Source organism: Brachybacterium sp. J144 (genome assembly GCF_036321705.1).
Classification (GTDB): Bacteria; Actinomycetota; Actinomycetes; order Actinomycetales; family Dermabacteraceae; genus Brachybacterium.
Genome location: NZ_JAZDCG010000031.1, coordinates 56,609 through 113,209 on the forward strand (window position 1 = coordinate 56,609; position 56,601 = coordinate 113,209).

The window sequence follows — 56,601 nt, forward strand, 5'->3', positions numbered from 1 at the left end:
AGAATGGGCGCATGAGCACCCTGCGCACCGCCTCCCGCGAGATCGCCGCCCCCGCCGCCGCCCTCTTCGAGCTGATCGCCGATCCCTCCCAGCAGCCGCGCTGGGACGGCAACGGCAACCTGGCCGAGGCCCCCGAGGGGCAGCGGGTCACCGCCGTCGGCGACGTCTTCACGATGCGCAACACCTCCGGGAAGCAGAAGGACAACCACGTCACCCGCTTCGTCGAGGGGCGCGAGATCGCGTGGCTGACCGCGCCGGCGGGCGAGGAGCCGCCCGGTCACGAGTGGATCTGGCAGCTCGAGCCGCTCGCGGAGGACCGCACCCTCGTCACCCACTCCTACGACTTCTCCCGGCTGGTCGACGAGGCGCGGATCGCCCGCTCCTCCCGCACCACCTCCGAGATGCTCGCCGCCTCGATCGAGAACCTCGCGGCGCTCGCCGAGGGCCGGTGATCCGCCGCCTGCTGCTCGTCGGGCTCGGCGCCACCGGGCTCGTGCTCGCGGCCGGACAGGTCGCCGTGGGCCTCGGGGCGCGGCGCGTGCGCGCGGCGCTGCGGCCGACGGATCCGACGGGGCGCGAGGTGATCGTGGTCCTCGGCTACGGGAACGACGGCACGGAGCTGAACGCGGTCAATCGGCAGCGGGTCCGCATCGGCCTGCGCTCGCGGGATACCCGCGCGGCGTCGTCGCTGATGGTGCTCAGCGGCGGGGCCGTGCGCGGGGCGCACTCCGAGGCCGGGCTCATGGCGCGCCATCTCCGCGAGGAGCTCGGCTTCGAGGGGAAGCTCGCGCTCGAGACACAGAGCCGCTCCACCTGGGACAACATGGCGTTCACGGCGCCCTTCCTCGAGGACGCGGACCGGATCGTGATCGCGACCGATCCGCTGCACGAGCTGCGCGCCCACGGCATGCTGCGCACGCAGCGCCCGGACCTCGCCGCACGTCTCGCGGCGGCCGACGGCTTCCGTCCCGGCGAGCAGCTGCTGCGCGGTCCGTGGACGACGGTGATCGGCCTCGAGGGGCTGCGCCGGGCCCGACGGGACGGGCAGATCTAGCCCCGAGGGCGCGTGAGCACCGCCGCACCGAGGCCGACGAGGGCCACCAGAGCGGCGAGGCACAGGGCGAGCAGGAGCAGGTGCACCTCGGCGACGAGGAAGGCGCCGAGCATCCCGGTGGCGACCAGCGCGCCGGAGACGAGACCGCCGACCAGCAGGCCCGGCGGGATCCCGGCCAGCACCAGGGCCACCGCCTGCATCACGCCGTAGCGTCGGCGCTGGGACGGGGTCGCGCCCACGCTCTGCAGGATCGCCAGGTCCGTCGCGGACTCGTGACGGCCGAGCGCCATGGACAGCAGCGCGGCGAGGACGGCGAGCGCGGTCCCGGCGGCGCAGAGGAACAGGACCGAGCTGCGATCGTCGGTGAGCCCCAGACGGTCCTCGGCCGGGTTCCCCGAGACGGTGACCACGGGGGTGATCTCCTGGGCCGCGGAGCGGAGCGCCTCGAGATCGCCCGCGTCGAGGGCGTGCGCGGGGAGGATGATCTCGCCGACGTAGCGGGTCTCGACCCCCCACTCGCGGGCGGTCTCGGGGCTGATCGCGACCGAGGCGTCGAAGCCGGTGAGGAAGGCGCCGGGCACGGTCCGGCTCTCGCCCGTGTCGGAACGGGTCAGCTCGATGGTCCCGTCGGCGGAGAGCCGGGTCGCGTCGTTGACGACGGCGCCGCCCGCCGCGAGCGTGTCGGCGGCGTGCTCGGCGCCGTCGAAGCCCGTCTCCCGCAGGTCCTCGGGGGCGATGATGAAGAGCTCGTTCCCGAGCCAGGTGGGGAAGGCGCGGCTCGGGGCGTAGGCGGCCTCCTCCGGGACGCAGTGCAGAGGCGCGTCCGGGTCGACGGCCGAGAGGATGTCCGGGCCCTCCCCGTCGGGACAGCTGCGATTCGGGGCGGGGGTCGCCTCGATCCAGGTGCCGTCGGCCGAGGAGCTGACCGGGCGATGATCGGCGACGAGGCCCTGGCTCTCGAGCTCTTCGAGCACCGAGCCGATGAGCGCGCGGTCGACCTCCTCGCTGATCGGGGTCTCCATCCCGATCGCGGCACGCCCGGGGGCGACCATGGAGTTCGACTCGAGGTCCCGGCTGGCCCGGAACGATGCGGTGGTCGTCGCGAGGAGGACGAGGAGCGCCGTGCAGACCAGGAGCGCCGCGGCCGCGGGAGCGGTGCGGCCCAGGTGCCGTGCGGCGTCACGGGCCGCGAGGCGGAGCATGGAGGCGCCGGGCAGGGCGGACCCGAGCGCCTCCGCCGCCCCGAACAGGCCGGGGATGAGCAGCAGGCCGCCGAGCAGGAGGAGGAGCGCTCCCGGCAGCAGCAAGATCAGCGACAGCGGGTCGGGGGCCGTCGGGGCGAGGAGGAGGATCGCGGCTCCCGCGACCGCGAGCAGCCCGGCGGCGAGGGCGGCGGCGGGGGAGCGTCGGCGGGAGCCGGCCGACGGGCGCCGCACCGCGAGCGCCTCGACCGGGTCGAGCCGCGCCGCGGCGCGTGCGGGGGGAAGGCTCGCGCCCACGCCCAGCAGGGGCCCGGCCAGCAGGAGCAGGAGAGAGACCCGCCAGGGCAGCGGTCCGAAAGTCGGGCCTCCGGCCAGGAGCACCCGCAGGACGGGGATCCCGCCGAGAGCGAGGAGGACGCCCAGCGCGGAGCCGATGAGTCCGAGCAGCGCCCCCTGGCCGAGCTGGACCAGCGCCACGTGGCGCGGCCGGGCGCCGGCGACGACCAGGAGCGCGAGGGAGTGGCGCATGCGCTCGGCACCGATGGTCATCGCGGGGGTGACCAGCAGGATCAGCAGCACGGAGACGCCGCCGAGGGCGAGGGCCGCGAGCACGATCCGGGAGGCGAGGAGCGAGGCGTCGGTGGTCTCGCGGGGCAGCTCGCTCCGCGGCGGGTAGTCCTCGAGCACGGCCCGGGAGATCACCGCGACCCCGTCGGCGTTCAGGTCCCGCACCTGCTGCCAGGTCACCTCCGCGCCGTCCATGAGCAGGAAGTGCCGGCTGACGCCGAGCGGATCGGCGGCGACGGCCGGGGCGACCCACTCGGGCAGGGCCCAGGCCTGCGAGCCGGTGTCCTCCGCGATGCCCACCACGACATAGCCGCGGGCGGAGTCCTCCATGACCGCGCCGATGCGGCCGTCGGTCGAGCGCCATCCGGTGTCGGGCGGGGCGAGGAGCTGCATCGTGTCGCCGACCTGGAGGCCCCGGGTCTCGGCGGCGTCGCGGGAGAGCACGATCTCCTCCGGGCCGGAAGGGATGGTGCCCGAGGCGAGCTCGGGGAGGAGCTGCGCGAGCGCCTCGGGGGCGGCCTCGTGCAGGGTGAGGGTCGAGAGCGAGGCGGCCTCGAGATCCTCGACCGCGGTCGCTGTCGAGGCGCGCGCCTGCTCCCCGGGATCGAGGTCGAGCTCCGTGGTGAGGAGCAGGGAGGGGGAGTTCCACCACTCGAGCAGGCGGGCGTCCTCCGGCAGGCCGGCGGCGATCTCCTCGGGGCCCGCTGGGCGGCGGTCCTCCGCGTCGATCCAGGGGCCGACCCGTTCGGGCAGCTGCTGCACCGCGCTCGCGGAGGCGGTCGCGGTGACGGTGCCGTCCGCCTGCGCGGGCAGCTCCGCGAGTGCGGACTCCCGGTCCGTCGTGACCGGGGTCATCGAGCTCAGCAGCACCAGGACCAGCGCGATCGGCACGGCGATCACGGCGAGGGCGAGCAGGGAGCGCCCCCGGTGGCGCGAGGCGTCGCGCAGGGCGAGGCGGAGCATGGGCCTCATGCCGACCACGGGGCGACCTCCGGGGCGGCGACGCCGACGATGCCGCCGTCGCGCAGCTGGACGGTGCGGTCCGCCCAGGCGGCGAAGCGAGGCTCATGGGTCACGAGGACGACGGCGGAGCCAGCATCGGCGCGGGCGCGCAGGAGCGCGATGATGTCGCGTCCCGTCGTGGAGTCGAGCGCGCCGGTCGGCTCGTCGGCGAGCAGGAGGCGGCGCTTGCCGATGAGCGCGCGGGCGATCGCGACCCGCTGGGACTGCCCGCCGGAGAGCTCCGCGGGCAGGCGCGGGGCGAGGTCGTCGATCCCGACCTCGACCAGGGCCGCATGGGCGGCGGTCCGGGCGGAGCGGGGCCGGTGGCCCGCGAGCTCCAGGGGGAGGGCGACGTTCTCGAGCGCGGTGAGCCCGGGCAGGAGGTTGAGCTCCTGGAAGACATAGCCGAGCTGGTCGCGACGCAGCAGGGCCCGCTCGGCCGCGGAGAGATCTGCCAGGGAACGGCCGTTGATCCGCACCTCGCCGGCGTCGGGCAGCGCGAGCCCGCCCGCCAGGTGCAGCAGGGTGGACTTCCCGGAGCCGGAGGGACCCATCACCGCGACGAACTCCCCGGCCTCGACGACGAGGTCGACCTCGCGGAGCGCGACGACCTCGCGGGCACCGCGGCCGTGCACCCGCGTCACACCCCGCAGCTCGAGCAGCGGGGTCATCGGCGGGCCTCCGCGCGGGAGTCGGCGGGCCGGTCGGCGGGAGAGACCGCGGGCCGGGTGGCCGCGGCCCGCTCGAGCACGCCTTCGACGTCGTCCAGCCAGCGCAGCTCCGCCTCGACGGCGAAGAGATGGTGATCGAGCACGAGCCGGGCGGCGAGATCGGAGTCGGCGATGCCTCGCCGGGCACGGGTCGCCTCGTGCAGGGAGGAGAGGGTCGCGGTGCGCTGGCGCTGGACGAGCGCGGTGACGTCCACGCCCGGGGCCGTGACGGCGAGGGAGAGCTTCAGGACCAACTCGTGGCGGTCCGGCCGGGCCCGGTCCACCGGGCGCATCCACCAGTCCTCGAGCTCGTCCCGGCCCTCCGGGGTGAGGGTCCAGGTGCCGGCGGTGGCATCCTCCGGCTCCGCGGAGCGGCGGACCACGCGGCCGTCGCGTTCCAGCCGGGCGAGGGTCGAGGAGACCTGTCCGATGTTGACCGGATGCACCTGCCCCGTGGCCTCGTCGAAGGCCTTCCGCAGCTGATAGGTGCTGGCCTCGCCTGCGCTGAGCAGCGCGAGCATCGCGGCGCGGACCGACATGTGACCTCCGTGGTTTCCAGGTAATGGTTGCTCGGTAACTATGGAGGTGGAGGAGAGGCCGCGTCAAATGCGGCGCCACTCGTCGGAGTCGGTCGCGGAGTCGGGAGCGCCGTGCGCCCGCAGCCAGGTGCACAGCGTGCGGCAGTCCCGCTCCAGGAACTCCCGGCCGTGCGGATTCGCGATCAGGTCGATCACCTGCGGGACGTCGATGATCACCGGATCCGGCTCCGCCAGCCGGGTGTCGATCAGCACGTTGTACGGCGAGAGGTCGCCGTGGACGAGGCCCATCCGGACCATCTCCTGCACGGCATCGCGCAGGCGGCGGGCCCAGCGCTCCGCCTCCTCGGCCGACGGGCGGGTCTCCTGCAGCCGGGGAGCGGCGACCGGGCCGCGCTCGTCGTCGGTGCCGATGAACTCCATCAGCAGCTCGGTGCCCTGGATCTGCACCGGATAGGGGACGGGGATGCCCGCCTCCCACAGCCGGCCGAGGGCGTCGAACTCGGTGCGGGCCCATTGGCCGGCGGCGGCCTTGCGGCCGAAGGCGGTGCCCTTCGCGATCGCGCGGGCCTCGCGCGAGTCCTTGGTGCGGCGGCCCTCGGTGTAGGCGCTCGAGCGGTGGAAGGTGACCTGGTCCGGGTCGCGATAGCGCTTCGCGACCAGCAGGGTCACCTCGCCGGGGGCGCCGGTGCACAGCTCGTGCGAGAGGCCGCGCTCGAGCAGGAAGGCGTCGGCCTCCTTGCCGGTTTTGAGGATGCCGAGCTCGGTGTCGATCGCGCCGTCGTGCTGCACCACCCAGGCGGGGAAGGGCTGCGGGCCGCGGTCGAGGGTGTGCGCGGTCTCGGGCCAGGTGGACCAGCGCTGGTCGTCGTCGAGCTCGGGAAGGAAGAAGTCGATCGGGGTCATGGATTCTCCTGAGGGAAGGGGCGGACGGCAGGGGTCAGCACGGTGACGCTCATCAGCTCCCCCTTCCCTCAGGGGCGGCCCGATCGGGACGCGCTGGGAGCACCGTAGGCGGGGTGCCGGCGTCGACGCCACTGATTAACCGGTCCAGTTCCTCCCCTTCCCACGTTGCAGTCGCTGTGGTTAGGGTGCAGGTCCCATCCCCGATCCAGGAGTCGACGATGACGTCCGACCTGCATCACCCCCTCTCCCGACGCACCCTCCTCGCAGGGACCGCCGGCACCGCCGGCGCCGCGCCCCTCGGTGCCCTGACCACGGCCCCGGCCAGCGCGGAGGGACCACCGCCCGGCCGCGGCGTGCGCTGGAAGGACGGGCGGGTGTTCCCCTCCTTCAGCGGTGCCGGGAAGATCACCGTCGCCGACCTGCGGGAGCTCGACGGCTTCGACCGGCTGCTGCTCATCACCCTGCAGGGCCTCGTCAACCGCGACCGCCCCGAGGTGTACGTGATCCTCGACGACGTCGACGAGACCTGGCTGCCTGACCTGCCGGTGCGAGCCCGCCGCCTCGAGGACCCCTTCGCGCTGGTCGAGGAGCATCGCGACCGGATCACGGGCGCCGTCGTCTACGACCTCGCGTCCCCGCACACCGTCAACCTCGCGACCACCCTCGCGGGCCTGCGGGGCGGCGTCGTGGCGAGCGCCGAGCAGGCCGAGCGCTTCTCGCTGCCGATCCTCGAGGACCTCAGCGGGCGCTTCGCCGACGTCCCCGCCGCCGTCCACGACTGGGCGATGGCGAATCTCTGGCCCGAGTGCACGCACGAGATCCTCGTCGGCCTGCCGCCCACGCAGACCGTCGCCGTCGACGGCATCGAATGGACCGAGCTGCTGCGCGAGCCGGAGCACGTCACCGACTCCTCGAACCTCGACACCTACACGGTGGACCTCTCCGGCGCGCTCGGCACCGGCGAGGTGTTCGTACGCCTCACCGACGGCTTCACCAGCGACGGCTGGGGTCCGGCGCTCACGGGCGTCGAGGTCACGGCCGACGGGGAGGTGATCGCCTCCTTCGTGCCGAACACCCCGGGCGAGGAGGAGTTCCTCTTCGACGGCAGCGGCTCGTCCACCAAGGAGGGCCTGCGCTTCGCCGACGGCGGCGGGCGGATGATCTACCGCTTCGCGGTGCCCGAGGGCACGGCGGCGCTGAGCGCGGCGCTGACCCTGGAGAACCAGTTCGTCGTCTCCGCGACCGATCAGGCGCCGACGCGCGTCGAGCCCTTCGCCTCCTTCCGCGACTTCTCGGTCGCCACCGGGGCCCTGGTCAGCTGGCTCCCGCCCTCGGGGGAGAGCGGCAGCCAGTTCGAGGAGCTGCTCGCCCAGGTCGAGCCGGGCACGGTCTACGCGGGCTGGTTCAGCAACGACGTCGCCGGCGAGTGGTCCGGGGTCGAGCTGTGCAGCCGCGCCTCCGTGATCGTGGTGGCCGCCGACTTCTACGTGAATGCGACCGTGCTCTCCGCGATGCGCGCGAGCACCCGGGCGAAGCCCGCCGCGCCCTCGCAGCGCCCGGTCGAGGACCGCACCTATCTGACGCTCACCATCGGCGAGGGCGACAACATCCAGTACTGCCAGCGGCACATGCGCGAGCTGTGGGACGACCCGGGCCGCGGTGCGGTGCCGATGAACTGGACCGTCTCCCCGCTGCTGGAGGACATCGGCCCGGCGATCCTGAAGCACTTCCAGGACACCGCGACCGAGAACGACCTGCTGGTGTGCGGACCCTCGGGGGCCGGGTACACCTACGGCGACTCGTGGCCGCAGGAGGACTGGGGCGTGTTCACCCGGCTCTCGGGCGACTACCAGCGACGCACGGGCCTCGACGTCGTCTACGCGTACTCGACCCCGCGACCCGGGGAGCCCGCCGAGCCGCTGCCGGACTGGGTGCTCGAGCAGTACGCGGCCGACGTCGACCTGCGGGGCATCCTGCAGACCGACGAGTCCGGGGCGATCAGCGAACCGGGGGCGGCGGTGCCGCTGATCGGCATCCTCTACCCGGCCGGATCGGTCGATGTGTACGTGAACGCGATCCTCGAGCGGATCGAGGCGCACGACGGGAACGGGCCTCTTTTCCTCGCCGGGCTGATCAACGCCTGGAGCTGGACGCCGAGTGATGTGGTGGCCCTCGTCGAGGCGCTGCCGAGCGACGTCGAGGTGCTGCTCGCGGACGAGTTCTTCGACCTCTTCGCGCGGACGGCCTGAGGCCCCTCAGCCCCTGGCGCCCACCATCGTCGCCAGGGGCCGCACCTCCCTGAGCCGGGCCGCCGCCTCGCGGGCCGCGGCGGCACTGGGGACCTCCTCGAAGGGGTCTTCCGCGAGCAGCACCACGTCCGCGGGGCCGCCGACGCGCAGCGCGTCGATGCCGTCGGTCGAGGCGAGGAGGGCCTCGTGCGGCTGGAGGGCCTGCTCGGGGTGCCAGGCCCCGCGCTCGTCGGCGCTGCGGTGCACCGCGGCGGCCATCGCGAGCCACGGATCGACGGGCGCGACCGGGGCGTCGGAGCCGAAGAGCAGCGGGACGCCCGCGGCGAGCAGGTCCCGGAACCGGTAGGCGAGGTGGGCCGCGTCGGGCATCAGCTCCTCCGTCGGGTCGCGGTCATCCAGCAGGTGCGCCGGCTGCACCGACGCCCGCACCCCGAGCGCCGCCATCCGGGCCACGTCCTCGTCGGCCAGCAGCTGGGCGTGCTCGATCCGACCCCTCGCCCCCGTCGCCGCGAAGGCGTCGAGCACCACGCCGACGGCCGCGTCCCCGATCGCATGGATCGCCGGCTCGAGGCCGAGCTGCGCCGCGCGGGTCAGCAGCTGCGGCAGCTCGAGGGCGTAGTCGCTGAGCACGCCGACGGGCCCGCCCGCATGCCGGCAGTACGCGGAGCGGGAGCCGAGGGAGCCGTCGGCGATGACCTTCAACGGTCCCATCGTCACCAGGCTCGAGAGACCGAGCACCGTGCCCGTCGGCCCCGGGACGGCAGGAAGCCCCGAGGCGTAGGTCGCGGTGCGCACCCGCATCCGCACCCGGCCCTCCTCGTCGCGGCGCCGCCACAGGCTCCAGGTCTCGCCCCACTCCATGTCGGTCAGACCCACCAGCCCCCGGGAGAGGGCGTCCTCCTGCAGCCGGTCGATCCCCGCCTCGAGGCCCGCGGCGACCCCCGGCAGCTCCTCGAGCCGGGCGACCGCGTCGAACCACTCGTCCTCGGCGACGACGCCCGTGCGCTGCGGCAGGCCCAGGGCGGCGAGCGCCGCGGAGCTCATCCACGCATGGTGCGCATCGCCGCCGATCAGCACCACCGGCATCCGGTCGCCGCCGACCGCGTCCAGGGCCGCGACCGTCGGCTCGCCCGCGAGATCCACCAGTCGGTGCCCGAAGCCCACCAGCACCGGGTCCGCCCCGAGCACCGCCGCGACGCGCGCGACGATCTCCGCCGTCGAGGCGGCACCGGCGGTGTCCAGCCGGGCATAGCCCTGCGCGGTCTGCCCTGCGTGCACGTGCTGATCCCACAGCCCGGGGATCGCGAGCGCGCCGCCCGCCTCGTGGACCTCCTCGCCCGCGCGCCGAGGGAGGGACGGGCCGATCTCCACGATCCGGCCCGCGGTCGCGCGGAGATCCGTCGGCGCGTCCGCACCGCGCAGCATCACCTGTCTGATCAGCATCGACACAGCATGACAGCTGTCATGGGACCGGGGCGGGATCCGCCCGCACAGTAGGGGCATGACCTCGAGCACCCCCGCCCTCGACCTCCGCGGCGTCCGCCGCACCTACGGCCCGGTGACCGCCGTGGACCACCTCGACCTCACCGTGCCGCGCGGCCAGATCCTCGCCCTGCTGGGCCCCAACGGAGCCGGCAAGTCCACCACCGCCGAGATGATGCTGGGCCTCGCCACCCCGAGCGCGGGCACCGTCCGGGTGCTCGGCGTCCCGCCCGCCGAGGCCGCCCGGCGCGGGCTGATCGGGGCGATGCTGCAGAACGGGACGCTGCTCGAGGACGTGCCGGTGCGCCTCCTGCTCCGGCTCGTCGCCGCGGTGTGCGCGCACCCTCTGCCGATCGACGACGTCGTGGAGCGGGCAGACATCGCGCCCCTCCTGCGCCGGAACACCTCGAAGCTCTCCGGCGGCGAGGCGCAGCGGGTGCGCTTCGCCCTCGCCCTGCTCCCCGACCCCGAGGTGATCCTGCTGGACGAGCCGACGGTCGCGATGGACGTCGGGACCCGGCACCGCTTCTGGGAGTCGATGCGGGCCGTCGCCGTCGAGGGCCGCACCATCGTCTTCGCCACCCACTACCTCGAGGAGGCCGACCAGCAGGCGGACCGCGTGGTGGTGATGAGAGCCGGGAGGCTCGTCGCCGACGGCACCGGGGCGGAGATCAAGGAACGCATCGGCGGACGGGTCGTGACCCTCGCCCTCGGCTCGGGGGCCACGGGCGATGACCTCGAGCGCCTGCCCGGGGTGGGCGGCACCGAGCTGCTCGAGGACGGCCGGATCCGCCTCGCCACGAGCGACTCCGACGCGACCCTCGCCGCCCTGTTCGCCCCCGGCGGGCCCGACGTCCGCGACGTGCTCGTCGGGACGCCCTCCCTCGAGGACGCCTTCCTCCAGCTGACCACCAGGAGCACTTCATGACCGCCACCGCCACCACTGCCGATGTCCCGCAGCTCACCCGCACCGTCCGCTACACCCTCGCCGACATCCGCCTCACGCTCCGCAACGTGCTCTTCGTGTTCTTCACGGTCGGTCTGCCGGTGATCATGTTCCTGCTCTTCGACCAGATCTACGGCGGCCAGCAGCTGCCCGGCGGGGCCACCGTCGGCACCTTCATCATGGTGAACATGGCGTCCTACGGCGGGCTCACCGCCGCCCTCAACACCGGCTCGCTGATCCAGGTCGAGCGGACCAACGGCTGGCTGCGCCAGCTCATGGTCGCGGGGCTCGAGCCGCGCAGCTTCGTGACCGGCAAGCTGATCGCCGCCCAGGTCGTCGTGCTGCCCGCACTGATCGGCGTGATCCTCGCGGGAGTGCTCCTCGCCGGGGTGGAGATCACCGCCGGTGAGGCGCTGCGGGTGCTCCTCGTGCTCTGGATCAGCATGGTCCCGATGGTGCTGCTCGGCCTCGCCGTGGGGCTCGCGCTGAAGCCCAGCGCCGTCGGCCCCGTAGTGACCATCGGCACGATGCTGCTCGCCGTCGCGGGCGGGCTCTGGTTCCCCTTCGAGATGTTCCCCGACTGGCTGCAGCAGATCTCGGTGCTGCTGCCCACCTACTGGCTCGGGGAGATCGGCGCCTGGGGGATCGTCGGCGGGGACCTGCCCCTTCGCGGACTCGCGGTCCTCGCGGCCTGGACCCTGGGGCTGGTGCTGGCCTGCGCCCTGCTGCTGGGCAGCGCCGCCCGCCGCGCCTCCCGCCGCTGAGGCCTGCGAGGATGCTCCCGTGACCGACATGCCGCCGCCGCCCCCGCGCACGCCGCGCGGGGTGCACCGCGCCGCGCTCGACAGCGGCTCGCTGTTCTACAACGTGCCCTCGCTGCTGTTCCTGCTGTACATCCTGATCCCGGCGTGGACCGAGCTGAGCGTGCCGCGGGCGCTCCTGGTGACCCTGATCTGCGCGCTCTACGCGGTGCTCTTCGCCTACACCGCGGGGCTGCGCGCCTATCCGGTGCGGGACCGGCTGGTGTGGCTCGCCGCGGCCTGGGCCCTCCTCGGCGCCCTCTGGGGGGTGATCGGCCTCGAGGTGCTGTACATGGTGATGTTCCAGCAGGTCATGCACGGGATCATCCTGCCGCTGCGCTGGGCGCGGGTGACGGTCCCGGTGATCGCCGTGGCCGCGGTCCTGCCGGCCGCCACGACCGATCGGCCGATCGCCGTGGTGCTCGCCCTCGTCGGCCTGGTGCTGTCCCTCGGCCTCGCCGAGGGCATCGAGCGCGGGATCCTGCAGGAGCGGCTCGATGAGGCCGAGCGGCGCAACGCCCATCTCGCCGTCGCTGTCGAGCGCGAGCGGATCGGCCGGGACCTCCACGACATCCTCGGGCACTCGCTGACCACGATCACCGTCACCGCCCAGCTGGCCCAACGGCTGCTGCCCACCGACCCCGAGGCCGCCCGCGCCCGGCTCGGCGAGATCGAGCGGATCTCCCGGCAGTCCCTCGCCGACGTGCGCACGACCGTCTCCGGCATGCAGGAGGTGCGCGCCGCGCACGAGATCGCCGCGGCCCGCAGCGTGCTCGGCGCCGCCGGGATCGAGGCGGTCACGCCCACCGCGCTGCCCGAGCTGACCGAGGAGCGCTCGGAGCTGTTCGGCTACGCGATCCGCGAGGGGGTCACGAACGTGGTGCGGCATGCGGGCGCGACCCGCTGCACCCTCACCCTCGAGGAGGATGAGGTGCAGGTGCTCGACGACGGGACCGGCCTGCCGCCGTCCCGTGCCCTCAGCGGGCTGGCCGGTCTGCGCCGGCGCCTCGAGGCGGCGGGAGGCAGCCTCGAGATCGCCTCGCCCCCGCCGAGCGGGAGCGGCACGCTGCTCATCGCCCGGGTGCCCCGCGACAGCAGCCCCGCATGACCGCCCCGCTGCGGGTCCTGCTCGCGGACGACCAGGCGCTGCTGCGCAGCGGCCTCGCCGCCCTGCTGCGCCTCGAGGGCGATCTCGAGGTCGTCGGCGAGGCGGCGACCTGCGCCGAGACCCTCGACCTGGTCGAGCGGGAGCGACCCGATGTGCTGCTGCTCGACGTGCAGATGCCCGCCGGCAGGCGGGGCGGAGGCCAGTCCGGCCCCGCCGACGGCCTCGAGGTCGCCGAGGCGCTCCGCGGGAGCGGCGTCCGGATCATCGTGCTGACCACCTTTGGCCGCGCCGGCTACCTGCGGCGCACGCTCGCGGCGGGGGCCGACGGGTTCATGGTCAAGGACGCCCCCGTCGACCGGCTCGTCGACGCGATCCGCCGCGTCCACCGGGGGCTGCGCGCGGTGGACCCCGAGCTCGCCGCCCAGTCCCTCGCCGTCGGCCCGAACCCGCTCACCGCGAAGGAGACCGAGGTGCTGCGCGCCGCGGCCCGCGGCGGCACCACCGCCGACATCGCCGCCCGGGTCTTCCTCTCCGAGGGGACCGTGCGCAACCACCTCTCCGCCGTCATCGGGAAGCTCTGCGTCGCCAACCGGGCCGAGGCCGTGCGCACCGCGACCGAGCACGGCTGGATCTGAGGGCACCGGCCCCGCGTAGGCTTCTGCGGTGCACACCCTCGAATCGGTCCTGGTGGCGCTGATCCACATCAGCGTGCCGATCTTCGCGATCGCCTCGATGCTGTCGATGGGCCTGCGCACCCCGATCCACGCCTTCGCCGCCCAGCTGCGGGACCGCCGCACGGTGCTCGCCGTGCTCGGGGCGAACTTCGTCGTGGTCCCCGCCGTCGGCACCCTGATCCTGATCCTGGTCAGCCCGCTCCTGCCGGAGAAGGCGGGGGAGGGGTTCATCATCGCGCTGTGTGCCGCGGGCGCCCCCTTCGTGCTGCAGCTCGGGGCGATGGCGAAGATCCCCTACGGGGAGACCGCCGGGCCGATGGCGGTGCTGCTGCTCGGCTCGATCGTGTTCATGCCGCTCGTGGTGCCGGTGCTGCTGCAGGACGTGCAGGTCGACGGCTGGGCGGTGGCCCGCCTCCTGCTCGGCACGATGCTCGCCCCGATGGTCGCCGGGATCGTGATCGCCGCGGTCTTCCCCTCCCGGGCGGACCTGTTCGCCCGCATCGCCGGGAGCGTCGCGGCGGTCTCGGCGGTGCTCATGTTCCTCTCCGGCTTCGGGTCGAACAGCTCGCTGCTGCTGGACCTGCTGCTGTCCCCGGCGATCCTGGTCGCCGTGGGCCTGGTGACCCTCGCCTTCATCGCCGGCCGCTTCGCGGGGGACCTCGCCGGGGAGACCCTCACCGTGCCCGACGGGCCCGCGATCCTCACCAGCCAGCGGAACATCGCCGCGGCGCTGCTGGTGGCCCGCACCGGGGCCAACGACGGCTCGATCGTGGTCCCCATCCTGCTCGTGAGCGCCGTCGGCTTCGTGCTGCTGGTGCCCTATGCCCTGATCACCGGGGCCGCGCGCCGCCGCCGCGCGGGGGAGCGGGTCACCGTCGGGGTGCTCCTGGGGATCGTCGGCCCCAAGGCGGACTGACGCGGCCCACGAGCCCCTAGGCTTGCTGTCCGTGTCCTCCCTGCTGCGCATCGTGCGCTTCACCCGCTCCCTCGCGCCCCTGTACACCGCGGTCATCATCTGCTCGGTGCTGACCTCCCTCGCGGCGCTCGCCGTCCCCTTCCTCATCGGCCGGGCGACCGACACGGTGGCGGGCGCCGTCTCCGACGCGACCGGGACCGGCGCGGCGGTGCGCACCGTGCTGCTGCTGGCCGCGGCGGTGCTGGTCGCCGAGCTGCTGAACACCGTCGTCTCCAACATCGGCGGCTGGTACGGCGACGTGCTCAGCAACCGGATGCGCACGATCCTCTCGACCCGCTACTACGAGAAGCTGCTGCACCTCCCGCAGGGATGGTTCGACGGCGAGATCACCGGCACGATCGTCGCCCGGCTGAACCGCTCGATCGCCGAGATCTCGCAGTTCACCAAGACCATGTCCAACTCCTTCGCCGCGATGCTGATCACGACCGCGGCGGTGCTGGGCATCAGCGCCTACTACGCCTGGCCGCTCGCGCTGCTGCTGCTGATCGTCTTCCCGATCTACGTCTGGCTGACCTCCCTCACCTCGGTGAAGTGGCAGCGGCTCGAGGGCGAGAAAAACGAGCAGGTGGACATCGCCTCCGGGCGCTTCGCCGAGGTGATCGGCCAGATCCGCGTGGTGAAGTCCTTCGTGCGCGAGCGCGGGGAGCTCGCCGACTTCTCCCGCCGCTTCGGCGCGACCGACGGCCTCACCCGCGCCCAGTCCACGCACTGGCACACCATGGACGTGCTGCGTCGGGCGGTGCTGAACCTGGTGTTCTTCGCGATCTACGCGATCATCTTCGTGCGCACCGTGCAGGGGCAGTTCACGCTCGGCGAGATGGTGCTCCTGGTGCAGCTGATGAGCATGGCCAAGGCCCCGGTGGAATCGATGAGCTGGGTGATCGACTCCTCGCAGCGGGCGATCGCCGGCAGCCGCGACTACTTCCGGGTGATGGCCACGCCGGTCGACCCGCGCACCGCCGCGATGCTCGCCGCAGGCGAGGACGGCGCCCCGGCGCAGGACCTCGTCGAGCCGGTGCCGGGAGCGCCGGTGGTCGCCTTCCGCGAGGTGTCCTTCGCCTACGAGGACGGCGAAGACGTTCTCCACGGGATCGACGTCGAGATCGCCCGCGGCGAGAAGGTCGCCCTGGTGGGCGAGTCCGGCGGCGGCAAGTCCACGATCGTGAACCTGCTGCTGGGCCTCTACGAGCCGCGCGAGGGCAGCGTCGAGGTGGTGGGGCGCTCGAGCACCGAGCTGCCGCTGGACCAGCTGCGCTCGCGGATCGGCGTGGTCTTCCAGGACGCCTCCCTGTTCTCCGGGACGATCCGCGAGAACATCGCCTACGGACGACCCGGCGCGAGCGACGAGGAGGTCGTCGACGCCGCCCGGCGCGCGAACGCCGACGCCTTCATCTCCCGCTTCGAGCACGGCTACGACACGGTCATCGGGGAGCGCGGCCTCAAGCTGTCCGGCGGGCAGCGCCAGCGGGTCGCGGTCGCCCGCGCGATCCTCAAGGACGCCCCCGTGCTGGTCCTCGACGAGGCCACCTCCGCTCTCGACACCCGCGCCGAGCGGCAGGTGCAGAAGGGCCTCGACGAGCTGATGGAGGGGCGGACCTCGCTGATCATCGCCCACCGGCTCTCCACCATCGCCACGGTGGACCGGATCATCACCCTCGAGGACGGCCGGATCGACGAGATCGGCACCCCCGCTGAGCTCGCCGCCTCCGGCGGGATCTACGCGCAGCTGCTGGAGCTGCAGAGCTCCGGCGACAAGCGCTCGCTCGCCCGCTTCGACATCAGCGGCTGATCAGCGGGCCCGGTTGACCGGGCGCCCAGCGATCGCCCGGGGAGGGGCGGTAGCATGGCGCCGATCACACGCTCGGGGGCTTCGAAGGAGCTGACATGGGATTCATCCAGGCATTCAAGGGCGCTGTCGGCGGCATGCTCGCCGATCAGTGGAAGGACTTCCTCACCGTCCCGTCGGGACTGCCGCAGACCGCGGCGCTGTTCCCGGCGGTGCCGCAGGGGACCAACTCCGGTCGCGGCTCGAACACCCGCGGCTCGGAGAACGTCATCACCAACGGGTCGAAGATCATCGTGCCGCAGGGGTACGGGCTGATCACCGTGGTCGATGGGCGGGCCACGGGCCTGGTCACCGAGGCCGGCGGCTACGAGTTCACCGACTCCTCCCCGGACTCCCGCTCCGTCTTCGCGGGCGACGGCATGCTCGCCTCGACCGTGCAGACCTCCTGGGAGCGCTTCAAGTTCGGCGGCCGCCCCTCCTCGCAGCAGCTCGCCTTCTTCGTCAACCTCAAGGAGATCCCCGACAACCGCTTCGGCACCCAGTCGGAGATCTACTGGGACGACGCCTACCTGAACTCGCAGGTCGGCGCGGTCACCCGCGGCTCGTACACGCTGCGGATCGTGGACCCGCTGCTCTTCGTGCACAACTTCGTGCCGGCCACCTTCATCTCCGCGAACGCCGGGGTGTTCGACTTCTCCGATCCGGACAACGCCGCGGGCAACCAGCTGTTCCGCGAGGTCGTCGGCTCCCTCGCCGCCGCCTTCTCGCGCTACACCAACGATCCCGACAAGGGGAACCGGATCACGAAGATCCAGGGCGACTCCGTCGGCTTCGCCCAGTCCCTCTCCGCCGCCGTCGAGGAGGGCTACCGCTGGTCCACCGACCGCGGCCTCGCGATCGTGAAGACCGCGATCGTCTCCATCGAGTACGACGCGAACACCCGCGCCCTGCTCACCGAGGTGCAGAAGGCCGACGCCCTCTCCGGCGCCCGCTCGCAGTCCTACCTCAACCAGTCCGTGGCCCGCGGTGTGCAGGCCGCCGGCGAGAACGGCGGCGGGACGGGCCTGGCCATGTTCGGCGCGGGTGCGGGTGCCGTCGGCGGCCTCGTGAACCCGGTCCAGCAGACCGGCGCCCCGCAGCAGCAGGCGGCCCCGGCCGCTCCGGCGGCCCCCGCCGCGGAGGACCCGGTCGCGAAGCTCGCCCAGTACAAGCAGATGCTGGACCAGGGCCTCATCTCCGAGGCGGACTACGAGGCGGCGAAGAAGGCCGCGCTCGGCCTGTGACCGACGACCGCATCGTCGACACCAGCTCCGGCAGGGACGACGGCCTCGACAAGTGCCCGCGGTGCGGGTCGGCCGAGATCCACTACGAGATCTCGGTCGGCTCGCTCGTGTGCGGGTACTGCCGCTTCCAGTGGAACGAGAAGGTCGCCGAGACCGCATTCGGGCTCGACTCCGCGATCGCGGAGCTGCGCGGGCACACCATGGCCTCGGGCACGGCGGACGTCCGCGAGGACCTCTCGGTCGTCACCCTGAAATGCCAGGGCTGCGGGGCGGAGGTCGTGATCAACGCGGCGGAGCAGGTGCAGTCGCGGTGCCACTGGTGCCGCCAGACCCTCTCGCTGAACACGCAGATCCCCAACGGGGCGATCCCCGATGCGGTGCTGCCCTTCGCGCTCACCCGGGAGCAGGCGATCGCACAGATCGACGCCTTCGTCGCGAACCGACGAGCCTTCGCGCACGCCCGCTTCAAGGAGCAGTACGTGCCCGACAACGTCATGGGCGTGTACATCCCGTACCTGGTGGTCGACGGGAACATGCACGCGGTGCTGCAGGGCACCGGCGAGGTCACCACGAGGCAGTACACGGTGACGGTCGGCAGCGGCGACAACAAGCGGCGCGAGACCCGCTACGACGCGGACGTCTACCGCGTCCAGCGGGCCTTCGACCTCCTGGTTGACGACCTCACGATCGAGTCGGCGCAGCGCTTCTCCGCCCAGGACAACCGCTCGGCGACCAACAACGTGCTCAACGCCGTGCAGCCCTATGACACCGAGAATGCCGTCACCTACAACGCGAACTACCTCAAGGGCTTCACCTCGGAGCGCCGCGACCTGAACGTCCGCGATCTCGACGGCCAGGTGGAGGAGAAGTTCCTCGCCATCGCCCGGGCCAAGGCCCAGCCGACCGTCCGCGGTCTCGACCGCGGCGTGCGCTGGGAGCGGGAGGGGGTGGCCGTGCACGGCACCCGCTGGGTCGCGGTGTACGTGCCGGTGTGGCTGTACTCCTATGCCGACTCCGCGCTCGACGGCAGCTCCCTCACCCACTACATCGCGGTCAACGGCCGCACCGGGACGACGATGGGCTCGGTGCCCGTCTCCCATCCGAAGATCTTCGCCGTCGCCTGCGCCTCGGGGGTCGTCGCGACCGCCGTGGCCGCCGCGCTGTCCCTGGCCTTCTTCTTCGTCAGCTGAGGAGCATCCGATGATCGAGCTCTATCCCCTGCTGCTGGCCGGCTCCGGCGACTCCTCGGCGGCCGGTTTCCTGTTCCCGCTCCTGGCGGGGCCCGCGGTGTTCGCCGCCGTGTACGGGCTGATCTACCGCTACTACCGCAACACCGACAAGCGCCACGTCTTCGAGAAGGAGACCGAGGTGCGCGTCGGGAACCTGCGCAGCAACGACCGCAAGGTCGGCGAGAACAACCGCCAGAGCAGCGCCCGCATGAACGGCGACAACACCGGGGACCACCTGCGGCGCGTGCAGCGCATCCGGGTGGAATGACGTGCTCGCGGGCCTGCGCCGGCGCTGTCGCCGATCCCCGGGAGCGTGCACAATGGAGACCATGTCGCCGAGAATCAGCCGTCGTGGAGCCCTCGTCGCCGCCGCAGCCGCCGGTCTGGGGGTGCCCGCCGCCGCGGAAGCCGCCCCGCAGCCCGCCCGGCGCGGCGGAGGCACCACCAGGGTGCGGGTGGCCACCTACAACGCGTCGCTGAACCGCGCGGAGGAGGGGCAGCTGCTCGCGGACCTGGCCACTGGCGAGGACCCCCAGATCCGCGCCGTCGCGCAGGTCATCCAGCTCAACAACCCCGACGTGCTGCTGCTCAACGAGGTCGACTTCGACGAGGACGGCCGCGCGATCGACCTGCTGCGCGAGAAGTACCTCGAGGTCAGCCAGAACGGCGCGACCCCCGTCCACTACCCCTACGCCTACACCGCCCCCGTCAACACCGGGGTGCCCTCGGGCCTGGACCTGAACCGCGACGGGACCGTCGGCGGGCCCGATGACGCCTGGGGCTTCGGCGCCTTCCCCGGCCAGTACGGGATGGTGCTGCTGTCCCGTCATCCGATCCTCACCGGGCAGATCCGCACCTTCCAGAACCTGCGCTGGGCGGCGATGCCCTCGAGCCTGCTGCCCGTCGAGTTCTACGGCGAGGAGATCGCCGAGCAGCTGCGCCTGAGCTCGAAGTCCCACTGGGACGTGCCGGTGCGGATCGGCTCGACCACCGTGCACGTGCTCGCCGCGCACCCCACCCCGCCCAGCTTCGACGGCCCCGAGAAGCGCAACCAGCGGCGCAACAACGACGAGATCCGTCTCTGGGCGGACTACCTCAGCCCCGGCCGGCGCTCCCGCTGGATCACCGACGACGCCGGCGTCGTCGGCGGCCTCGCCCCGCAGGAGGAGTTCGTGATCCTCGGGGACTACAACTCGGATCCGGCCGACGGCGACTCCTGGCCCGGCGCGATCGACCAGCTGCTCACCCACGCGCGCGTGCGCGACACCCGACCGAGCTCCGAGGGCGCGGAGGAGGCGGCCGCGCAGGGCGGGGCGAACGACTCCCACCGGAGCGATCCTCGCTTCGACACCGCCGACTTCGGCGACAGCCCCTCCCCGGGCAACCTGCGCGTGGACTACGTGCTGCCCGCCAAGACCCTCCAGGTGGTCTCCTCGGCGGTCTTCTGGCCCCGCTCCGGGCGCCCCGGCAGCGAGCTGACCGGCACCTACCCCTTCCCCACCTCCGACCATCGCCTGGTCCGCGTGGACCTCGAGGTGCGCTCCTGAGCAGTAGGCTCGCCACCATGGCTGCTGCGCTCGACCCGATCATCGACTCCGCCCGCCTCCACGAGCTGCTGGAGGGCGAGGCCCCCGTGCGTCTGCTCGACGTGCGCTGGGCCCTCGACGGCTCCACTGGGCGCGAGGCCCATCTCGCCGGGCACCTGCCGGGCGCCCACTGGGTCGACCTCGACACCGAGCTCGCCGCCCCGGCGGGCCCCGCCGTCGGCCGCCATCCGCTGCCGGAACCCGCCGACTTCGCCGCGACCCTGCGCCGCCTCGGGGTGGACGAGGACACCGTCGTCGTCGCCTACGACGACACCGACGGCGCCCCCGCGGGCCGACTGGTCTGGATGCTGCGCGCCGTGGGGCAGGAGGCCGCGCTGCTCGACGGCGGGATCGCCGCCTGGGACGGGCCGCTCGAGAGCGGCGAGACCCCGCCGCCGGCCCCCGGCAGCGTGCCCGAGCGCCCCTGGCCCGCACACCGGATCGCGACGATCGACGAGGTCGCCGCCGGGGGAGCGCTCCTGATCGACGCCCGCGCGCCCGAGCGGTACCGCGGCGAGGTCGAGCCCGTGGACCCGCGCGCCGGCCACATCCCCGGGGCCGTCAACCTCCCCTACGCCGGGAACCTCGACGCCGAGCGGCGCTTCGCCGCCCCTGAGGCGCTGCGCCAGCGCTTCCTCGCCGCGGGCGTCGACCCCGACGGGGAGACCGTCGTGTACTGCGGCTCGGGGGTCACCGCGACCCATGACCTGCTCGCCCTCGAACGGGCCGGGATCCACGGGGCGCGGCTCTTCCCCGGCTCCTGGTCGCAGTGGAGCAGCGATCCGCAGCGACCCCTCAGCCGCGGGGATGCACCCGCCTGATCGCCTCGGTGATCGCCTGGTGGCGACGGCGCTGCACCAGGGTGAGCGCCCCGCCCGCGTCCTGCCCCAGGACCGCGGCCCAGATCGGCACCATCTCCTCGTGATACGAGTGGCCGTGCCCGCCGGACGCCTTGATCGACAGCGGCATATCGGCCGCGACCTGCCAGAACGTGATCCACGGGAACCAGCGCATGGCCGGGGTGACATCGTGCCCCACCCGCTCCCGCAGCCATCGCGGCTCGTCCCACAGCAGCGCCGGCTGCCACCACACCACCGGGTCCGAAGGGTGCTGGGCGTAGACCACCCGCGGGCTCTTCCACTCGGCGTAGAGGCCGCCGTGGTAGTTGCGGTGCAGATCCGCCTCACGGGTGACCACGCGGATGTGGCGGCCGTCGTCGAGGATCGGGGCGATCGCGGGCGCACCCTCCCGGCTGCGCGAGACCAGCTCGCGCCACAGCGGGGTGAAGCTCGGGGTGCCGGTCCACACGGCGCCATCGACGCTCGCGAGCATCTCCTGCAGGTCGCGGAAGGCGGCCTGCCCGCCGAAGGAGCCGAGCGATTCCCCGGCCACGAACAGCCGCGGCCGCTGCCCCGGCGGCAGCGACTTCAGGCGCCGGCGCACCGCGTGCAGCAGCAGGTTCCCGGCGCGGCGCGGCGAGCGGCGGTCGACCAGGTAGCTCAGCGCGCTCGTGTACACCGAGTACTGCAGGGAGGCGGTCGCGCAGTTCCCGCCGGTGAGGAACTCGATCGCGGACAGCGACCACTCCTGCAGCCAGCCGGTGCCGGTGCCGGTGAACAGCACGAGCACCTCGCGCTCCCAGGCGCCGGTGCGGTCGAGCTCGGCGATCACCGCCTCGACGGTCTCCTCGAGGGAGCGCGCGGAGGACTTCCCGGCGTACACCCGGATCGGTTCCTGCGCGTCCTCGCCCGTGGCCGCGGCGATCTGCTCGGCGCTCGCCCCGGAGGAGACGATCTTGCGTCCCGGGGCGCCCAGGGACTGCCAGGTCTCGTGCGAGGCGGGGCTGCCGGAGCGCAGCGGGGAGACGGGGCGGGGGACGTCGGGCGAGATCAGGCGGTTCGCGGCCTCGGCCCGCTCGATCATCTGCTCCAGCAGCCGCCCCCGGATCAGGCGCTCCACCAGCACGCCGACCGTCACCGCCGTGAGCACGAGGGACACGCCCCCCACGAGCCGCGGCGGCAGGTACGGCCGCAGCATCGCCCGGTACAGCTGCGCCGTGGAGCGCACCGCGCGGACTGCGACCAGCGCCGCGGCGGAGAAGGCGACCCCGCCGACGGTGCCCACCGCAGCGGTCGAGAGGCCCTTCGGCTCGGCGCGCACCAGATGGCTGATCTCCCGCTGGCGCATGACGCCGCGCGCCCAGGAGTAGGCCGAGATCCCGATCAGCGCCGCGGCGCCCGCCCAGCGGGCCCGCCGCCGGTGGTCCGGGGCGATCGACATCTCCAGCCCAATGCCGGCGATCGCTCGCCGCACCACCTTCCCGGCGAGGACCCCGGCGGCATAGCCGTAGATCTGCGAGAGGCCGATGTTCGCCGACCACATCCACCAGGTGCGGGGCAGGAAGCTGGGCGAGGTCGAGATCCAGCCGGTGACCGAGGCGCCGAGGAAGCCCCCGGTGTCCAGGGGCTTGCCGATCTCGGCCCGGCGCACGCGATGACCGGCGCTCGAGGTGGTGCGGCGCACGATGCGCAGGGTCGCGCCGAGAAGGCGCCGGACGGCGGACGGAGAGTGGCCGGATCCCATGGGTCGAGCGTATCGGAGCGGGGCAGGAGCCGGTTCCGTAGCCTGGAGCCATGAAGCTCCTGCTCCCCGACACCATCGCCCTGTCCCCGCAGCTGCCCGAGGGGTGGGAGGCCGTCGTCGTCGACGCCCGCGCCGCGATCCCCGCCGAGCACCACGACGCCGCGGCCCTGGTGGTCTGGGGCGCCTCCCGCGCCCACCTCGCCTCCGCCGCCGAGCAGTTGGGGGAGCTGCGCCTGGTGCAGTCGCTCTCCGCCGGGGTCGAGGGGATACTCGCCGCCGGCTTCGCCCCGGACGTGGTGATCGCGACCGGTGCGGGCCTGCACTCGGTCACGGTGAGCGAGCACGCCCTCGCCCTCCTGCTCACCCTCGTGCGGCGCCTGCCCGAGGCGGCCGCCGCCCAGGAGCGCCACGAGTGGTCCTCCGAGCTCGGCGGCCTGCAGCCCCTCCACCCCGAGGACCGTATCACCACGCTCCTCGGCGCCCGAGTGCTCATCTGGGGCTTCGGCGAGATCGGGCAGACCCTCGCCCCGACCCTGCGCGCCCTCGGCGCGCAGGTGCGCGGGGCCGCCCGCTCGGCCGGGACCCGCGCGGGCTTCGAGGTCATCGCCGAGAGCGACGTGCTCGCGGCCCTGCCCGAGACCGACGTCCTCATCGACATCCTCCCCGCCACCGAGGCGACCCGTCACGCGGTGGACGCGGAGGTGCTCGCGGCGCTGCCCGATCACGCCCTGCTGATCAACGTGGGCCGCGGCGCGACCGTCGACCAGGTCGCCCTCCGGGAAGCGCTCGAGGCCGGCACCCTGGGAGGTGCCGGCCTCGATGTCACCGATCCCGAGCCGCTCCCGGCCGGGGACCCGCTGTGGGACGCGCCGCGCCTGCTGATCACCCCGCACGGGGCGGGCGGGCGGCCCGTCGGCGCCGAGGAGCGGATCGCCGCGAACCTCCGCGCCCTCGCCGAGGGCGCGGAGATCGCGCACGTCTCTTCCCGCTGAGCCCGCTGAGCGTCAGCCCCGCTTGGAGTCCGCGTCCAGGTGCTCCTGCACCTGCTCGCTGACCTGCTGGCTCAGCTGCGCCTGGAACTGCTGGCCGACCTCGCCCTCGAGCTGGGTGGCGACGGTCTCCTCGACCTGCGCGGTGAGGGTGTCGGAGTAGCGCTCGAGGAACTCGCGCTGACGGATGCGCAGCTCGAGCCGCTCGATCACCTTCACCTCGCGGGACAGCGAGCGCCACAGGGAGATCATCATGCCGATCATGACGATCGAGAAGGGCAGCGCCGAGAGCAGCGCGAGGGACTGCAGCGCGGTCATTCCCGAGGTGGCGTCCCCGGAGGCGGCGCCCGCCCAGATCAGGGTCGCAGCGATCACGCCGGAGGAGGCGGCCCAGAAGATGCGGGTCAGGCGCGGCGGGTTCGGATCGCCCTTGTGGGCGATCATGTCCATCACGAAGGCGCCCGAGTCGGCGCTGGTGATGAAGAAGATCGACACCAGGATCACCGCGATGCCGGAGAGTAGCGCGCCCGCGGGCAGGTGGGAGAAGGTGTCGAACAGGGCGGTGTTCGCGTCGATGTTTCCCTCGGCGTCGGTGAAATCGACCCCGCCGATGACCGACTCGTAGAGGGCGGTGCCGCCCATGATGGTGAACCACAGGAAGGTCACCGCGGTGGGCACGAGCAGCACGCCGGTGACGAACTCGCGGACCGTGCGCCCCTTGGAGATGCGCGCGATGAACACGCCCACGAAGGGCGACCAGGAGATCCACCAGCCCCAGTAGTAGGTGGTCCAGCCGTTGAGCCAGCCGGCGCCCTCCTCGCCCCGGAAGGGGAGCGTCTGGAAGGACAGCTGCAGGATGTTCTGCAGGTAGTAGCCGATGTTCGAGACCACGTCGCGCAGCAGGAAGAGGGTCGGCCCCAGGATCAGCACGGCCACCAGCAGCAGGGCGGCGAGGCCCATGTTGAGGTTCGAGAGAATCTTGATGCCCTTGTCCACGCCGCTCGCGGCGGAGAGGGTCGCGAGCGCGGTCACCACGAGCACGATCGTCACCTGCACGACCGTCGAGTTGGGCAGCACCCCGAGGTGGTCCAGGCCCGCGGCGATCTGGTTCACGCCGAAGCCGAGCGAGGTCGCGATGCCGAAGAGGGTGCCGACGATCGCGATGATGTCCACCAGGTCGCCGATCCAGGAGTCGGTGCGCTTGCCGAGGACCGGCTCGAGCGCCCAGCGGATCGAGATCGGGCGGCCCTTGCGGTGCACCGCGTAGGCGACGGCGAGACCGACCACCACGTAGATGCCCCACGCGTGCAGGCCCCAGTGGAGGAAGGTCTGGCCCAGCGCCCGCTCGGCGCGGGCCGGATCGTCCAGGCCCGCGGCGTTCGGCGGGATGCCGGGGACGTCGCCGCCGGTGTCCGCGAAGAAGGTGAGCGGCTCGGCGGCGCCCCAGAACACGAGGCCGATGCCCATGCCCGCGGCGAACAGCATCGAGAACCAGGAGAACAGCCCGTACTCCGGCTCCTCGTCGTCCTTGCCGAGCTTGATGTTGCCCATGCGGGAGACCGCGACGATGATGCCGAAGGCGACGAAGGCGGTCACGACCAGGACGAAGTACCAGCCCACCGAGCTCACGACGGTCGCGTTGAGCGTCGAGATCACGCTGTTGAACTGCGCCGGGAGGATCAGCGCGAAGAGCACCGACAGCAGGATGATCCCGCCGGCGACGAAGAACACCGGCTTCGACAGGGAATAGGAGTGCGGCGGCGACTGGGCCGTGGAGGCTGACACGATTCCTCGTTCCGAGGTGGGGGATGGGACGTGACCGCGTCGCACCTTCGGAACCCCGGATCCTGCGGTGGGGACTCCACGGGCGGACGGGCCGTGGGGCACCCTACCCGTCCCCGGAGCGGGAGAAAAGGCCTCCTACCTCGGGTGATGCGCTCCAGGTGGGCAGATCTCCGCGCTGACCTGCGCTTCGGTCAGTCCGACAATCCGGCGGCGAGAGCCTCCACGGCCGTGGCCGAGATCTCAGCGACGACGTCGATCTCGAGGTGGAACTGCTGGCCCGCCGCCGGCCCGCAGAGGTCCGACACGGCGCGCAGGGCGACGAAGGGCACCGCCAGCGCCTCCGCGGTGCGCGCGCTCGCGGTGGTCTCCATGTCCGCGCTGAGCGCCGCGGGGAAGCGCACCCGCATCGGCTCCGCGAGGGGTGCGGTCACGAAGGCATCGCCCGCGAGCATCAGCCCGCGGCGCCAGCCGCGCGCCGCGACCGCACGGGCCGCGGACTCTGCCGCGTCCACCAGGGCAGGGTCCGCCCGGTGCCGCTCGGGGCCTCCGGGCACCTGTCCCGGGGCGTAGCCGAAGGCGGTCGCGTCCGCGATCGACCAGGTGAACTCCTCCCCGACGATCAGCGTGCCCACCTCGACGTCGGCCGCGAGCCCTCCGCAGGAGCCCGCGGAGACCACGGCGCGCGGCCGGTGGGCGAGGATGCCCCAGGTCGCGGCGGCGGCCGCGGCCGCGACCCCGATGCCGGTGGTCACCACGATGGTGTCCTGCCCCGAGAGCAGACCCCGCCGGGCCGTGACGGGGGCGGCGAGCGGGGTGGTCAGCTCCTCGGCGGCGACGAGGCGCGCGTGCAGCGGCGCGGACTCCTCGGGCATGGCGGCGAGGACGAGCAAGGGTGCGGGGGCGGAGGTCATGGCCGCAGGGTACCGCCGCCCCCAGGCCCGTTCGTTAGGCTGGCGGGACCCGCAGCGAGGGCGGCCCCCGGGGCCGCAGGAGGAGGCAGTCATGGGTCGTGTCCGCGAAGCCGTCGTCACCGGAGCCCGTGCGGTGAGCCGCATTCCCCTGCCCTCGACCCTCACGCATCAGGCGCTGCGCGAGGCGCGCCGCCCGAACCCCCCGTCGGCGGTGCTGAAGTCGCACGCCGTCGAGCACGAGATGATCGGCCGCACCCGCACGGTGTGGCTCGACGGGCACCGCGGGGATCGTGGCCTGATCGTCTTTCTGCACGGGGGCGCGTACGTCTCCGGCCCCTTCGCGAGCGACTGGCTGTGGCTCTCCCGCCACATCGACGCCCTCGGCTGCGCGGGGCTCATGGTCGACTACCGCAACGCCCCCGACCACCAGCACCCCGTCGCCCTCGACGACGTGGAGGCGGTGCTCGCCGCACTGCGGGCCGACGGCCGCCTCGCCGGTCAGCCGTGGGTCCTCGCGGGCCAGCATGCGGGCGGCGGACTCGCGCTGACCGTCGCGCGCCGGCTGCGGGAGTCGGGGGAGGTGCCCGCGCCCGCGGCGCTCGTGGCCATGTCGCCCTGGCTCGACCTCGAGCTCGCCAACGCCGGGATCACCGAGACCGACCAGGCGGATCCGGTGCACGAACGGCGCCTGCTGCGCGATGCGGCGATCCGCTACGCGGGCCGCACGCCGCTCGAGGACCCGGATCTCTCGCCGCTGAACGCCGATCTCTCCGGGCTGCCGCCGTTGCACCTCTCGGTGGGGATGCGCGACCTCTTCCTCGCCGAGGTCCGCATCGCCCGGCTGCAGCTCGAGGAGAACGGCGTCGAGGTGGCCTATCGCGAGATCAGCGGCCGGCTCGGCCTGCAGCTGCGGGTGCGCCGCGGCGAGGACATGGAGCGGCTGCATCGCGAGCAGGCGGCACTGATCACGCGCGCACTGCGGGGCTGAGGCTCAGCTCTCGACGATCACCAGGGCGGCACCCGCGGGCGCCGTCGCCCAGCGGCGCTGCGGCAGCGCGCGGAGCAGGCCCGCCACCAGCAGGGCCTGGCCGATGATGTAGGTGACCATCACCCAGACGGTGCTGTACAGGATCGCGGCGCCCGGCAGGAACCAGGTCATCGCCAGCAGCGAGCTGGACAGCAGGAACAGCGTCCCTCCCGACCAGGTCAGCCCGTTGCCGCCCGCGGAGAGGAAGGCCGTCACGGCGAGGGCCACGGCGTAGGCCGCGACGAGGGGGAGCATCGGTCCGGCCCCGTCGGCGCAGGCGACGAACAGGCCGATCACCACGCCGCCGTAGGGGATCGCCAGCGCGATGCGCATGGGGTCCCGGTTGCGCCGCCACAGCGGGGCGAGGGCGCAGGAGTAGGCCACCAGCGCCCCGAGGAAGAACAGGGCGGAGATGGTCTCGACCTGCTCGGGCGCGATCTGGCTGAAGAAGTCCCCGCACCAGGCGCACAGCAGCCCGATGAGCATCAGTCGTGAGGTCCGTGTCAGGTGCGGGACGGCGGTCAACACCACGCCGATCAGCAGCGGGGCGAGCAGCGACTGAGTGACGCGCTGCAGCCCCTCGACCTCGGTGAGCATCGCGGTCAGATGCACGCCGCCCACGAGGGCATAGACCACCCAGAGCAGGGTATGGGCGGTTCGGGACGGCTGCACCGTCTCAGGCTAGGAAGCGGACCCGGCGGTGACCAGCGGTATGACGGCGCATTCGGGCACGATCGGGTAACGCTCGGTCACATCTGCGCGGGAGCGTCCACCCCGAGGGCGTCCAGACCCTCCACCAGCACCCGCTCGGTGAGCTGGGCGAGGGCGAGCCGTCCCGCGCGCAGAACCTCGTCGCTCTCCTTGAGGATGGGGGAGGCCTCGTAGAAGGCGGTGAAGGCCTGGGCGAGGGAGAACAGGTAGGCGCACAGCCGATGAGGCTCGTAGTCCTCGCCGGTCTGGGTGAGCACCGGCGCGAACTCGAGCAGCGCGAGGGCCAGCGCCCGCTCCGCATCGTTCTCCACGAGCGGCGCCGCGGCGGCGGTGACGCCCTCGGCCGCGGCGCGGCGGGAGATGGACCGGATCCGGGCCACCGCGTACTGCAGGTACGGCGCGGTGTTGCCGGTCAGGGCCAGCATCCGGTCGAGGTCGAAGGTGTAGTCCGAGTCGTGCGCGGTGGAGAGGTCCGCGTACTTCACGCCGCCGATGCCGATCGAGCGCGCGATCTGCGCCCGCTCCGCCTCGGGCAGGTCGGGGCGCAGCTCGTCGATGACCGTGCGGGCCGTGGTCACGGCCTCCTCGAGCAGCGCCATCAGCCGCAGCGAGGCGCCGGAGCGGGTGCGCAGGATCTTTCCGTCCTCGCCGAGGACGGAGCCGATCTTCACGTGCTCGGCGCGCACCTCGGCGGGCAGCCAGCCGGCCTCCCGCGCGATCGCGAAGACCATCTGGAAGTGCAGCTCCTGCGCGGAGCCGACCACGTAGGCGATGGCGTCGGCGCCGAGATCCCGCACGCGGTGGCGCACCGCCGCGAGGTCGGTCGTGGCGTAGCCGTAGCCGCCGTCGGACTTGCGGATGATCAGCGGCAGCGGCTGCCCGTCGCGCCCCGTGAACCCCTCGGGGAAGACGCACAGCGCGCCGTCGGAGATCCGCGCGATGCCGGCCGCCTCGAGATCCGCGCAGACCGCCTCGAGCTGATCGTTGTAGGTGGACTCGCCCGCGAGATGCTCGTCGCGCAGCGTCACGTCGAGCAGGTCGTAGATGCGGTGGAAGTACTGCTTCGACAGCTCGACGAGGTCGGTCCAGATGCGCAGCGACTCCGGATCACCGGACTGCAGGGTCGCGACCCGCCGACGGGCGCGTGCGGCGAAGTCGCCGTCGGACCCGCTCTCTGAGGCGTCGAACTTGGCGCGCGCCGCCTGGTAGAAGGCGTTCGGGTCCGTGCGCAGCAGATCCGCCTCGGCGCTGTCCTCGCCCACCTCGAGGAGGTGCTCGATGAGCATGCCGAAGGGGGTGCCCCAGTCGCCGATGTGGTTCTGGCGCACGGGCGTGTGACCCAGCTTCTCCAGGGTGCGCGCGATCGAGTCGCCCACCACGGTGGTGCGCAGGTGGCCGACGTGCATCTCCTTGGCGACGTTGGGCGCCGAGTAGTCGATCACGACGGTCCGCGGCCGCTCGGGGAGGGGCAGTCCGAGCCGGTCGTCGGCCGCGAGCTCGGCGGCCTGCGAGGCGATCCAGTCGGTGCGCAGGCGGATGTTCAGGAAGCCCGGGCCCGCGATCTCGGGGGTCTCGGCGATGTCGTCGAGCTCCACGGCCGCGAGGATGTCCGCCGCGATGTCGCGCGGCTTGCGGCCGAGGGTCTTCGCGAGCCCCATCGCGGCGTTGCACTGGAAGTCCGCGAACTGGGAGGGGCGGATGATCGGGTCGGCCTGCGCGTGCTCGGGCCCGAAGGCGGCGGCGAAGGCGGACTGGAAGCGCTCGGTGAGCGCGATCTCGGGTGCAGGCATGGGGACCAGGGTAGTCGCGCGCGGACGGGGGGACAGCCCCCTGGCCCCGGGGTGCGACGGACCCTACGCTGGCGGCATGCGCTCCCTGATCTCGCTGATCCTCAACGTCATCTGGCTGCTCACCGCGGGCTGGGCCCTGTTCCTGGGCTACGTCGTGGCGGGACTGCTGGCCTGCCTGCTGATCGTCACCATCCCGTTCGGCCTCGCCTCCCTCCGCATCGCGGGCTTCGTGATCTGGCCCTTCGGCCGGGAGGTGGTGGACACCGGGCGGGTCTCCGCCGTGGGTGCCCTCGGCAACGTGATCTGGTTCGTGGTCGCCGGCTGGTGGCTCGCCCTGGGTCATGTGGCGACCGCCCTCGCCCAGGCCATCACGATCATCGGCCTGCCCCTCGCCTGGGCGAACCTCAAGCTGATCCCGGTGACCTGCTTCCCCTTCGGTAAGGAGATCGTCGACTCGGACGACGCCCGCGCCCGCATGCTCCCGACCGCCCGGTGAGCACGCCCGTCGACGTCGAGGACTACCGGCGCGCGAGCGATCTGATCGCTGCGGGCCTCGCGGTGCTCTCCACCCGGCAGGGCCCGCACGACCTGCTGGTGACCGTCGACTCGTATCTCGACGTCTCCTATGACCCGCCGACCATGCTGGTGGCGCTCTACGGCATGGGCCGCGCCGCGGAGGCCGCCGAGGAGGCGGGGCACCTGTGCCTGAACGTCCTCGCGGAGGACCAGCAGCATCTCGCCGACCGCTTCGGCACCCCGGGCGCCCCGCTGCAGGGGATGCTCGCGGGCCTCGAGGTCTCCCGCACGGCCGACGGCGACGCGATCCTGCCCGGGGCCCTGGCCCATTTCGCGCTGCGCGTCGAGCAGGCGGTTGACGCCGCGACCCACCGCCTGCTGATCGGCCCCGTCGTGGAGACGGGGGAGGGGCGCCCCGGGCCGGGTCCGGCGATCCGCTTCGCGGGGGAGCGCCGCGCGCTGCGCTGAGAGCGACGGCGCATCCGGCCTGCGGCGCGCCGACCGTCCGCGGCGTCCCGGCGTCCTTATCATCGAGACCGCCTGCGCGCACAGGGCGAGCAGGTCAGCAGGGCAGGAGAGCCGGGGAATGGACAGGCAACCAGGGGACGCGGACCCTCAGGACGCGGACTGGATCTTCGCCTCCGACGACCCCCGCACGCTACCCACCGATCGGCTCCCGGACCGTGCCGAGTTCGACCGCTACTCCGCGCCGCTGCTCGCCGAGCGCGAGGAGCGGCGCGCCGCCGCCCGGCCCGCCCCCGCGAGCTACGCCCGCTCCGGCACCACCCCCAACGCCGAGCACGACGAGCTGCCCGCCCTCGGCTTCACGGTCCCCGCGCGCTTCGCCGACCTCGGCATCTTCGACGCCCTGCGGGACGTGATCGCCCTGGTCTGCCTCAGCGCGGCGATGACCACGACCTTCACCGCCGCGCCGGGCCACTGGCTCGCGGGCCTCGCCCCCTGGGCGATCGGGCTGGCCCTGGTGTCCCTGATGGCGGTGCTGCTGGTCCGCTGGCTGCCGCCGGACCCGCCGCTGGCAGCGGTCCGCTCGGTGCGCGTGATCGGCCTCGCCCCCGCGCTGCTCGTGGGTCTGCTCGCGCTCCTCGTCGACCTGGTCTCCTCGCTGCCGGTGCTCTTCGCCTCGCTGCCCGAGGGTCCCCCCGTCGGCATCGGCGTGGGGGTCGCCCTGCTGCTGCTCGGCGCGATCATCGGCATCGAGCCGCGCGCCCACGAGGGGTATCTGCCGCAGGCTCGCGCCCGGCGCACGGCCCGGCTGATCCTCGTGGGCGTGGGCGTCGCCGCCGCGGCCCTGCTGCTCCTGGCGCTGGTGATGCTCATCGGGCGGCTGTTCACGACCGGCTGGGGATACTCGCTCGTGACCTTCGCGGACACCCTGGTCTCCGCGCTGCTGCTGGGCATCGTGCTGGCCTCGGCGCTGCTCCGGGAGCGCTCCTGGTTCGTGTTCTCGACCGCGGTCACCGCGGGCCTGGTGCTCGCGGCCCTCGCCGACAACTCCCTGCGCCTGCAGTTCGCCGCTCCCACCAGCGTGGCCACCGGCTACGTCTACCTGCCGCTGCTGTTCATCGCCTTCGGGGTGATGATCTCGCGCTCCTTCGTGCGCACGATGCCGGTCACCTTCCGGCGCACCGACTGGCTCGTCTACACCGTCCGCGCCTTCGAGTTCTCCGCCGTGATGCACGTCGCCGCTGTCGTGTGGCACCTGCTGACCGCGATCGCCGCCCCCACGGGGCAGGCGCCCGGCGGTGTCGCGATCCACCTCATCGACGCGGGCGTGTGCGCCTGCCTCGCGGCGATCTCCCTCTTCGCGCGGCACACGCTCCTCACCCGTCCCGCCGGGCCCGCGCGCAGCACCGGCGTGATCGCCGGTCTCGCGCTCGTGGTGATCGGCTTCCTCGACGTGATCGTCAACTCCCTCGCCCTCGGCGCGGGCGCGGGCCTGGTCACGGGCGGGCTCGCGGTCGCCTCCGGCATCGCCGTCGCGCTCATGCTCACCGTCCCCTCGCCGGTGCGCGACGAGCACGGCGCCCCGGACCTCGCCCGCATGTTCGCCGACTTCCGCCACCGTGACGGCGGCCGCGTCTCCCTGCTGAGCCTGGTCCCCGACGTCACGGTCGAGACCGCGCGCCGCAAGAACTTCCCCGGCGCCTGAGGCGCCCCGCATCCCTCCCAGGAGAGCCCATGTTCCGCTGGACCCTGCACGGAGACGGCCGCACCGTCGCCCCCGACGCGATCGTCCGCCCCGAGGAGCGGCTCGCCTGGCCGCTGACCATCGGGATCGGTGCCCAGCACGTCATCGCGATGTTCGGCGCCACCTTCCTGGTGCCGCTGCTGACCGGGTTCCCGCCCTCGACCACGCTGCTCTTCTCGGGCATCGGCACACTGCTGTTCCTGGTGATCACCCGGAACCGGGTGCCCAGCTATCTCGGCTCCTCCTTCGCGTTCATCTCCCCGATCATGGCCTCGACCCAGGCCCACTCGATGGGGGCCGCGCTCGGCGGCGTGCTCGTGACCGGTGTGCTGCTGGCCCTGCTGGGGCTGCTCGTGGGGCGGATCGGCACGGGGTGGATCCGGGCGCTCATGCCGCCGGTGGTGATGGGCTCGATCGTCGCGCTGATCGGCTTCAACCTCGCCCCGACGGCCTATGACAACTTCCAGCAGTCCTCCGTCACGGCGACGATCACGCTCTTCGCCGTGGTGCTGTGCACGGTGCTATTCCGCGGCCTGCTCGGTCGGATCTCGGTGCTGCTCGGCGTGCTGATCGGCTATCTCGTGGCCGTGGCGCGGGGCGAGGTCGACTTCGAACCGGTGCGGGAGGCCGACTGGCTCGGCCTGCCCGAGTTCCACCACCCCACCATCGAGCTCGGCCTGCTGCCGATGTTCCTCCCGGTCGTGGTGGTGCTGCTCGCCGAGAACGTCGGCCACGTGAGCAGCGTGGGCCTGATGACCGGCCGGAACCTCGACCACATGGTCGGCCGCACCCTGGTCTCCGACGGCCTCGCCACGACGCTCTCCGCCGGCTTCGGCGGCTCGCCGACCACCACCTACGGCGAGAACATCGGCGTGATGAGCGCGACCCGCGTCTACTCGACCGCGGCCTACTGGGTCGCGGGCATCGTCGCGATCCTGCTCTCCCTCTCCCCGAAGGTCGGCGCCCTGATCTTCACCATCCCGCCGGGCGTGCTGGGCGGCGTCACCTTCGTGCTCTACGGCCTCATCGGCATCGTCGGCGTGCGCATGTGGGTCGATGCGAAGGTCGACTTCTCCCGTCCCAAGAACCAGATCACCGCCGGCGTCGCCCTCGTGGTCGGCATCGCGAACGTGACCTGGACCATCGAGGGCGTGCAGCTGACCGGCATCGCGCTCGGCACCCTCGCGGCGCTCGTGATCTACCACCTCATGGACCGGCTGGGCCGGCTCACGGGCACCGAGACCGAGACCGAAAGGGAGCCCGAGCCCGCTCCCGTCGATTAATGCGCGGACGCCGTTTCGGAATCCAATGAGGTGAGGCTAAGCTTCGGCGCGTGCCACTTCAGCTCGTCCCCGCGACCGACCTCCCCGCGCCCTCGCTGCGCGGCGCCGACCTGCGCCTCGGCTACGGCAAGGACGAGGTCGTCCACGGCGTCGACCTCGTGCTCCGGCCCGGCGAGGTCACCGCTCTGCTGGGCCCCAACGGCAGCGGCAAGTCGACCGTGCTGCGAGCCCTCGCCCGCCTCCACCCCGTCGGCGGCGGTGAGGTGCTGCTCGGCGGCACGAGCGAGCGCGGCACGGCGCTGCTGTCCGCCCGCGAGCTCGCCCGCGAGCTGACCCTCTTCTCGCAGACCCGCACCGCCCCGCAGGGTCTCAGCGTGCGCGAGGTCGTCGCCTTCGGCCGCCATCCGCACCGGCGTCGCTTCGCGGGGCTCACCCCCGCCGATCGGGCCTCGATCGACCGCGCCATGGACCTGACAGGTGTCAGATCCTTTGCCGCCCGCGGCGTCGACGAGCTGTCCGGTGGCGAGATGCAGCGCGTCTGGCTCGCCTCCTGCCTCGCCCAGGACACCGCGATCGTGCTCCTCGACGAGCCCACCAACCACCTCGACTTGCGCTACCAGATCGAGACCCTCGACCTCGTGCGCGACCTCGCCGAGGAGCACGGCGTCGCCGTCGGCATCGTGCTGCACGACCTGGACCACGCCGCCCGCATCGCCGACCACGTGGTGCTGCTGCACCACGGTGCCGTGCACGCGGCCGGGCCCGCCGCCGCGGTGCTCACGAGCGAGCACCTCACCGAGGTCTACGGCCTCCCCCTCACCGTGACGCGGGAGCCCGACGGCCGCCTGCGCATCGATGCCCGCGGTCGCCATGAGCGCCGCGTGCAGCCCGACCGGGCATCCGCCATCTGACCGAGGACCCCATGCACACCATCACGCGCCGCCTCGCGGCCACCCTCACCGCCGCCGCCGCGACCCTCGCCCTCGCCGCCTGCGGTACCACCGAGGTCCCCGAGGCCGCCGAGCCCGCCGGGGACGCCGCCGCGATCTCCGAGTCCTGCGCCGCGGACACCACCGCGACCTCGACCGACCCCGTCACCCTCACCGACGACCTGGGCCGCACCATCGAGCTCGACGCCCCTGCCGAGCGGGTCGCCGTCCTCGAGTGGCAGCAGACCGAGGACCTGCTCTCGCTGTGCATCGCGCCCGTCGCCGTCGCGGACGTCGAGGGTTTCTCCACCTGGGTCAGCGCCGAGACCCTGCCCGAGGGCACGACCGACGTCGGCACCCGCGGCGAGCCGAACCTCGACGCCCTCGCCGCCGCCGACCCCGACCTGATCATCGTCGAGGTCAGCTCGCCCGATGACGAGGTCGTCGCCCAGCTCGAGGGGCTCGGCGTGCCCGTCCTCGCGACCGTCGGCGCCGACGCCGCCGACCCGGTGCAGAACATGAAGGACCTCTTCACCCTGATCGGCGAGGCCACCGGGCGCAGCGAGCGCGCCGAGGTCGTCCTGGGCGAGTTCGACGCCCACGTGGCCGAGGCGAAGGCCGTGGTCGAGGGCGCGGGCCTGCCCACCACCGACTTCGTGTACTTCGACGGCTGGGTCGACGGCGGCAACGTCACGCTGCGCCCCTTCGGGAAGGGCGCGCTGTTCACCGCCCTCGGCGAGGAGCTCGGCCTGACCTCCGCGTGGACCGAGGAGACGGACCCCGTCTACGGCCTCGGCCAGACCGACATCGAGGGCCTGACCACCGTCGGTGACGCGACCCTCTTCTACACCAGCACCGACGACCCGGCCGGGAACTACGTCACCGAGCTCGAGAAGAACGAGCTGTGGACCTCCCTGCCCGCCGTCCAGGAGGGCCGTGCCCTCGGCTTCCCCGCCGGGATCTGGACCTTCGGCGGCCCCCGCTCCTCGGAGCAGGCGATCGACGCCTACGTCGATCTGCTCACCGCCTGATGCGCGGTCCGCTCGGCGGCGGCGCGGTCCTGCTCGGTCTGGGACTCGCCGTCGCCGGCGCCTCGCTGTGGCACCTCACCCAGGGCACCTCGGGCGTCGGCCCCGGCGACCTGCTCGCCCATCTCACCGGCTCCCGCCCCGATCCCGCGGTGGCGGCGATCCTCACCGCCTCCCGCCTGCCGCGCCTCGCCGCAGGGGCCCTCGTCGGCCTCGCCCTCGGCGTCGCCGGCGCCCTGCTGCAGTCGATCTCCCGCAACTCCCTGGCGTCCCCGGACACCCTCGCGGTGACCGCGGGCTCCTACTTCTCGCTGTGCCTGGTGGCGGCGCTCGGCCTCTCCGTCCCGCTGTGGGCGAGCAGCGGCGTCGCCGTCCTCGGAGGGCTCCTCGCGGCCGGTGCGGTGCTCGCCCTCGCCGGGGGAGCGGGCACCTCGACCACGCGGCTGATCCTCGCCGGCTCCGCCGTCGCCCTGGCCCTCCAGTCCGGCACGTCGATGCTGCTGATCCTCTTCGAGACGGAGACCACGGGCCTGTACGCCTGGGGCAGCGGCTCCCTCGCCCAGCTGAACCTCGACGCCTCGGCCCGGGCCCTGCCCGTCATCGCCCTGATGCTGCTGCTCGGCCTGCTGCTGGCCCGACGCCTCGACGTGCTCGGCCTCGGCGAGGACGCCGCCGCCTCCCTCGGCGTGCCGGTGCGCCCCACCCGGGTGCTCGCGATCCTCGCCGCCGTGGTGCTCACCGCCGTCGCGGTCACCGTCGCCGGCCCCCTCGCCTTCGTCGGCCTCGGCGCCCCCGTGCTCGCCCGGCTCCTCGCCGGGGCGGTCCCCGCCCTGCACCGCCATCTGCTCCTGCTACCGACGGCGGGGCTGCTCGGCGCGCTGGTCGTGCTCACGGCCGACGCGACCCTGCGCGCGGTGCTCGGCGCCGCCTCCGCCGCGCGGATCCCGACGGGGGTGCCGACGGCGCTGCTCGGGGCGCTGGTCATCGTGCTGATGGCGCGGCGGCTGCGGGATGCCGGCCCCGCCCGTCGGCCCCCGCAGGCGCGGACCGGGCTGCGCTCGGGCCGGCGCCTGGTGATCGTGCTGGCGGTGCTGGTCCTCGCGCTCGCCGCCGTCTCCGTGACCGGTCTGCTCGCCGGCTCCCTGTGGCTGCGCCTCGGCGACGTGCTCGCCTGGATGCAGGGCGCGGCCCCGGACCTCATCGCGCGCTCCCTCGGCGAGCGGCTGCCGCGGATGACCGCCGCCGTGCTCGCCGGCATGACCCTCGCCCTCGCGGGCTCGCTCGTGCAGTCGATGGTCCGCAACCCCCTCGCCGAACCGGGACTGCTGGGGATCACGGCGGGCGCGGGCCTGGGTGCCGCCGTCGTGGTGACCACCCTCGGCGGTGGCCGACCGGTGATGATCGGCCTCGCGGTCCTGATGGGCGTGGCGACCTTCGCCCTGACGACGCTGCTCTCCTGGCGGGGCGGCCTCGCCCCCGAGCGCTTCGTGCTCGTCGGGATCGGCGTCGGCTACGGGATGACGGCGCTGACCACCTTCGTGCTGCTGCGCGCGAACCCCTTCGACACCCCGAAGGTGCTGACGTGGCTCTCCGGCAGCACCTACGGCCGCTCCCTGGTGGACGTCCTCCCGGTCGCGATCGCCCTGGCCCTCGCCCTGCCGCTGGTCCTCGCGGTGCAGCGGGAGCTGGACCTGCTCGCCCTCGACGAGGACACCCCGACGGTGCTCGGGGTCCGCACCCAGCGCACCCGGGTGCTGGTGCTGACCCTGGCCGCGGTGCTCGCCGCGATCAGCGTCGTCGCCGTCGGCGTGGTGGGCTTCGTGGGCCTCGTCGCCCCGCACCTCGCCCGCGCGCTCGTGGGCGGGCGCCATCTGCGGATGCTGCCGGTCGCGATGCTGCTCGGCGGGATCCTGGTGGGCCTCGCGGACCTGCTGGGCCGCAGCCTCATCGCGCCCGCCCAGATCCCGGCGGGACTGCTCGTGGCGCTCCTCGGCGCGCCCTACTTCCTCTGGCTGCTCTGGCGGTCGCGAGCCTGAGGGGTCCCCGCGTCACCGCCACGGTACCGTCGGGGCGTGACCAGCGCGCAGACGTCCCTGTCCCGGTACCTCGACCGACTGCTGCCGGCCCTCGCGACCGCGACCGCGAGCGGCGACCCCGACGCGGTGCTGCCCGATCGCGGGATCATCGGCAGCGCCGAGACGGACGGCGAGATCCCCGCGCTCTCCCGCCTCTCCGGGGCCCGCGAGGACCACCTGGGTGCGGCGGTCTGCTCTGCCGACGGGGAGATCACCGCCGCCGGCAGCGACCACGCCTTCCCGTTGCAGTCCATCTCCAAGGCCTTCGCCTACGGCGCCGCGATCGACCTCCACGGCATGGAGTACGTGGACTCCGTCGTGGACGAGGAGCCGACGGGGGAGGAGTTCAACGCCCTCAGCATCGACCGCCACACCCGCAAGCCCAAGAACCCGCTGGTGAACATCGGTGCGATCCGCACCCACGCGATGCTCGGCACCACCCGGCAGGAGCGCACCGAGCGGCTGCGCGCGGTGCTCGACGCCGCCGCCGGGCGGTCCCTGGAGCTGCACCGCGAGACCGTCGACGAGGAACTCGCCACCTCGGACCGCAACCTCGCGCTCGCCTACATGCTGCGTGCGGCGGGATCGATGGACGAGGACGCGGTGGAGGTGGTCGAGGGCTACGTCGAGGGCTGCGGCGTGCTCACCACCGTCACCGACCTCGCCGTCATGGCCGCGACCCTCGCCTCGGGCGGCCGCTGCCCCCTGACCGGGGAGCGGGTCTTCTCGCGCATCGCCGCCCGGCAGGTGCTCTCGGTGATGATGACCTGCGGCATGTACGACAACGCGGGGGACTGGGTGAGCGACGTGGGCCTGCCCGCGAAGTCCGGCGTGGGCGGCGGGATCATCGCGGCCCTGCCCTCCCGCTTCGGCGTCGCGAGCTACGCCCCGCAGCTGGACCTGCACGGCAACTCGGTGCGCGGCACCCTGTTCTTCGAGCGGCTCAGCGCCGACTTCGACCTGCACATGCTCGACGGCACCGCGGCGCTGGACCTCCAGGAGCGCGCCCGGGAGCTCCTCGCGGCGGGGGAGGCGCGGTGATCGCCGTCCGCACCCTCGAGCCCGCCGACTGGGCGATCTGGCGGGAGCTGCGCCTGCGCGCCCTGGAGGACTCCCCGGAGGCCTTCGGCAGCACCCTCGCCTCGACCCTCGAGCGGGAGGCGCGCGACGGCGAGGCCTTCTGGCGCGGCTACTTCTCCCCGACCGGCCCCGTCCTCATCGCCGAGGTGGACGGCGTGCCCGCCGGGATGGCCCGCCTGGTGGTCGAGGACGAGGCCGGCCCGGCCCACCTCTACTCGGTCTGGGTGGCCCCCGAGGCCCGGGGCCGCGGCGCGGGCCAGCTGCTCCTCCGGACCGGCGCGGACTGGCTCGCCGCGCGGCATCCGGGAACCGCGCTGCGCCTCGACGTCGTCGCGACGAACCGGCCCGCGCGGCGCCTCTACGAGCGCCTGGGCTTCACCGTGATCGGCCCGAACCCCGAGGACGACGCCGAGCTGATCATGGAGCAGCGCCTCGATCCCCGCCCCGATCGGTAGACTCCCCGCCATGAGCTCCACCCCCGGCAACGCCCTGGTCCGCCGCCCCTTCGAGGGTCTCCCGTTCGAGCAGGAGCTGGTCGCCATGCGCCAGCTGATCCCCGCGGCGACGCTGCGGGCCCGCACCACCGCGGAGCACGGCGGCCTCGACGTCCAGCTCGCGACCGTCCTGCCGATGGCCTGGCCCGGCGTGCGCCGCACCGACGGCACCGTCACCGTCGGCGTCCAGGCGTCCTATGCGGGCGGGGACCTGTCCCGCGGCCTCGGCGCCGCGATCGTGCAGGCCGCCGGGCTCGAGCCGGGCACCGCCGTGACCTCCGTGACCGTCGAGGACGACTCGCCGCGGCTGCAGGAGGTCCTCGACCTCGAGGGCGGGTTCACCTTCGAGATCCACGACACCTTCGACTTCTGGCTCGACCCCAGCGCCGAGCGCACCGGCGAGATCGAGCAGGCGATCCAGCAGGCGAACGACGCGATCATGACGACCCGCGCCGTGACCGGCATGGACCACGCCTACTGGGTCGACGCGGGCGCCAAGGACCATGTGCGCTGGGTGCTCGACGCCGACGAGGACCGCGTGATCGACGCCGTGACCCGCCTCCACGCGCGCCGCGAGTCGGCGATCTGCGAGGGCTCGAAGTACGTCGGCTCCTTCCGCGCGGAGGGCCTCGCGATCCCCGTGTGGGACATCGACAAGGGGCTCGGCGTCGAGGCCGTCGACGCGGCGGCCGAGGAGTTCCGGGCCCGCTTCGAGGAGGCCCTCGCCTCGACGGAGCCGCTCACCCCCACCGAGCGCCGCGCCCGCGGCGGCATCGTCGCCCGTCAGGTGACCCTGCGATGAACGGCGCGGGGCCGCTGACGACCCACCGCCCCGAGCGGGTCGCCGTCGTCATCCCCGCCAAGAACGAGGCGGAGCGGATCGAGGCCACGATCCGCTCCGCGCGCGAGATCCGCGGCGTGGACCTCGTGGTGGTCGTCGACGACGGCTCCACCGACGCCACCTCCGCGGTCGCCATGGGAGCCGACGCGCTCGTCGTGCGCCATCGCTCCAACCAGGGCAAGGCCGCCGCCATGGCGACCGGCGCCCAGATGGTCGCGATCCGCGACGGCGCCGAGCGCGCCGAGGGCGGGGAGCGGTTCACCGAGGAGCTCCACGCCGAGCCCCGCACCCCGGGGCACACCGGGCCGCTCCCGGCGATCGACCCGGGCACCGACGTGCCCCGCGCCCTGCTCTTCCTCGACGCCGACATGGGCTCCTCGGCCGCCGCCGCCCAGGGGCTCGTGGACGCGGTGCTCGACGAGGGTGTCGACATGGCCATCGCGCTGCTGCCCCCGCAGGAGGGCGCCGCCGGGATGGGGATCGTGGTCCGCACCGCCCGCCGCGGGATCGAGCGCGCCACCGGCTGGCGTCCCGAGCAGCCCCTCTCCGGGACGCGCTGCATCACCCGCGAGACCTGGGAGGCCTGCCAGCCGCTCGCGCCCGGCTGGGGCGTCGAGACCTCCCTCAGCATCGACGCGCTGACCAGCGGCTTCTGGGTCAAGGAAATCCCCGCGGACCTCCACCACCGCGCGACCGGCCGGGACCTCTCGGGGCAGCTGCACCGCGCCGCCCAGCTGCGCGACGTGCTGCGCGCCCTGGCCCGCCGGCGCCACACCGTGGCCGACCTCGAGGAGTCGCCGGAGCCCGTCGGCGGCGAGGACGCGGAGGTCTGGACCCCGGAGCCCGAGTCCACCACGAGCCTCGCCCCCAGCGAGACGGCCCCCGCCGGCCCCACGCCCGACCCGTCGGCCGAGGAGCGCGCCGAACGGCGCCGCCTGACGCTCGCCGACCTCCCCGTCGACGGCGCCTTCAGCGACGACGAGACCCGCGCCCTCGGCGACGTCGACCCGGACGCGCTGGATGCGGCGCTGCGCGCCCTGCCCGTGGACGGTCTCTTCGCGACCGACGACGTCGTCTTCCTCGCGGGGGTCGACCTCGCCCTGCTCGGCCAGCGCCTGGGCCGCGCCCCGGTCGACGGCCGCTTCACCCCCGAGCAGGCGGTCATCATCGCCTCGCACCTCGGGATCGGGGAGCCCGAGCTGCCGGAGGGCCTGCGTCCGCCGATCAGCCCCGACGAGTACGCCTCCCTCGTCGTGCACGCCGCGGTCGAGGCCGAGAACTCCTGATCAGACCCGCTCGGGATCCGGCAGGATCGCCGGCAGCAGCACGAGCCACACGCCCAGCATCGCCGCGACCAGCACCGGGCCGGTGTCGTTGACGGCGTAGCCGACCCACGCGCCGACCACGAGCGCGACGCGCACCCGGTGGGCGGCGGGGTGCGCGGCATCGAGCGCCGCGAGCCGCCGCCAGCGGATCCGGCCCGGCAGCAGGATCGCGACCGAGGCGAGGACCGCGAGCACCAGGACCAGGGCGAGCGCCCAGTAGCCGGTCGCCATCGCCACGTTCTGCGCCAGCTTGCGCACGACCACGGAGACCAGCTCGCCGCTCAGCAGCTCGTCGATGAAACGCCCCAGGTGGGTGCGGTCCTCCGGGGGGCGCAGCCAGTCCAGGAAGGACACGCCGAGCACCGCCGCCGCCCCGCCCGCGCCGAGCGCGAGCACGTGCCACACCCGCAGCCGGATCCCGGAGACCAGCAGCGCCAGCAGCCCGAAGGCGGGGATGGTCGCGAGGCTCGAGCCGAAGTCCGCGCCCATCGAGGGAGCGACGCACACGGCGGCCGTCACCAGCCCGACGCCGACGGTCCACACCACGCGCGCCCGCGCCGAGCGCACCACCGTGAACAGGCACAGCAGCGCCATCAGCGCCGCGGCGAGCACGAGGCCGAAGAGATGGTTGGACAGCCCGTAGAAGCGCCCGCCGGAGATCGGCTGCGCCCCAAGCGGGGAGGAGAGCTGCAGGCGCGACCCGGTCGCCGACTCGAGCAGAACGATCCCCGCGATGAGCGCCGCGGAGACCCCCGCCGGTCCGAAGCGGCTGCGCCGCCAGGGCCCGCCGAGCACGAGCACGGACAGCAGCGCGCACCCGCCCCAGACCACGCCGGCGAGGGCGAGGGTGGGGTGCTCGGCCCGCCACCACGGGACCAGGGAGGCGCACAGCCCGACGGGCAGGGCGAGCGGGGCGATGGCCGCGAGTGCACGGCCGACGGCGGCGAACCGCGGACGCCGCGCGAGCGCCGGGACCAGCACGATCACGAGGCCGACGACGCCGAGCGCGAGCCAGGAGCCGAGCGCGGGGAGTGTCGCGGCGTCGACGAGTCGCCCCGCCTCGGAGCGGTCCCACGCCAGCTGCTGCGGATCGGCGTGGTCCGCGCCGCGGAACGGCTGCCCGGGGATCAGTCCCTCGGGGCTCGCCCCGTGCGAGTCGAGGATCGTGGCGAGCACGTCGGTGAGCACGACGACTCCGGTCTGCTTGGTCGCGCCGCTGGTCAGGGCCTGTCCGCTCAGTCCCGTGTCCATCGCGACCTGCAGGCCGACGGTGCGGGAGGCGACCGCTCCGGTGCGCTCGACCTCCTCCGGATGCGCAGGGTCGGTCGCCGCGACGGAGACGAGGAGGGTGCGGGGGAGGTCCGCCGCCGCACAGCCGCCGAGGTCCTCGAGCGCCGCGGCAACCGTGCCGTCGAGCGCGGTGAGGGCCTCCGCGCGGGCGGGGTCGTCGTGGTCGGGGATCGACGGGGCGAGCAGCTCGACGAGGTCGCCGTCCGCGAGGGCGCCCTCGACGGCGGCGGGGTCGTCCGTGGAGGTCACGTCGACCGGGAGCTGCTGCCACTGGTCCGTCGGCGGGGTGGGGATGCCGCTCGTGCGCGGGGCCTCCTCGGCGAGGCCCCGGTAGCCGGTGCGCAGCGTCTCGAGCCCCTGCCGCTTGGTGGAGACGACGGTGGTGGAGGTGGTGTTCATCGCGCCGACGCCCGCGCGGTCCGCCAGGCACTGCAGCGTCGGCGTGCTCTCGGCGTCGATGTCCTCCCAGGTCAGACCTGCCGTCGCGATCACCAGGCGCACGGGGGCGTCGGTCGTCTCCGGGGCGTCGGCGCGAGCGTCGGCGGAGGAGGGGACGAGCAGCAGCGCACCGAGCAGCGCGAGCAGCACGGCGCAGAGGACGTGGGGGAACGGGCGAGCGGGCACGTCCCGATGCTACGGGGCGGGTCATGCGGCAGCGGTGGAGAAGTTGTGTCGGGGTCTTGACACAAGTGTGGCGGCGGGCGCATTGTGTCATCACGTCGATACAAGTCGGCGTCGTCGGGCATCGCCGCCCGTTCCTCCCGGAGGTCCCCATGGTCGTCGGCCCGCTCCTTCCCCTGATGCTCCTCGTCCTGCTGCCCGTCGTCCTCATCGCGCTCCTGCTCGCGCGGGCCCTCGGCGCCGAGCGCACCGGTCTGCACCGCGGCGCGCTCGCCGCCCGCTGGGTGGGCCTGCCGCTCGGCATGGCCGTGATGATGCTGGTCATCATCCTCGGGGCGTCGGGACGGACGCCCGACTCAGGGCCCCTCGCCGCGCTCGGCCCGGCGGCCGGCGGGATCGTCCTCCTCCTCGCGATCGCGGCCGGCGAGCTCACCCTCCCCGCCCCGCAGGTCGCGGTGCGTCGGGCCTCCCTGCGCCGGCGCACCCTGGGCACGCTGCTCCCGCGCCCCGCGGCGGTGCTCGCCGGCCTCGCCCTCGCCTCCCTCGCGCTCGTGACCCTCACCGGTCTGCTGCTCGCGGCCGATGGGACCACCTTCGCGATCGAGGTGCCGCCGACGGGCGACGACCCGGGCCACGGCGCGGCCTTCGGCCCGTTCCCGGGCGGCGACTACACCGTGACGATCGCCGCGGGGACGGCGGCCCTGGTGCTCGTCGCCGTCGGGGCGCTCGTGCTGATCCTCCGCCGCCGGCCCAGCGACGACGTGCAGGACCTGCTGCTGCGTCGACGCTCCTCGACCTCCGTCGCCGGCGCCGTGGTCCTCGCAGCGGCGGCCTGCACGGTCCCCGTCGCGCTCGCCGTCCTGCGCCCGCTGGTGCAGGTGCGCGGCGAGTTCGCGCTCACCCCGGGGATGGAGGCGGGCACCTGGATCGCGGTGGTCGGGATCGGGCTGGGCCTGCTCGCCCTCCCGGTCGGCCTCGCGATGGTGATGGTCCCGGAGCTCCTGGCCCGCTCGGGCCCGCGGACGGGGGCGTCGGCGGCCATCGCTGTCGAAGAGGCCGCGCGATGACCCATATCGTGGTCGACATGAACAACCCGACCCCGCCCTACGAGCAGGTGCGCCGCGAGATCGTCGAGCAGATCCGCACCGGCGAGCTGCAGCCCGGCGACCGGCTTCCCGCGATCCGCGTCCTCGCCGGCGACCTCGGCCTCGCCCCCGGGACCGTCGCCCGCGCCTTCAAGGCGCTCGAGGAGGCGCAGATGATCATCACCCGGCGCGGCGCGGGCACCACCGTCGCCGCGGGGGCGGAGATCGAGGCCCGCCGGCAGCTCGGCGCCCTGCGCCTCCCGGCGGCCGGCGCGGCGGATCCGACCCTCGTGGAGCTGCTGACCGCGCCGCTCGAGGAGGCTCGCGCGCGCGGGGCCGACGAACCCGCGATCCTTGCCGCCGTGCGGGCGGTGCTGGCCCACCGACGGTGAGGATCCGCCTCGAGCCCCTCGGCCCGCAGCACGGTCCGGAGATCCTCGCCGGGCAGGACGAGGCGCTGGCCCTCGAGATCATCGGGCGGCCCTGGACCGCTGCCTCGCTCGAGGTGTTCCTGGCCCGGTGCGCGCACTGGCGGGCCGACGGGCCGCTCCGCGAGCTCGCCGCGCTCGAGACGGGCAGCGGCCGGCTGCTCGGCGGGGGAGGGCTGAACCGTCACGCGCCGGGGCTCGCCCGGGACCAGGTGGCGCTGACCTACTGGCTGCTGGCCGATGCGCGCGGGCGCGGGCTCGGCGTGGAGCTCGCCGCGGGGATGCTCGGGCGGGCGGGGTCGATGCCCGGGGTGCGCGAGGCGGTCCTGCTCATCGATCCCGCGAACGCGGCGTCGCAGGCGTGCGCGCGGCGGATCGGCGCCCGGCTGACGGGGGAGTGGGCGCCCCATCCGGCGGGCCGTGGGCGGACGGCGGAGCGGTGGGTGGCGGCCCTCGGGGAGTGATCGTTCCTCCCCACGCGGAGTTATCCACAAAATCGGCGGGTCCGGTCCAAATTCTTGTGTTAGGGGCCCTGTGGGAGTAGCCTGGAGGAGTCTTGGTTTGATGGGCTTACGAACGGATATTCGATAACGAGCGAGGGGGGGACATGGTCACTGTGCTGGATCGTCGACGCCCCGAGCCCTCCCGGTCCGTTCGGGCCCGCTCGCCGCTCACCGAGGACTCCCTGCTGCGCCGGGGCGGTGTCGACGGGGGTTCGGCGGACGCCCGCGCGATCACCCGCCTGCTCGAGGCCGAGCGCGAAGAATCCCGTCGGCATGCGCGTCGCCTGCAGGAGCTTGCCCCCTTCTGGATCGATCCGGAGGATCCCGAGCTCGCCGACTCCCGGGAGGAGCGCAGCCTCGCCGTCGCGATCGCCCTGCGCACCACCAGCTCCCGCGCCGCCGGGGAGATCCGTGGCGCGCATGTGGCCGTCGTGGAGATGCCGCGGACCTTCGCCCGCCTCGCCGCGGGAGAGATGCCCCGGGAATGGCATGGCCGCATGCTCCGGGAATGCCGAGGCCTCACCCCGTTCCAGCGTGACGAGGTGGATTCCGTGATCGCCGGATGGGATCTCGCCTCGATCCCCGCGGAGCGATTCCGGGACGAGCTGCGACAGGTCATCTCCTGGCAGCGCGTGGCCGATCCGCTGCCCCGGCCCGAGGACCTCCGCGACGTGGTGCTCGAGGGCGGGCCCGAGGGGGACGGCACCGCCTCCTTGCGGATCACCGGCCCGATCCCCGAGGTCCTCGATCTCGCCCGACGGCTCGACGCCGGGGCGCGCGCCGTCCAGGCCGCCCAGCGCCGTGCCCTCGACGAGGGCGCCCCCGTTCCCTTCGACCTCGACGGCACCGTCGCCGGCACCGGCCGGTCGATGAGCCTCGCTCAGCTCCGCTACGCGATCCTGCTCCGCTCGGTCCTGGACACCGGCGGCGTCGAGGTGCCCGCGCCCCGCTTCCGGCTGAACGTGCTCATCCCCGTCCTCACCCTGATGGGGCTCGACGACACCCCGGCCACCCTCGACGGCACCCACCCGCTGCCCGCGGAGATGGCGCGGGATCTCGCCGCCGCCGAGCCCGTGTGGCACCGGGTCTTCACCGATCCGATCAGCGGCGAGTTCCTCACCCTCCCCGCCGAGCGCTATCGGCCCACCGAGGCGATGGTCGAGCACCTCCGCCTCCGGGATCCGCTCTGCGCGGTCCCCGGGTGCACGCGGCACACCACCGACGACGCCGAGACTGACCATCTCGAGGAGTTCGACCACGCGGACCCCGCCCGCGGCGGGCCGACCTCCCTCCAAAACCTGCACCGCCTCCACTGGGGCCACCACGATCTGAAGACCGCGGGCCGGATCGACCCGGTGCGCGAACCCGACGGCTCCACCACCTGGACGGTCGGGGCACCCGCCCTCGTCACGATCCGCGTTCGCCCACGCGGCGACCTCGCGACGCCCCGTCTCGCCCGGACGCTCCAGGAGTCCTGGGAACACCACCGCTGGCACGAGGAGCTCGAGGCTCTCGAGCGCAGCGGCGAGCTGGAGCGGATGCTGCGCGAGTGGGGTCCCCCTGATCCGCGCGAGGGCTGGATGCCGGGCGACGCGGTGCCGGACCCGCCCTTCTGAGTACCCTTCCCCTCATGCGGTACGGATTCCTCGGCCCCGAGACGACCTTCACCCACCAGGCCCTCCTGCAGGCCCTCGCCGAGATCCCCGCGGAGCCCGGCGCGTCGGCCTCCGAGACCGTGCCCTTCTCCTCCGTGGCCACCGCGACCACCGCCTTGCTCGCCGGGGACGTCGACGCGCTCATGGCCCCGATCGAGAACTCCGTCGAGGGCGGCGTCTCCGGCACCCTCGACGTGCTCGCCGCGACGGACTCGATCACCATCGTCGCCGAGCAGACCGTGCAGATCACCTTCGTCCTGGCCGCGCGCGAGGACACGCCACTCGACGAGCTCACCACGGTCTCCTCCCACCCGCACGCCCAGGCGCAGGTGCAGGGCTGGCTCCGCGCGAACGTGCCGACCGCCCAGGTCGCCGCCTCCTCCTCGACCGCCGCCGCGGCCCGCGACCTCGCCGCCCTCGACGCCGAGTCCGCTCGGGGCCGGGCCGCCGTCTGCTCGCCGCTCGCCGCCGAACACTTCGGCCTCACCGTCCTCGCCGAGGGCATCGAGGACCACGAGGGGGCGATCACCCGCTTCGTGCTCGTCACCCGGGAGGGCCGCATCCCCGCCCGCACCGGGGCCGACAAGACCACGGTCGTCGTCCAGCTGCCGCACAACCGCTCGGGCGCCCTGCTCGAGGCGCTCGAGATCCTCGGGTCCAACGGGGTGAACATGTCCCGGATCGAGTCCCGGCCCGTCGGCGACTTCCTCGGCCGCTACTCCTTCTCGATCGACCTCGAGGGCCACCTCGAGGACCGCCGGGTCGCCGCCGCTCTGCGCGCCCTGCACCGCCTCTGCCCCGTCGTGCACTACCTCGGGTCCTACCCGCGGGTCGACGGCACCCAGCCCGAGGTGCGCGAGGACTTCGTCGACCACGCCTACGACGAGGCCCACGCGTGGCTCGAACGGCTCAGCGGCATGATCACCCCCGCCGATCCCGGGGCGGCGATCTGACATGGCGGCCAAGGCCCCCGTCACTGTCACCGGCCGCGCGACGGTGCGCGCGATCGGCGAGCGGCTGATCCTGCCGCTGCCCGAGGAGCTCAGCGCGAAGCTGCCCTCCCGCGGTCAGGTCGCCGTCGAGGGCACGCTCGAGGAGTGCCCGCTGACCACGGTGCTCGAGCCCGACGGCCGCAAGGGCCACTGGATCGATCTCGACACCGCGCTCATCGACGAACTCGACCTCACCGAGGGCACGAGCCTCGCCGTCACCCTCACCACCCGCGCCGAGTGGCCCGAGCCGGAGGTCCCCGAGGACCTCGCCGCCGCTCTCGAGGAGGCGGACGACCTCGCGGACACCTGGCCCGCGCTCACCCCCATGGCCCGTTGGGAATGGGTGCGCTGGGTCCGCGCCACCCGCAGCGGGGACACGCGTGCCCGCCGCGTCGAGGTCTCGATCGACAAGCTCCGCCACGGCTCCCGCCGCCCGTGCTGCTTCGACCTGTCCTCCTGCACCGACCCGGAGCTCGCCCGCAGCGGCAAGCTCCCGGAGTGACGGGGCGGCGTCAGCCCGCCGTGCCGTCCAGCCCCTCCGGCACCCGCAGGTGCAGCGCCCCGGGGTCGACGGTCGCGATCAGGTGGGTCGCCTCGACGTCCGTGTCCCCGTCGAGCTGCACCGGCTGCGGCTTCGCGGTCGTGACCTTCACGCCGGTGGTCAGGTAGCGCTCGACCGTGGAGAGCTTCGGCCCGAAGGTCGGGCGCAGCTTCGGGTTCACCACCTGCGCGGCGACCTGGCTGAAGCCCGCCGCCCCGCGCCAGCCGGCCACGACCACCTCGAGGCGGCCGTTGTCGATCGTCGCATCGGGCATCAGCACGAAGCCTCCGGGCAGCTTGCCGACATTGCCCAGCAGCACCGTGCGGGCCTTGTGGGCGTGCCGGGTCTCGTCCGGCAGCTGCACCACCACGTCGACCGAGCGGCCCATCACGGTGCGGATCCCGCCGAAGATGTAGGCGATCCAACCGATCCGCTTCTTCATCTGCGGATCGGTGTAACCGATCATCTCCGCATCCGCGCCGAAACCGGCGATGACCAGGAAGATCTGCTTCTGTGCCGAGCGGGCCGCGCTCGCCGAGCCGCCCACGCGCAACCAGCCGACGTCCACCGGGTGGTCCTCGCCGGTGAGGGCCGCGACCATCGCCGCCGTCGGATCCTCGAGCGGGATCGACACATTGCGCGCGAGCAGGTTCCCGGTGCCCGCCGGGATGATGCCCATCGGGGTGTCGGTGCCCGCGAGCACGGAGGCGACCATGCGCACGGTGCCGTCGCCGCCCGCCGCCATCACCAGGTCCGCCCCGTCGGCGAGGGCCTGCTCCGTCTGCCCCCGACCGGGGTCGTCGATCGTGGTCTCGTAGAACGCGGTCTCCGCCCCCTCGATCCGCTCGACCGCCTCGGTGATCTGGCGGCGGAAGGCGTCGGTGCCGGAGAACTTCGAGGGGTTCAGCACGACGGCGACCCGGCGCAGCCGGTCCGTCGGGCCGCTGATGCCGGAGGCGCCGGCGACTCCAGTGTCTGAACCACCCTCCGTCGGCGGCTCCTCCCGCCCTGCGCTGCGACGCTCGGCGGCGGACTTCAGGGCGGCGAGCTCGCGGCGGTGGCGGCCGAGGCGGCGCAGCACGACGACGAGCAGGGCGATCGTCACGATGGTCGTGACGACCGAGACGATGCTGAGGGCGAGCAGGGTGACGTCCATGCGGTCAGGGTAATCGCGAGCGGGGCCCCGGGTACCCTGGGGGAATGATCGATCTGCGGCACCTGCGCGAGAACCCCGAAGCCGTCCGCGACGCCCAGCGGGCCCGTCGTCGTGACCCCGAGACCGTCGACGCGGTCCTCACCGCGGATTCCCGCTGGCGCGAGGCGACCACCGCCTTCGAGAACGCGCGGGCCCAGCAGAAGGCCTTCGGCAAGCAGGTCGCCCTGGCGACGGGCGAGGAGAAGCAGGCGCTGCTCGGCGAGGTCAAGCAGCTCGCGGCCGACGTCAAGCGGCTCGAGGCGGAGGCCGCGGAGGCCTCCGTGACCCGCGACACCGCGCTGCGCGCCATCCCCAACCTCGCCGAGGGCGCCCCCGAGGGCCTCGAGGAGGACTTCGTGGTCCGCGAGACCGTCGGCGAGATCCCGACCTTCGAGGCCCCGGTCAAGGACCACCTCGAGATCGCCGAGGGACTGCGCGCGATCGACATGGCGCGCGGTGCGAAGGTCTCCGGCAGCCGCTTCTACTTCCTCACCGGCGTCGGCGCCCAGCTCGAGCTCGCGGTCCTCAACGCCGCGATCGACCAGGCCACTCAGGCCGGTTTCACCCCGATGATCACCCCCACCCTGGTGCTGCCCGAGTCGATGGAGGGCACCGGCTTCCTCGGCGAGCATGCCGACGAGGTCTACCACCTCGACAAGGGCGACGACCTCTACCTCGTCGGCACGAGCGAGGTCGCGCTCGCCGGCTACCACAAGGACGAGGTCCTCGACCTCTCGGACGGCCCCCTGCGCTACGCCGGCTGGAGCGCCTGCTACCGCCGCGAGGCGGGCAGCTACGGCAAGGACACCCGCGGGATCATCCGGGTGCACCAGTTCCACAAGGTGGAGATGTTCTCCTACTGCCGCATCGAGGACTCCTACGCGGAGCACGAGCGGCTGCTGGACTGGGAGCGGCAGATGATGGCGAAGATCGACGTGCCCTACCGGATCATCGACACCGCCGCCGGCGACCTGGGCACCTCCGCGGCGCGCAAGTTCGACTGCGAGGCGTGGATGCCCTCGCAGGAGACCTATCGCGAGCTGACCTCCACCTCGAACACCACCCAGTTCCAGGCGCGGCGGCTGAACATCCGCGAGCGCACCGAGGACGGCCTGCGCCCCGTCGCCACGCTCAACGGCACCCTCGGCACCACCCGCTTCCTCGCCGCGATCCTCGAGAACCACCAGCAGGCCGACGGGTCCGTGGTGGTGCCCGACGGGCTGCGCCCGTACCTCGGGGGCCGCGAGGTCTTCGAGGTCGTCGCATGATCCGACGGCTCCTGCAGGCCCTGCGTCACCGCAGGTTCACCCGGGCGTCAGATCGGCCTGGGACAGTGGACGGCATGACCTTCCCCGCCGCCGCCCCCGACCGCGCCCTCACCCGCGATCTCCTGCGCGAGCATCTCGGGGAGCTCTCCGGGGAGCAGCTGCTGATCGGTCTCGACGTCGACGGCACCCTCGTGGACCACGACGGCACGATGTCCCCGGCCATGCGCGAGGCTCTGCGCGCCGCCGCCGCGGAGCACACCGTGGTCATCGCGACCGGTCGCTCGCTCGGCGCGACCGTACCGATCGTCGAGGCCGCCGGCATCACCCGCGGCTTCGCCGTCTGCTCGAACGGGGCGGTCACGCTCGAGATGGATCCGGAGGCCGAGGGCGGCCATCGCGTGATCGGCACCCGCAGCTTCCAGCCCGGTCACGCCCTGCGCACCCTGCGCGAGGTCGCCCCGGACGCCCACTACGCGGTCGAGATGGCCGACGGCACCTTCCACGCCACCGCCGGCTTCCAGGACGCGAGCTTCGGCGTCGAGGCGATCGAGAGCGACCTCGACACGCTGCTCGAGCTCGAGGCGGTGCGGGTCGTGGTCCACGTCCCCGACCTCTCGCCCCAGGAGTTCAGCGAGGTCATCGCGGAGTCCGGGGTGCACGGCGTCGAGTACTCGATCGGCTGGACGGCCTGGCTGGACATGGCCGCGCCCGGCATCTCCAAGGCGAGCGCGCTCGAGGAGCTGCGCGAGCGGCTGGGCATCGATCCGAGCCGCACGGTGGCGGTCGGGGACGGGTTCAACGACGTCGAGATGCTCGCCTGGGCGGGCGTGGGGGTCGCGATGGGTCAGGCGCCGCAGGGCGTCAAGGACGTCGCGGACGTCGTCACCGAGTCGGTCTACCAGGACGGCACGGTGCTCGTGCTCGAGTCGCTGCGCGGCTGATCCCCGGGCCCTGCGAGGCGGCGGAACCTCCCCGTGAACAGGTGCCGAGCATCACAGGGTGAAAGAGGGGGTGAGGTTTGTGGATACCTGTCGGAAACCGGTGGTTTCCGAGGCATGGTTGTCGCGTCGAGACGAACCGACCACCCACGATTGAGGACGACCCCCATGGCCCAGCAGGACGAGCCGCGCGAGAGCCGCGGAGCCGCGGCGACCGCGCACCGTCGTTCCGCCCGCTGCCGGGACCGCCTCACCAGCGTCTGTCGCGAGCCGCTCGAGCGCCCGGCCCTCCGGCGCCGCCCGGAGGACTCCGCCGCCCGCGTCGCCTGGGGCTCGGTCCGCTTCACCATGCGCCGCTGAGGTCCACCTCGAGGACGACCTTGCCGAGGTGACCGCCGTGGCGGAGGATCCCGTGGGCCTCCTCGGCCCGCTCGAGCGGGAGGCGCGCCTGCACCGGCAGCCGCACGGAGCCGTCCGCGAGGAGCGGCCACACGAGCTCCTGCGTGCGCGCGAGGATCTCCTGCTTCTCGGCGACGGGTCGCGAGCGGAGGGTGGTCCCGAGGATCCGGGCCCGGCGGCCCATGAGGAGGCCGATCGGCAGCTCGCCCCGTGCGCCGCCGAGGGTCCCGATGATCACCAGACGACCCCGTTCGCGCAGCATCTGCACATTGTCGGCCAGCAGCGGACCGCCCACTACGTCGAGGATCACGTCGGCCCCGCCCTCGGCGGCGACGACCGCGGGCAGATCCGTGGTGCGGCGATCCCAGGCGGCGTCGGCCCCGAGAGCGCGTGCGGACTCGCAGGCCTCGGAAGAGCCGGTCACGGCGAGCACCCGGGCGCCCAGGTGGTGGGCGATCTGCACCGCGACGGTGCCGATGCCGCCGGAGGCCCCGTGGATCAGCACGGTCTCGCCGGTGCGCAGCCCCGCCTCGAGAACGAGGTTCGAGACCACGGTCGCCGCGACCTCGGGGATCCCCGCCGCCTCCACGGCCCCCACCCCGACGGGAGTGGGGAGCAGCTGGCCCTCGGGCACCGCGACGACCTCGGCGTACCCGCCGCCGGCGAGGAGCGCCACGACCGGCTCCCCGGTGTCGCGGCGCCGACCGGAGACCTCGAGCCCCGGCAGCTCGGAGGCGCCGGGGGGCGGCAGGTAGCCACCGGCGACCTGCAGCAGGTCGGCACGGTTCACCCCGGCGGCTACCACGTCCACGAGCACCTCGCCGGGGGCCGGGGAGGGCTCCGGCACCTCGGCGAGGAGGAGGCGGTGCTCGGGGGTGATCGTCATCGCGCGCATGGGGCCACGCTACGGCCCTCGCAGGAGGCTTGACCCGACGCCGGTTCCATGGTGGACGAGAACCGGCCGCTCGTCGCGGTCGTCGCCGACGGGGCGGTCCGGGCCCTGCGCGCTCGAACCCAGGTGCGCTGAGCGCAGCGGCTCAGGCCCGCACGTCCACGACGGTCCGGCCGCTCACCTGTCCGGCGAGGATCCGCTCCGCGAGCGGCAGCACTCCGGCGAGGCCGACGGTCGCCGTCAGGGAGTCCAGAAGTGCGAGGTCGAGCTCCGCGGCGAGCCCTGCCCACGCCCGCTCCCGGGCGGCGCGGGGGGCGTCCACCGAGTTCACGCCCGCGAGCGTCACCTGGCGCAGGATGAAGGGCAGGACCGTGGTCGGCAGATCCGGGCCCTGGGCGAGGCCGTAGGCGGCGACCGTCCCGCCCCAGCGGGTCTGCGCGAGGACGTTCGCGAGGGTCGCGGAGCCGACGCCGTCGACCGCGGCGGCCCAGCGCTGTGACTGCAAAGGCCTCCCGTCGGCCGCGAGCAGCTCGTCGCGGTCGATCACCTCCGCGGCGCCGAGCGCGCGCAGCAGCTCTCCGTTCTCCTCCTGCCGGCCGGTCGCGGCGACCACCCGGTGGCCGCGTGCGGCGAGCAGCGCCACCGCGATCGAGCCGGCGCCGCCCGAGGCGCCCGTGACCAGCACGTCCCCGTCGTCCGGGGTGAGCCCCGCGTCCTCGAGGCGGTGCACCGCGAGCATCGCGGTGAAGCCCGCGGTGCCGATCGCCGCGGCGCGGGCGGGGGAGATCGACTCCGGCAGGTGCACGAGGGCGTCCGGCCGCACCCGGGCGCGGGTCGCGAAGCCGCCGTGGCGCGTCTCGCCGATCCCGTCGCCGTTCAGCACCACCGCATCGCCCGGCGCGAAGCGCCCGTCGGCCGACTCCGTGACCGTGCCGACCAGGTCGATGCCCGGGATCAGCGGGTGGCGGCGCACGATGCCCCGCCCCGCGAGGGCCATGCCGTCCTTGTAGTTGAGGGAGGAGTACTCCACGTCCACGGCGACCGCGCCGTCCAGCAGCGACTCGTCGGCGTCCTCGAGCAGACGCGGGGTCGCCCCCTCGGACTCGATCAGGATCGCGCGCATCGGGTGCTCCTCGTGCTCGGGTGAGGGGTCGGCACCAGCGTATGCCTCCGTCGCGCGGCGCCCCGCCGAAGGTCCCGGCCGGGGCGAGGCTCGCGGGGGGAGGATGACAGGACGATGCACAGCGAGCCCGCGAGCCCGAGCCCCACCCGTCCCGCCGATCGCGCCGCGCCCCATGCGCTGACCGGGGAGGAGGTGCTGGAGGCCTTCGGCTCCCGGCCCGCCGGTCTCTCCGCCGACGAGGCCGCCGAGCGCCTCGAGCGGCACGGCCCGAACGCGTTGCCCGCCGGCGAGCGGGAGTCCCGGGTGGTGCGCTTCCTGCGCCAGTTCCAGGACCCGATGATCTACGTGCTGCTCGGCGCGGCGGTGCTGACCACCGTCATGGGGCACCTGGTCGACACGATCGTGATCCTCGCCGTGGTGCTGGTCAACGCGGTGATCGGGCATCTCCAGGAGGGGCGGGCGGCCGATGCGCTCGAGAGCATCCGCTCGATGCTGTCGCTCGACGCGCAGGTCCGCCGCGACGGCGCCTGGCGCACCGTCCCCGCGGAGGAGCTCGTGCCCGGGGACGTGGTGCGGCTCGGCGCGGGCGACCGCGCCCCCGCCGACCTGCGCCTCCTCGAGGCGAACAGCCTCGGCGCCGAGGAGTCGGCGCTGACCGGCGAGTCCCTCGCGGTGGAGAAGTCCCCGGCGCCGGTGGCCACCGACGCCCCGCTCGGCGACCGCAGCGGGATGGTCTTCTCCGGCACCACCCTCACCTCGGGCTCCGGGCGCGGCGTCGTGGTCGCCACCGGCACGGCCACCGAGATCGGGCACATCACCTCGATGCTCGACGAGGTCGAGGCGATGGAGACCCCGCTGACCCGGCAGATGAGCGACTTCTCCACGAAGCTCTCGGTCGTGGTGGTCGCCGCCGCGGTGCTCATGTTCGTGCTCGGGTGGGTGCTGCACGACCAGGGGCTCGGGGAGCTCGCGATCGCCGCGATCGGCTTCGCGGTCGCCGCGATCCCGGAGGGACTGCCCGCGGTGCTGACCATCACCCTCGCCCTCGGCGTCCAGGCGATGGCCCGGCGCAGCGCGATCACCCTCCGCATGAACTCGGTCGAGACCCTCGGGGCGGTCACCGTGATCGCCTCGGACAAGACCGGCACGCTCACCCGGAACGAGATGACCGTGCGCACCGTGGTCACGCCCGAGGGCACCTACGAGGTGACCGGCACCGGGTACGCCCCCGAGGGGGAGATCCGCTCCGCGGGCCGGGTGGTGACGGCGCGGGAGCACCGCGACCTGCGCCTGCTCGCCGAGGTCGCGGCGCGCACCAACGACTCCTCCCTCAGCCGCACCGCCGAGGGCTGGGCGCTGTCGGGCGAGCCGACCGACGGCGGACTGCGCACCTTCGCCATGAAGGCCGGGAGCGCAGGGGAGGACGAGCACCGCCTCGCCGCGGTGCCCTTCGACTCCTCGTACAAGTACATGGCGACCCTCGACCGGGTCGACGGCGTCGGGACTCTCGTGCACCTCAAGGGCGCGCCCGACCGGCTGCTGGACCGCTGCGACCTCACGCCGGGCGAGCGGGAGCGCTGGGAGCGGCGGATCGACGAGCTCGGCGGGCAGGGGCTGCGGGTGCTCGCGGCCGCCGTGCGCCGCGCCGAGGACGATGCCCGGACCCTGGGCACCGCGGACGTCGAGGACGGAGGCTTCACCTTCCTCGGCCTGTACGGGATCATCGACCCGCCCCGCGAGGAAGCCGTCCGCGCGATCCGCACCGTGCAGCGCGCCGGGATCCGGGTGCTCATGATCACCGGAGACCACGCCGGGACCGCGACCGCCATCGGACGCGAGATGGGCATCACCGACGAGCTCGGCGCCGTCACCGGCGCGCAGCTCGACGCCGCGGACGACGAGGAGCTCGCCGAGCTCGTGCGCACCCGCACGGTCTTCGCCCGCACCAGCCCCGAGCACAAGCTGCGGCTGGTCACCGCCCTGCAGGAGCAGGGAGAGG

General features: G+C 73.6%; 52 protein-coding genes (2 of these 52 only partly in view). 38 read left to right on the forward strand and 14 right to left on the reverse strand.

Annotated features, from left to right (window positions below):
* The 3 genes in view from V1260_RS11805 to V1260_RS11815 are tightly spaced (each overlapping or abutting the next) and all read left to right on the forward strand, a layout consistent with a single transcriptional unit that may run on beyond the window.
* Positions 1-15, forward strand: partial view of a GNAT family N-acetyltransferase gene (locus tag V1260_RS11805; RefSeq protein ID WP_329747013.1) — the final stretch only. The gene continues 1,017 nt to the left of window position 1, outside the view; 15 of the gene's 1,032 nt are visible here — the last part of the coding sequence; the start codon falls outside the window, past its left edge; it ends in the stop codon at positions 13-15.
* Positions 12-452: an SRPBCC family protein gene (locus tag V1260_RS11810; protein ID WP_329747014.1), complete on the forward strand. Its 441-nt coding sequence runs from the start codon at positions 12-14 to the stop codon at positions 450-452. Before V1260_RS11805 ends, V1260_RS11810 begins: the two co-directional genes overlap by 4 nt.
* Positions 449-1,054 (forward strand): YdcF family protein, encoded by a 606-nt coding sequence (locus V1260_RS11815; protein ID WP_329747015.1) that lies wholly within the window; start codon positions 449-451, stop codon positions 1,052-1,054. Before V1260_RS11810 ends, V1260_RS11815 begins: the two co-directional genes overlap by 4 nt.
* Here V1260_RS11815 and V1260_RS11820 read toward each other — a convergent pair.
* From V1260_RS11820 to V1260_RS11835, 4 genes are all read right to left on the reverse strand, one after another.
* A complete protein-coding gene (locus tag V1260_RS11820) occupies positions 1,051-3,786 on the reverse strand; it encodes an FtsX-like permease family protein (protein WP_329747016.1) in 2,736 nt (911 codons plus the stop codon). The two genes, V1260_RS11815 and V1260_RS11820, sit on opposite strands and share 4 nt — an antisense overlap.
* A gap of 5 nt (positions 3,787-3,791) precedes the next feature.
* A complete protein-coding gene (locus tag V1260_RS11825) occupies positions 3,792-4,496 on the reverse strand; it encodes an ABC transporter ATP-binding protein (RefSeq protein ID WP_329747017.1) in 705 nt (234 codons plus the stop codon).
* Positions 4,493-5,074, reverse strand: coding sequence for a PadR family transcriptional regulator (locus V1260_RS11830; RefSeq protein ID WP_329747018.1), 582 nt, complete (start codon positions 5,072-5,074; stop codon positions 4,493-4,495). The genes V1260_RS11825 and V1260_RS11830 overlap by 4 nt, the downstream gene beginning before the upstream one ends.
* 63 nt (positions 5,075-5,137) lie before the next feature.
* The gene (locus tag V1260_RS11835; protein ID WP_329747019.1) at positions 5,138-5,977 is read right to left on the reverse strand and encodes a serine protein kinase RIO; all 840 of its coding nucleotides are present in this window, start codon (positions 5,975-5,977) and stop codon (positions 5,138-5,140) included.
* A gap of 218 nt (positions 5,978-6,195) precedes the next feature.
* Between V1260_RS11835 and V1260_RS11840 the strand changes: the two genes are divergently transcribed.
* Entirely contained in the window at positions 6,196-8,226 is a 2,031-nt protein-coding gene (locus tag V1260_RS11840) for a GxGYxYP domain-containing protein (RefSeq protein ID WP_329747020.1), read from the forward strand.
* Positions 8,227-8,232: 6 nt separating this feature from the next.
* On the opposite strand, the gene V1260_RS11845 is transcribed toward V1260_RS11840, so the two are convergent.
* Positions 8,233-9,669 (reverse strand): amidohydrolase, encoded by a 1,437-nt coding sequence (locus V1260_RS11845; RefSeq protein ID WP_329747021.1) that lies wholly within the window; start codon positions 9,667-9,669, stop codon positions 8,233-8,235.
* A gap of 58 nt (positions 9,670-9,727) precedes the next feature.
* Here V1260_RS11845 and V1260_RS11850 point away from each other — a divergent pair, with 58 nt between their 5' ends.
* The 11 genes from V1260_RS11850 to V1260_RS11900 all read left to right on the forward strand — a co-directional run bounded on the left by V1260_RS11850 (position 9,728) and on the right by V1260_RS11900 (position 20,917).
* Positions 9,728-10,636 (forward strand): ABC transporter ATP-binding protein, encoded by a 909-nt coding sequence (locus V1260_RS11850; RefSeq protein ID WP_329747022.1) that lies wholly within the window; start codon positions 9,728-9,730, stop codon positions 10,634-10,636.
* On the forward strand, positions 10,633-11,418 hold the full coding sequence (locus V1260_RS11855; protein WP_329747023.1) for an ABC transporter permease: 786 nt from the start codon (positions 10,633-10,635) through the stop codon (positions 11,416-11,418). Before V1260_RS11850 ends, V1260_RS11855 begins: the two co-directional genes overlap by 4 nt.
* A 28-nt stretch (positions 11,419-11,446) precedes the next feature.
* Positions 11,447-12,562, forward strand: coding sequence for a sensor histidine kinase (locus V1260_RS11860; RefSeq protein WP_329747251.1), 1,116 nt, complete (start codon positions 11,447-11,449; stop codon positions 12,560-12,562).
* Positions 12,559-13,197, forward strand: a complete 639-nt coding sequence (locus V1260_RS11865; RefSeq protein WP_329747024.1) for a response regulator transcription factor — start codon at positions 12,559-12,561, stop codon at positions 13,195-13,197. The genes V1260_RS11860 and V1260_RS11865 overlap by 4 nt, the downstream gene beginning before the upstream one ends.
* Before the next feature lie 28 nt (positions 13,198-13,225).
* Positions 13,226-14,152, forward strand: coding sequence for a Na+-dependent transporter (locus tag V1260_RS11870; RefSeq protein ID WP_329747025.1), 927 nt, complete (start codon positions 13,226-13,228; stop codon positions 14,150-14,152).
* Between the two features lie 31 nt (positions 14,153-14,183).
* The gene (locus tag V1260_RS11875; RefSeq protein WP_329747026.1) at positions 14,184-16,001 is read left to right on the forward strand and encodes an ABC transporter ATP-binding protein; all 1,818 of its coding nucleotides are present in this window, start codon (positions 14,184-14,186) and stop codon (positions 15,999-16,001) included.
* 95 nt (positions 16,002-16,096) lie between these two features.
* A complete protein-coding gene (locus V1260_RS11880) occupies positions 16,097-17,281 on the forward strand; it encodes an SPFH domain-containing protein (RefSeq protein WP_329747027.1) in 1,185 nt (394 codons plus the stop codon).
* Positions 17,278-18,471 (forward strand): TFIIB-type zinc ribbon-containing protein, encoded by a 1,194-nt coding sequence (locus tag V1260_RS11885; RefSeq protein WP_329747028.1) that lies wholly within the window; start codon positions 17,278-17,280, stop codon positions 18,469-18,471. Before V1260_RS11880 ends, V1260_RS11885 begins: the two co-directional genes overlap by 4 nt.
* Positions 18,472-18,481: 10 nt before the next feature.
* A complete protein-coding gene (locus V1260_RS11890) occupies positions 18,482-18,778 on the forward strand; it encodes a hypothetical protein (protein ID WP_329747029.1) in 297 nt (98 codons plus the stop codon).
* 61 nt (positions 18,779-18,839) lie between these two features.
* Entirely contained in the window at positions 18,840-20,057 is a 1,218-nt protein-coding gene (locus tag V1260_RS11895; protein ID WP_329747030.1) for an endonuclease/exonuclease/phosphatase family protein, read from the forward strand.
* Between the two features lie 17 nt (positions 20,058-20,074).
* Positions 20,075-20,917 (forward strand): sulfurtransferase, encoded by an 843-nt coding sequence (locus tag V1260_RS11900; RefSeq protein ID WP_329747031.1) that lies wholly within the window; start codon positions 20,075-20,077, stop codon positions 20,915-20,917.
* On the opposite strand, the gene V1260_RS11905 is transcribed toward V1260_RS11900, so the two are convergent.
* Complete coding sequence (locus V1260_RS11905; protein ID WP_329747032.1) at positions 20,892-22,679, reverse strand: alpha/beta hydrolase; 1,788 nt, start codon at positions 22,677-22,679, stop codon at positions 20,892-20,894. The two genes, V1260_RS11900 and V1260_RS11905, sit on opposite strands and share 26 nt — an antisense overlap.
* 50 nt (positions 22,680-22,729) lie before the next feature.
* Here V1260_RS11905 and V1260_RS11910 point away from each other — a divergent pair, with 50 nt between their 5' ends.
* Positions 22,730-23,671: an NAD(P)-dependent oxidoreductase gene (locus tag V1260_RS11910; RefSeq protein ID WP_329747033.1), complete on the forward strand. Its 942-nt coding sequence runs from the start codon at positions 22,730-22,732 to the stop codon at positions 23,669-23,671.
* Between the two features lie 12 nt (positions 23,672-23,683).
* On the opposite strand, the gene V1260_RS11915 is transcribed toward V1260_RS11910, so the two are convergent.
* Positions 23,684-25,453: a BCCT family transporter gene (locus tag V1260_RS11915; protein WP_329747034.1), complete on the reverse strand. Its 1,770-nt coding sequence runs from the start codon at positions 25,451-25,453 to the stop codon at positions 23,684-23,686.
* Positions 25,454-25,644: 191 nt separating this feature from the next.
* Entirely contained in the window at positions 25,645-26,364 is a 720-nt protein-coding gene (gene mtnN, locus V1260_RS11920) for a 5'-methylthioadenosine/S-adenosylhomocysteine nucleosidase (RefSeq protein WP_329747035.1), read from the reverse strand.
* Positions 26,365-26,455: 91 nt separating this feature from the next.
* On the opposite strand from mtnN, the gene V1260_RS11925 reads away from it, so the two are divergent.
* Complete coding sequence (locus V1260_RS11925; protein WP_329747036.1) at positions 26,456-27,352, forward strand: alpha/beta hydrolase fold domain-containing protein; 897 nt, start codon at positions 26,456-26,458, stop codon at positions 27,350-27,352.
* Positions 27,353-27,355: 3 nt separating this feature from the next.
* Here V1260_RS11925 and V1260_RS11930 read toward each other — a convergent pair whose 3' ends face one another.
* Both V1260_RS11930 and argS read right to left on the reverse strand, forming a co-directional pair.
* Complete coding sequence (locus V1260_RS11930) at positions 27,356-28,063, reverse strand: lysoplasmalogenase family protein (protein WP_329747037.1); 708 nt, start codon at positions 28,061-28,063, stop codon at positions 27,356-27,358.
* Between the two features lie 77 nt (positions 28,064-28,140).
* Positions 28,141-29,892: an arginine--tRNA ligase gene (gene argS, locus V1260_RS11935; protein ID WP_329747038.1), complete on the reverse strand. Its 1,752-nt coding sequence runs from the start codon at positions 29,890-29,892 to the stop codon at positions 28,141-28,143.
* A 76-nt stretch (positions 29,893-29,968) separates the two neighbouring features.
* Here argS and V1260_RS11940 point away from each other — a divergent pair, with 76 nt between their 5' ends.
* The 11 genes from V1260_RS11940 to V1260_RS11990 all read left to right on the forward strand — a co-directional run bounded on the left by V1260_RS11940 (position 29,969) and on the right by V1260_RS11990 (position 41,633).
* Positions 29,969-30,388, forward strand: a complete 420-nt coding sequence (locus V1260_RS11940) for a YccF domain-containing protein (protein WP_329747039.1) — start codon at positions 29,969-29,971, stop codon at positions 30,386-30,388.
* A complete protein-coding gene (locus tag V1260_RS11945; RefSeq protein ID WP_329747040.1) occupies positions 30,385-30,876 on the forward strand; it encodes a flavin reductase family protein in 492 nt (163 codons plus the stop codon). The genes V1260_RS11940 and V1260_RS11945 overlap by 4 nt, the downstream gene beginning before the upstream one ends.
* Before the next feature lie 118 nt (positions 30,877-30,994).
* Entirely contained in the window at positions 30,995-32,578 is a 1,584-nt protein-coding gene (locus V1260_RS11950; RefSeq protein WP_329747041.1) for a DUF7937 domain-containing protein, read from the forward strand.
* Positions 32,579-32,607: 29 nt separating this feature from the next.
* Positions 32,608-33,900: a uracil-xanthine permease family protein gene (locus tag V1260_RS11955; RefSeq protein ID WP_329747042.1), complete on the forward strand. Its 1,293-nt coding sequence runs from the start codon at positions 32,608-32,610 to the stop codon at positions 33,898-33,900.
* A gap of 50 nt (positions 33,901-33,950) precedes the next feature.
* Positions 33,951-34,811: an ABC transporter ATP-binding protein gene (locus V1260_RS11960; protein WP_329747043.1), complete on the forward strand. Its 861-nt coding sequence runs from the start codon at positions 33,951-33,953 to the stop codon at positions 34,809-34,811.
* An 11-nt stretch (positions 34,812-34,822) separates the two neighbouring features.
* The gene (locus V1260_RS11965; protein WP_329747044.1) at positions 34,823-35,860 is read left to right on the forward strand and encodes an iron-siderophore ABC transporter substrate-binding protein; all 1,038 of its coding nucleotides are present in this window, start codon (positions 34,823-34,825) and stop codon (positions 35,858-35,860) included.
* The gene (locus tag V1260_RS11970) at positions 35,860-37,893 is read left to right on the forward strand and encodes an iron ABC transporter permease (protein WP_329747045.1); all 2,034 of its coding nucleotides are present in this window, start codon (positions 35,860-35,862) and stop codon (positions 37,891-37,893) included. The genes V1260_RS11965 and V1260_RS11970 overlap by 1 nt, the downstream gene beginning before the upstream one ends.
* Before the next feature lie 36 nt (positions 37,894-37,929).
* Positions 37,930-38,973, forward strand: a complete 1,044-nt coding sequence (glsA, locus tag V1260_RS11975) for a glutaminase A (RefSeq protein WP_329747046.1) — start codon at positions 37,930-37,932, stop codon at positions 38,971-38,973.
* Entirely contained in the window at positions 38,970-39,467 is a 498-nt protein-coding gene (locus V1260_RS11980; protein ID WP_329747047.1) for a GNAT family N-acetyltransferase, read from the forward strand. Before glsA ends, V1260_RS11980 begins: the two co-directional genes overlap by 4 nt.
* Positions 39,468-39,477: 10 nt before the next feature.
* The gene (locus V1260_RS11985; RefSeq protein WP_329747048.1) at positions 39,478-40,308 is read left to right on the forward strand and encodes a DUF5926 family protein; all 831 of its coding nucleotides are present in this window, start codon (positions 39,478-39,480) and stop codon (positions 40,306-40,308) included.
* On the forward strand, positions 40,305-41,633 hold the full coding sequence (locus tag V1260_RS11990) for a glycosyltransferase family 2 protein (protein WP_329747049.1): 1,329 nt from the start codon (positions 40,305-40,307) through the stop codon (positions 41,631-41,633). The genes V1260_RS11985 and V1260_RS11990 overlap by 4 nt, the downstream gene beginning before the upstream one ends.
* Here V1260_RS11990 and V1260_RS11995 read toward each other — a convergent pair whose 3' ends face one another.
* Entirely contained in the window at positions 41,634-43,586 is a 1,953-nt protein-coding gene (locus V1260_RS11995) for a hypothetical protein (RefSeq protein WP_329747050.1), read from the reverse strand.
* Positions 43,587-43,735: 149 nt separating this feature from the next.
* Between V1260_RS11995 and V1260_RS12000 the strand changes: the two genes are divergently transcribed.
* From V1260_RS12000 to V1260_RS12025, 6 genes are all read left to right on the forward strand, one after another.
* The gene (locus V1260_RS12000) at positions 43,736-44,650 is read left to right on the forward strand and encodes a hypothetical protein (RefSeq protein WP_329747051.1); all 915 of its coding nucleotides are present in this window, start codon (positions 43,736-43,738) and stop codon (positions 44,648-44,650) included.
* Entirely contained in the window at positions 44,647-45,060 is a 414-nt protein-coding gene (locus V1260_RS12005) for a GntR family transcriptional regulator (RefSeq protein WP_329747052.1), read from the forward strand. The genes V1260_RS12000 and V1260_RS12005 overlap by 4 nt, the downstream gene beginning before the upstream one ends.
* On the forward strand, positions 45,057-45,560 hold the full coding sequence (locus V1260_RS12010; protein ID WP_329747053.1) for a GNAT family N-acetyltransferase: 504 nt from the start codon (positions 45,057-45,059) through the stop codon (positions 45,558-45,560). Before V1260_RS12005 ends, V1260_RS12010 begins: the two co-directional genes overlap by 4 nt.
* 143 nt (positions 45,561-45,703) lie before the next feature.
* The gene (locus V1260_RS12015) at positions 45,704-47,215 is read left to right on the forward strand and encodes an HNH endonuclease (RefSeq protein WP_329747054.1); all 1,512 of its coding nucleotides are present in this window, start codon (positions 45,704-45,706) and stop codon (positions 47,213-47,215) included.
* A gap of 14 nt (positions 47,216-47,229) precedes the next feature.
* A complete protein-coding gene (gene pheA / locus V1260_RS12020; RefSeq protein ID WP_329747055.1) occupies positions 47,230-48,207 on the forward strand; it encodes a prephenate dehydratase in 978 nt (325 codons plus the stop codon).
* Position 48,208: 1 nt separating this feature from the next.
* A complete protein-coding gene (locus V1260_RS12025; RefSeq protein ID WP_329747056.1) occupies positions 48,209-48,748 on the forward strand; it encodes a YdeI/OmpD-associated family protein in 540 nt (179 codons plus the stop codon).
* A 10-nt stretch (positions 48,749-48,758) separates the two neighbouring features.
* On the opposite strand, the gene V1260_RS12030 is transcribed toward V1260_RS12025, so the two are convergent.
* On the reverse strand, positions 48,759-49,943 hold the full coding sequence (locus V1260_RS12030) for a diacylglycerol/lipid kinase family protein (protein WP_329747057.1): 1,185 nt from the start codon (positions 49,941-49,943) through the stop codon (positions 48,759-48,761).
* A 44-nt stretch (positions 49,944-49,987) separates the two neighbouring features.
* Between V1260_RS12030 and serS the strand changes: the two genes are divergently transcribed.
* From serS to V1260_RS12045, 3 genes are all read left to right on the forward strand, one after another.
* Positions 49,988-51,250 (forward strand): serine--tRNA ligase, encoded by a 1,263-nt coding sequence (gene serS, locus V1260_RS12035; RefSeq protein ID WP_329747058.1) that lies wholly within the window; start codon positions 49,988-49,990, stop codon positions 51,248-51,250.
* 74 nt (positions 51,251-51,324) lie between these two features.
* A complete protein-coding gene (locus V1260_RS12040; RefSeq protein ID WP_329747059.1) occupies positions 51,325-52,191 on the forward strand; it encodes an HAD family hydrolase in 867 nt (288 codons plus the stop codon).
* 165 nt (positions 52,192-52,356) lie between these two features.
* Complete coding sequence (locus tag V1260_RS12045; RefSeq protein ID WP_329747060.1) at positions 52,357-52,548, forward strand: hypothetical protein; 192 nt, start codon at positions 52,357-52,359, stop codon at positions 52,546-52,548.
* On the opposite strand, the gene V1260_RS12050 is transcribed toward V1260_RS12045, so the two are convergent.
* Together V1260_RS12050 and V1260_RS12055 are read right to left on the reverse strand one after the other, a co-directional pair.
* Positions 52,532-53,482 (reverse strand): NAD(P)H-quinone oxidoreductase, encoded by a 951-nt coding sequence (locus V1260_RS12050; protein WP_329747061.1) that lies wholly within the window; start codon positions 53,480-53,482, stop codon positions 52,532-52,534. The genes V1260_RS12045 and V1260_RS12050 overlap by 17 nt on opposite strands.
* 142 nt (positions 53,483-53,624) lie before the next feature.
* Entirely contained in the window at positions 53,625-54,602 is a 978-nt protein-coding gene (locus V1260_RS12055) for an MDR family oxidoreductase (RefSeq protein WP_329747062.1), read from the reverse strand.
* A gap of 114 nt (positions 54,603-54,716) precedes the next feature.
* Between V1260_RS12055 and V1260_RS12060 the strand changes: the two genes are divergently transcribed.
* On the forward strand, positions 54,717-56,601 hold the 5' portion of the coding sequence (locus tag V1260_RS12060) for an HAD-IC family P-type ATPase (RefSeq protein ID WP_329747063.1). 803 nt of this gene lie beyond the right edge of the window; only the first 1,885 of its 2,688 coding nucleotides appear in the window; it begins with the start codon at positions 54,717-54,719; its stop codon lies beyond the right edge, outside the window.

Excerpts from the sequence above, each read along its gene's own strand:
- V1260_RS11950 (WP_329747041.1), top strand. The coding sequence starts at position 30,995 with ATGGACAGGCAACCAGGGGACGCGGACCCTCAGGACGCGGACTGGATC.
- V1260_RS11890 (WP_329747029.1), top strand. The coding sequence starts at position 18,482 with ATGATCGAGCTCTATCCCCTGCTGCTGGCCGGCTCCGGCGACTCCTCG.
- V1260_RS11825 (WP_329747017.1), bottom strand. The coding sequence starts at position 4,496 with ATGACCCCGCTGCTCGAGCTGCGGGGTGTGACGCGGGTGCACGGCCGC.
- argS (WP_329747038.1), bottom strand. The coding sequence starts at position 29,892 with ATGCCTGCACCCGAGATCGCGCTCACCGAGCGCTTCCAGTCCGCCTTC.
- V1260_RS11990 (WP_329747049.1), top strand. The coding sequence starts at position 40,305 with ATGAACGGCGCGGGGCCGCTGACGACCCACCGCCCCGAGCGGGTCGCC.
- V1260_RS11810 (WP_329747014.1), top strand. The coding sequence starts at position 12 with ATGAGCACCCTGCGCACCGCCTCCCGCGAGATCGCCGCCCCCGCCGCC.
- V1260_RS12050 (WP_329747061.1), bottom strand. The coding sequence starts at position 53,482 with ATGCGCGCGATGACGATCACCCCCGAGCACCGCCTCCTCCTCGCCGAG.
- mtnN (WP_329747035.1), bottom strand. The coding sequence starts at position 26,364 with ATGACCTCCGCCCCCGCACCCTTGCTCGTCCTCGCCGCCATGCCCGAG.
- V1260_RS12000 (WP_329747051.1), top strand. The coding sequence starts at position 43,736 with ATGGTCGTCGGCCCGCTCCTTCCCCTGATGCTCCTCGTCCTGCTGCCC.
- V1260_RS12055 (WP_329747062.1), bottom strand. The coding sequence starts at position 54,602 with ATGCGCGCGATCCTGATCGAGTCCGAGGGGGCGACCCCGCGTCTGCTC.
- V1260_RS12005 (WP_329747052.1), top strand. The coding sequence starts at position 44,647 with ATGACCCATATCGTGGTCGACATGAACAACCCGACCCCGCCCTACGAG.
- V1260_RS12040 (WP_329747059.1), top strand. The coding sequence starts at position 51,325 with ATGACCTTCCCCGCCGCCGCCCCCGACCGCGCCCTCACCCGCGATCTC.
- V1260_RS11965 (WP_329747044.1), top strand. The coding sequence starts at position 34,823 with ATGCACACCATCACGCGCCGCCTCGCGGCCACCCTCACCGCCGCCGCC.
- V1260_RS11865 (WP_329747024.1), top strand. The coding sequence starts at position 12,559 with ATGACCGCCCCGCTGCGGGTCCTGCTCGCGGACGACCAGGCGCTGCTG.
- V1260_RS11900 (WP_329747031.1), top strand. The coding sequence starts at position 20,075 with ATGGCTGCTGCGCTCGACCCGATCATCGACTCCGCCCGCCTCCACGAG.
- V1260_RS11940 (WP_329747039.1), top strand. The coding sequence starts at position 29,969 with ATGCGCTCCCTGATCTCGCTGATCCTCAACGTCATCTGGCTGCTCACC.
- V1260_RS11820 (WP_329747016.1), bottom strand. The coding sequence starts at position 3,786 with ATGCTCCGCCTCGCCCTGCGCGACGCCTCGCGCCACCGGGGGCGCTCC.
- V1260_RS12030 (WP_329747057.1), bottom strand. The coding sequence starts at position 49,943 with ATGGACGTCACCCTGCTCGCCCTCAGCATCGTCTCGGTCGTCACGACC.
- V1260_RS12025 (WP_329747056.1), top strand. The coding sequence starts at position 48,209 with ATGGCGGCCAAGGCCCCCGTCACTGTCACCGGCCGCGCGACGGTGCGC.
- V1260_RS11840 (WP_329747020.1), top strand. The coding sequence starts at position 6,196 with ATGACGTCCGACCTGCATCACCCCCTCTCCCGACGCACCCTCCTCGCA.
- serS (WP_329747058.1), top strand. The coding sequence starts at position 49,988 with ATGATCGATCTGCGGCACCTGCGCGAGAACCCCGAAGCCGTCCGCGAC.
- V1260_RS12015 (WP_329747054.1), top strand. The coding sequence starts at position 45,704 with ATGGTCACTGTGCTGGATCGTCGACGCCCCGAGCCCTCCCGGTCCGTT.
- V1260_RS11925 (WP_329747036.1), top strand. The coding sequence starts at position 26,456 with ATGGGTCGTGTCCGCGAAGCCGTCGTCACCGGAGCCCGTGCGGTGAGC.
- V1260_RS11895 (WP_329747030.1), top strand. The coding sequence starts at position 18,840 with ATGTCGCCGAGAATCAGCCGTCGTGGAGCCCTCGTCGCCGCCGCAGCC.
- V1260_RS12045 (WP_329747060.1), top strand. The coding sequence starts at position 52,357 with ATGGCCCAGCAGGACGAGCCGCGCGAGAGCCGCGGAGCCGCGGCGACC.
- pheA (WP_329747055.1), top strand. The coding sequence starts at position 47,230 with ATGCGGTACGGATTCCTCGGCCCCGAGACGACCTTCACCCACCAGGCC.
- V1260_RS11905 (WP_329747032.1), bottom strand. The coding sequence starts at position 22,679 with ATGGGATCCGGCCACTCTCCGTCCGCCGTCCGGCGCCTTCTCGGCGCG.
- V1260_RS11985 (WP_329747048.1), top strand. The coding sequence starts at position 39,478 with ATGAGCTCCACCCCCGGCAACGCCCTGGTCCGCCGCCCCTTCGAGGGT.
- V1260_RS11860 (WP_329747251.1), top strand. The coding sequence starts at position 11,447 with ATGCCGCCGCCGCCCCCGCGCACGCCGCGCGGGGTGCACCGCGCCGCG.
- V1260_RS11970 (WP_329747045.1), top strand. The coding sequence starts at position 35,860 with ATGCGCGGTCCGCTCGGCGGCGGCGCGGTCCTGCTCGGTCTGGGACTC.
- V1260_RS11910 (WP_329747033.1), top strand. The coding sequence starts at position 22,730 with ATGAAGCTCCTGCTCCCCGACACCATCGCCCTGTCCCCGCAGCTGCCC.
- V1260_RS11880 (WP_329747027.1), top strand. The coding sequence starts at position 16,097 with ATGGGATTCATCCAGGCATTCAAGGGCGCTGTCGGCGGCATGCTCGCC.
- V1260_RS11955 (WP_329747042.1), top strand. The coding sequence starts at position 32,608 with ATGTTCCGCTGGACCCTGCACGGAGACGGCCGCACCGTCGCCCCCGAC.
- V1260_RS11850 (WP_329747022.1), top strand. The coding sequence starts at position 9,728 with ATGACCTCGAGCACCCCCGCCCTCGACCTCCGCGGCGTCCGCCGCACC.
- V1260_RS11855 (WP_329747023.1), top strand. The coding sequence starts at position 10,633 with ATGACCGCCACCGCCACCACTGCCGATGTCCCGCAGCTCACCCGCACC.
- V1260_RS11845 (WP_329747021.1), bottom strand. The coding sequence starts at position 9,669 with ATGCTGATCAGACAGGTGATGCTGCGCGGTGCGGACGCGCCGACGGAT.
- V1260_RS11835 (WP_329747019.1), bottom strand. The coding sequence starts at position 5,977 with ATGACCCCGATCGACTTCTTCCTTCCCGAGCTCGACGACGACCAGCGC.
- V1260_RS11830 (WP_329747018.1), bottom strand. The coding sequence starts at position 5,074 with ATGTCGGTCCGCGCCGCGATGCTCGCGCTGCTCAGCGCAGGCGAGGCC.